The organism is Sphingomonas sp. BL-S-05, from assembly GCF_055521695.1.
In genome coordinates this window covers 2,830,651-2,888,321 of the sequence record NZ_CM145499.1, presented here as the reverse complement: position 1 = coordinate 2,888,321, position 57,671 = coordinate 2,830,651, and the positions used below count along the sequence as shown (strand labels likewise).

Genomic DNA, 57,671 nt, shown 5'->3' with positions numbered 1-57,671 from the left:
CGGGCGAGGGGCAGCCGCTCCTCGACGCAGCGGGGACACGCGGCTGGACGATAACCGCGATCTGGAACACCCACTGGCATCCCGACCATGTCGGCGGCAATGCGGTGATCAAGGCGGCGACCGGTGCCGAGGTGACCGGGCCGGAGGCAGAGCGCCCGAAGATCGCCGATCTCGACCGCGGCGTCGGCGAAGGGGCGATGCTGTCGATCGGTGACGCGCAGGCGACCGTGTGGTCGGTGCCGGGCCATACTGCGGGACATATCGCGTTCCACTTTGCCGACGACGCGCTGCTGTTCACCGGCGACACGCTGTTCGCTATGGGTTGCGGGCGGCTGTTCGAAGGGACGGCGGCCGAGATGTTCGCCAATATGCAGCGTTATGCGGTGCTGCCGCCCGAGACGCGGGTTTATTGCGGGCACGAATATACGCTGTCGAACGGCCGCTATGCGCTGGTCGCCGAACCGGACAATGCGGCGCTCGTCGAGCGGATGGCGGAGGTCGAGGCGATGCGCGCGAAGGGCGAGGCGACGGTGCCGACCACGATCGGCGCGGAACTGGCGACCAATCCGTTCCTGCGCAGTCGGTCCGTCGAGGAACTGGCACGGCACCGTGCGGCGAAGGATGCGTTCTAACCGTAGAGGAGAGGCGCGATGAAGCGAATGGCATGGACGGCGGCGCTGCTGTTGGGGGCATGCGCGACGCCGCAGCAACAGGCGGCGATGCAGGAGAAGGGCGACCGGCTGCTCGCCAAGACGCTGGAAGGGCGGGTCGCGGGCAAGCCCGAAAACTGCCTGCCGACCGGGTTCACGGACGGGCCGCAGATCGTCGGTGACTCGTTGATCTATCGTCAGAGCGGCAAGCGGCTGTGGCGAACGCAGGTGCGCGATCGCTGCCCGTTCCTGCGCGACGATCAGATCGTGGTGTCGATCCTGTACGGGACCAATGTGTGCCGCAACGACCGCTTCCGACTGGTCGATCGCGGCGTGCCGATCGCGTCGGGCGACTGCACGTTCGGCGACTTCGTGCCGTATGACAAGGTGGGGTGAGACCGGTCCATTCCGTTTGGTTCGAGCTTGTCGAGAACCTGGGTGGCCCAAGCGGACGGGTTCTCGACGGACGCTTCTCGACTTCGCTCGAAGCTGCTCGAACCGAACGGGGAGGCTAGGGGTACCCAAACCACCCCCGTTCAGTTCGAGCTTGTCGAGAACCTCTTACAGCACGTAGCGGCTCAGGTCCGTGTTCCGCGCGATGGTCGCCAACTGCTTGTCGACATAGGCGGCGTCGATCGTCACCGCCTGTCCCGCGCGGTCCTCGGCATCGAAGCTGACCTCTTCGAGCAGCTTTTCCATGACCGTCTGCAGGCGACGGGCGCCGATATTCTCGACCTCGGCATTCACCTCCGCCGCGATACGGGCGATGGCGGCCAGCCCCTCGTCGGTGAAGGTCACCTCGACCGATTCGGTGCCGAGCAGCGCGCGATACTGGGCGGGGAGCGACGCCTTGGTATCCGACAGGATCGCGATGAAATCGGCTTCGGTCAGCCCCTTCAGCTCGACCCGGATCGGCAGGCGGCCCTGTAGTTCGGGCAGCAGGTCGCTGGGCTTGGCGACATGGAACGCGCCGCTGGCGATGAAGAGGACATGGTCGGTCTTCATCGGGCCGTATTTGGTGGCGACGGTCGTCCCTTCGATCAGCGGCAGCAGGTCGCGCTGCACGCCTTCGCGGCTGACGCTACCGCCGCGCACGTCGCTGACCGCGATCTTGTCGATTTCGTCGAGAAAGACGATGCCGTTGGCCTCGGCATCGGCAAGGGCGGCGCGGCTGACCTCGTCCTGGTCGAGGCGCTTGTCGGCCTCTTCCTCGACCAGCTTGTCCCAGGCGGCGCGCACGGTCAGCTTGCGGCGCTTCTGCTGGCCGCCGCCGAACGCCTTGCCCATCATTTCGGACAGGTTGATCATCTGCGGCGCGGCGCCGGGGATTTCGAACGGCATCTGCGGCGCGGCGTCGAGTTCGATCTCGACCTCCTTGTCGTCGAGATGGCCGTCGTGGAAGCGCTGGCGGAACGCCTCGCGGGTAGCTTCGCTGGCGCCCTTGCCGGTCAGCGCGTCGAGCAGGCGGGCCATCGCCGCTTCCTCGGCCTTGTCCTTCACCGCGACGCGGCGGCGTTCGCGCTCCAGCCGGATCGCTTCCTCGACGAGGTCGCGGGCGATCTGTTCGACGTCGCGGCCGACATAGCCGACCTCGGTGAACTTGGTCGCCTCGACCTTCACGAACGGCGCGTCGGCCAGCTTGGCGAGGCGGCGGCTGATCTCGGTCTTGCCGCAGCCGGTAGGGCCGATCATCAGGATGTTCTTCGGCGAAACCTCGTCGCGCAGGTCGGGCGAGAGCTGCTGGCGGCGCCAGCGGTTGCGCAAGGCGACCGCGACGGCGCGCTTGGCGTCCTGCTGGCCGATGATGTGCGCGTCGAGGGCGGCGACGATCGCCTTGGGCGTCAGATTGTCTTGCATGGAATGTCCGTCAGTTCGCGCTGTCGAGCGCTTCGAGGGTGACGCGATCGTTGGTGTAGACGCACAGGTCGGCAGCGATGGCGAGCGCCTTGCGCGCGACCTTTTCGGCGTCGCCTTCATAGTCGGAAAGGGCGCGGGCGGCGGCGAGGGCGAAATTGCCGCCCGATCCGATCGCGGCGATGCCGGCTTCGGGTTCGAGCACGTCGCCATTGCCGGTGACGACCAGCGTCACGTCCTTGTCGGCGACGATCAGCATTGCCTCCAGATTGCGGAGGAACTTGTCGGTGCGCCAGTCCTTGGCCAGTTCGACCGCGGCGCGCAGCAGCTGGCCCTGATGGCGCTCCAGCTTCGCTTCCAGCCGTTCGAACAGGGTGAAGGCGTCGGCGGTGGCGCCGGCGAAGCCCGCGATGACCTTGCCATCGCCCAGCGGGCGGACTTTCCGCGCATTGGGTTTCATGACCGTCTGTCCGGCCGAAACCTGCCCATCCCCCGCGATCACCACGCGACCGCCGCGACGCACGGATACAATCGTGGTGCCGTGCCACACCGTCTCTTTGCTCATGGGCGCGGATATGGGGAGGGGGTTCGGCGGTACAAGTTCCTCCCCATTCATGGGGAGGGACCATGCGCAGCATGGTGGAGGGGGCAGGCCTCACACACCGCCGTTCCGTGTGTGAAGACCCCCCTCCACCAGCTTCGCTGGTCCCCCTCCCCGTGCCGGGGAGGATTTTTAGCGTTCTACGCCCTTGGCTTTCCCCTATGCCCGGGCGGCGGTGTAGCCGAGATAGCCGGTGCCGAAGAGCGCGTACAATTCCTCGGGGATGCCGCGCAGATAGGCGGTCATCCCCCGCGCGATGCCGGCCGCCATTTCGGGCTGGACCGCCGAGATCAGCCCCATCGGGATCGCCCAGAGCAGCAGCGCATACATCACGTAGAGAAAGCCGGGCCTTGCGCGCGAGGTCCACGGGTCGGTCGACTGCGCCTCCGCCACGATCGCCGAGAGTTGCGCCTTGACCCGGTCGAGATCGGCGGTGCTTTCGAGTTTAAGCAGTTCGAGCTTGGCGGCGTCGCGCGCCTTTGGATCGGGGATGAGCTTGTCGAGCAGTGCCGCGATCGGCGCGATCAGAGTGTTGAGCATCGTCGTTCCTGTCGTCGGAAGTTGACAAAGGTTACACGGATCAGCCTGCGCGATGGGCCAGCCAGCCGTAGAGAAAGGCTTCGTTGGCGGGGCGACGTTCAGCGAGGCGGAGATAGCGTTCGCCCTGCAAGGCGTTGATCGCGCGGACCAAAACCGCCTCCGCCGCCGGGCCGCGCGTGGCGAGCAGGGCGTCGAGGGCGTGCAACGTTTTCGCGCCGATGTTGCCATCGACCACGATATCGGCCCAGTCGCGTTGTTCGCGGTTCAGGGCGTTGAGCACACGTTGCAGAAAGGTCGCGGCGACCGCCGGTCCCATGTTGACGCCGGTGTCGAACAATTCGGCGGCAAGCGCGGGCGCGCGCAGCGCGACGCGGTCGAAGGCCGGCGCCTGCCAGTAGCGGCGGCGGTAGAGCGTCGCGGCGAAGCTGCGCGGCAATTCGCGGATCGGGCCGTCATAGCCTTCGGCGCGGGCAACGGCCTGGGTGATGCCGAAACGGGTCGGGCCGCCGCGATCGGCGGGGTGGTCGACATAGCCGCCTTCGCGGTCGATGACGTTTTCGATCAAATTGGTCGCGTCCATATCATCCTCCTGCTGGAGGTGGAACGTAACCAGAACGGTTCGTTGTAGGAAAGCCGGGCGATACCTAGCTGAACAGTGCGTCGGCGCGGTGGCTGGTGGCAACTTCGGCCGAAGTCGGATGGCGCAGCAGCGTGATCGCATCGGCATCGGGCGACCAGCCTATCAGTCCCATGTCGGCGAATTGCCCGAGCCAATAGTCCATGCACCACCGCCCCCAGCGCGCGCGAAAGCGGGTGGCGTTGCGCAGGATCGCGTCGAATTGGTGCAACGGCGGGACATGGACGGCGTGATGCTGATGCCACGCGACCGCCCCGCCGACCCACGCCATCGGCACCCCTGCCGCCGCCAACGCCCAGGCGAAGTCGGTCTCCTCGCCGCCATAGCCGACATAGCCGGTGTCCATGCCGCCCGCCGCGTCCCACGCGCTGCGCGGGAGGGCGAAGGACAGGCCCCATAGCTCGCCATGGCTCGGCACCGGGCGGACTTCGTTATCGGCCAGGGCCGGCTTGGCGGGGTGGCGGACGGCCCTGTCCGGATCGACGGGGCCGGGCGGGAGATAGCGGACCTCGCCCAGATAGCAGGCGGGACGTTCGTCGAGCACCGTGGCATAGCGCGCGACCAGCGTGGGCGAGGGGATGCAGTCGACGTCGAGGAAGATCAGCCGGTCGCCCCGCGCCGCCGCCGCCGCTTCGTTGCGCGCCCGCGCCAGCGGCATCGGGTCGCCGGGCACGAACACCTCGCGCACCGGCACGCCGGGATCGGGCAGGCCGGCGGGGGCGGCGTCCTGCATATAGGCGATGACCAGTTCGTCGGGCGCGCGCGTCTGTCCGGCCAGCCCCGACAACAGATTGGCGAGATGCGCGGTCCGCCCGCGCACCAGCGTACAGACCGAGATCACGCCGACAGGCGCTGCTGCACCGGCTGCGGCTGCGCCCGGAAATGCGCGACCCCCTCCATGATGCCGAACGCATAGCCGCGCCGCGCGACATAGCTATGGGCGAGGTCGGGACGCTGGGCGAGGCCGTCCGAATAATTGCCGACGATGATGGCATGGGCGCAGGCGCGCAGCATTTCGACATCGTTGCCGCTGTCGCCGGCGACGATCACCTGATCGCGGCGCATCCCCGCGCGTTGGCGCACATAATCGACCGCCGTCCCCTTCGACGCGGCGAGCGGGAGGATGTCGAGATAGCGGCCATGGCTGTGGATCACCGACGCGGCGAAGCCGGCATCGGCGAGCAGGTCGCGGATCCGCTGGGCGATGTCGGGTTCGCCGGCGGTGAAATAGCTCAGCTTGTGGCTGCGCTGTTCGAGCGGGCTTTGCGGACGCAGATCGCCCTGCGTGGCGAGCAGCGCGGCGATCGCCTGCCGATCCCAGCCGGCATCGATCGTCGCGGTCCATGCGTCGTCGCGGACATAGATGCCGCCATGACCGCGGTGGTAGATTTCCGAGCCGACCGAGGTGATCATGACCGCAGGCGGGGCGACCTGGTTCTGGGCGAGGATCGCCAGCGCGCTGTGCAGGCTGCGCCCGGTGGCGATGCCGAACATCATGTCGTGCTGGTCGCCATGCCACAGATTGAACGCCTGCGCCGCTTCGCTTTCCCCCAGCAGCGTGTTGTCGATGTCGGAGATCAGCAGCAGGCGCGGTGCCTCGGCGACCGGGGCGGGCGGGGCGATCACCGCCTGCGCCAGTTCGGCATAGCGCGCGACATGGCCGTCCCAGTCATAGAGTTCGGCGGCGGTCGCGCCTGCCTGCGAATAGCGGTCCCACAGCGCGTCGTCGGACAGGATGGTCAGCATCGCCCGGCCGATCGCCTGCGGATCGCGCGGGTCGACGAGGATGCCGTTGCCGCAGCCCTCGATAATATCGTTCGGTCCGCCGCTGTCGGTCGCGACCAGCGGCAGGCCCGATGCCGCCGCCTCCAGCAGCGTCAGGCCGAAGGGTTCGTTGAGCGCCGGATTGACGAAGATGCCGCGCCGCGCCCGGGCATGGGCATAGAGGGCGGGGACTTCATGCGGGGCGTGGCTCTTGGGAATCGCGACCGAACCATAGAGGTCGTAGCGGTCGATCAGCGCGAACAGTTCGGCCATGTTGCCGGCCAGTTCGGGTTCGAGGCTGCGCGGATCGTCGCGCGTGCCGGCGACGATCACCAGATTGGCGGCGGTCTGCAGCGCCGGGCAGCGGCCATAGGCATGGACCAGCGCCGCGAGGTTCTTCTTGCTGACGGGTCGTGCCAGCGCGAGGATTACCGGCTTGGACGGATCGGCAAGGAAGCGATCGATCCGCGCATCGACCATCGCATCGCTGCAGGTACCCGCGAACATCGCCAGATCGCTGCCCGGCGGGATGATGCGGATGCGGCCGGGATCGTAGCTGGGATAGCCGGCATATTGCACCTCCGCCTCGTCACGCGACGAGGCGATGATCGCATCGGCATCGGCGATGGCGCGGTCCTCGATATCGATACGGCGCTCCAGCCCCTGCGTCTCGGCACAGTCGGTGCCGAAGGCGATGCGCTTGACCCGCCCCAGCGAATGGGCGGTGAAGAGATAGGGGATGCCGAGGCGCGCCTTCACCGCTGCCGCCACCGCGCCGGCATCGGCATAATGGGCGTGGATCAGGTCGGGGCGGCAGTCCAGCCCGTCGATATGCGCGACCAGCGCGTCGACCAGGCTGTCCTGTTCCTGCCACAGCGCTTCTTTCGCCAGATAGGCGTCGCTGGCCGAGCGCAGCCGGACGATCCGGGTGGTGTCGTCGATCGTTTCCACCTCGCGCCAGTAACCATCGCCGAGCGGGCCGCCGCGAAAGGCGCGGGTGACGATCTCGGTCCGGGTGATCGCGTCGTTCCGGCCGGTGGCGGCGACCAGATCGAGCAGATAGCGGATATGGCCGCCGGTGTCGGCGGTAACGCCATATTCAACCTCGCGCGCACGAAGACAGCCCTGTAGCGCGAGGTGCAATATGAACATTACGGAACTTTCCCGTTAAAATTTGCGGACTTGTGCCCGCCCCGACAGGAACCGTTCGGCTCCCGCTTGGTTCCGGTGGGCGATGGTATCCCCGCTTCGGATCGCGCAGATCGCCCCCGTCATCTACCCCACGCCCCCCGGAAAGACCGGCGGGACCGAGCGCGTGGTATCCGACCTGACCGAGGCGCTGATGGCGATGGGCCATGACGTCACGCTGATCGCACCGAGCGACAGCGTGACCACTGCGCGCCACCTGTCCGCCCATCCCAGCCTGCGCGCGCTACAGGCCTATCACGGACCGGTCGCGCCCGGCGTGCCCGCCGCGCTGGAGGCGGCGCAGCTGGGGTTGCTGGCCGAGCATCTGCACGAGTTCGACGTCGTCCATTGCCATGGCGAATTCGCCCATGCCGCGGTGCTGGGCGACCGGATCGGACGGAGCGTGACGACGGTGCATTGGCGGCTCGACGAACTCGACCGCAAGCTGTTCTTCCACAGCTTTCCCGAATTGCCGGTCGCGGCGATCTCGGCGGCGCAGGCGCGCGACCTGCCGCGCGCCAATCGCGCGGGGGTGGTGCATCACGGTATCCCGGTCGACCGGTTCGAACCCGGCGCGGGCGGGGAGGGAGTGGCCTTTATCGGGCGGATGACCGACCAGAAGCGGCCCGACGTCGCGATCCGCGTCGCGCGCGCGGCGGGGCGGCCGATCCGGCTGGCGGGCGGTATCGATGTCGGCAATCCGCGCTATTTCGACGAACAGGTCGCACCATTGCTGGGTGCGGATGCCGAACATGTCGGCGAGGTCGACGATCGCGCCAAACAGGCGCTGCTGGGCGGGGCGGCGGCGCTGATCTTCCCGATCGACTGGCCCGAGCCCTTCGGGTTGGTGATGATCGAGGCGATGGCGTGCGGCACGCCGGTGATCGCATGGGATCGCGGCAGCGTGCGCGAGGTGGTCGAGCATGGCGTCACCGGTTTCGTGGTGAAGACCGAGGAAGCGGCGGTCGAGGCGCTGGCGCGGATCGACACGATCGACCGGGCAAAGGTGCGCGAACGGTTCGAGGCGCGCTTCACCGCGACACGAATGGCGGAGGATTATGTGAAGCTGTACCGCGAACGGATCGCGCTGGCGCAGGGCGCGGCGGCATGAGGGTCGGCTTGATCAGCTGGGCCTATCCGCCAGAAAAGAGCGGCCTGTCGCGTGCGGCACGCGAGATCGCGCAGGCGCTGGCCGAGGCGGGGCATGACGTGCGCGTCGTGACGATGGACCGCGCGGACCGCAGCATGGACGGCGCGGTCGAGGTGGTCGGGGCGCAGGCCGATGACTGGCTTGCCAGATTGCGCCGCTGGCCGGCGATCGGGCATTTGTGCGGTCCGGCAATGGTCGCGCGGGTGGTGCGGCGACTGCATGCCGAACGGCCGTTCGACGTGGTCGAGGCGACCAACTGGTATGCGCCGGGGCTGTGGGTCGCGCTGACCGGGCCGGTGCCGCTGGTGACGCGCAATTCGACGCCGGTCGCGACGAGTGCGGCCAAGCCACGGTCGGTGCGCGACCGGATCGATCGCTGGGCGGCGGTGTCGCTGGAGGCGCTGTCGGCCCGCCGGTCGGCGGGGCTGATTTCCAATACCGAAGCGCATGGCGCGAAGGTCGCGGCGCTCTATGGCACGCAGCCGCCGGGGCCGGGCCATGCGGTGATCGGCCTCAGCCTACCCCCCGCGATCGTCGATGCGGGACGTGCGGCGCCCTATCCGCCGGGCAATGCCGTGCTGCGGATGCTGTTCGTCGGGCGCAACGAACCGCGGAAAGGGACCGACGCGCTGATCGGCGCGCTGCCCGCGCTGGCGGCGGAGGCGGATGCCGGGACGCTGCCCGATTTCCGGCTGACGATGATCGGGCTGCACCGCCAGGAACTCGACCGGCTGCCGCCCGCCGCGCTCAAGCGGATCGATAGCTACCATCGGGTCGATGACGATACGCTGCATGCCGCGCTGGCGGCGGCGCATATCGTCGTCGCGCCGTCGCGGTACGAAAGTTTCGGGTTGGTCTATCAGGAAGCGATGACGTTCGGCCGGCCGATCGCCGCATGCGGCGAGGATCCGAGCGCCCAATTGTTCGTCGGCGGCAGCGGTGCGGGATTGCTGGCACAGGATTGCACGGCGGCGGCGCTGGGCGCGATCCTGCGGCGGATGCTGCGCGATGGCGAGCTGCGGCAGGCCTTGTCGGCGGCGGCGCGGGTCGCGGCGGGGCGCTTCACCCGCGCCGGACTCGCGGCAGAGACGGTAGCGGCCTATGTCGCGGCGGCGAACGGGCGGAGCAGCGCGGCTTCGTCGCTGGGGCGGCCGGCGCCGGTCGACATGGCTTCGTAGACGACCGAGCGTTCGACGACGCGCGCCCGGCTGAGATGATGATCGATCGCGCCCGCAAGGGCCAGCGAGGTGCGCTCGAACGGCACGACCGGGCGTTCGTGAACGGTGCCGGCGAAACGGAGGCCGGCATGGTTCAGCCGGTACTGGATATCGGGCCACAACGCCGACTGCACGCCATCGACCCAGTTGCGGCGCGGCAGGCCGAGCGATTGCAGGCCGTCGCGGTCGGCCGCCTGCGTCAACCAGCCGAGCGACGCCAGCAGCGCCGCATCGGGCCGCTCATCGGTGTCGAGTTGCAGCACCCAGCCGCTGGCCAGCGCCTGCACCCGGTTACGCTGCGCCGCGAAGTCGCCGTTCAGCGGATGGGCGACGATCTGCGCCCAAGGCGTCCGTTCGGCCAGGGCCGCCGCGTCGGCGGGTGTGCCGTCGAGCAGGACGATGGCGTGGGGGAAGGCGGGGCGGAGGTCGGCGAGCATCGTGGCGATGGTGTCCGCCTCGCCGGCGCGGGCGATCATGCCGAGGGTGACGCTGTGCGGTCGGGGGGTGGCGGGCCGGCCATCGACCAGTCCCAGTGCCCATGCCGCATTGCGCCGGGCATGGGGGGCGAGCGCGAAGTCGCGTTCGGGAGTGTCGCGGCACAGATGATCGGCGATGGCGTGGCGTAACCGCTTGGCGTCGAAATGAAGGTCGACGACCGCCAGCCCGCAATGGGTGCATTCGGGCAGTGCGCGGTCGTGCCAGTTGGCGTTGCCGCAGATCGGGCAGCGCGGTGCCGTGCCTTGACTCATGTTAATCGCCCCCTTGCGTTGCCGCGACGGGGAACGCACGACACGCCCTGACGGTTCGTCGGAACGACAGGCGGGAAACGGACATGGACACGATCATCGTCGCGGGGGCGACCGGCGATTTGGGCGGGCGGATCGCGAAGGCGGCAGTCGCGCGCGGTGCGAAGGTGCGCGCGCTGGTCCGGCCGGGCACCGCGGCCGACCGGATCGCGGCGCTGGAGGCGATCGGGGCCGATCCCCACCCGGTCGATTTCGGCGACGCGCAGGCGCTGGCCCATGCCTGTCGCGGCGTGGTGTGCGTGGTGTCGGCGCTGAACGGGCTGGGGGAGACGATCCTCGATGCGCAGACGCGATTGCTCGACGCGGCGCTGGGCGGCGGCGCGGCGCGGTTCATTCCGTCCGACTTCTCGATCGACTATCGCGCGCTGCCGACCGGCACCAACCGCAATTTCGACTTGCGCCGCGCCTTCCGCACCCGGATCGACACCGCGCCGATCATGGCGACGTCGATCTTCAACGGCGCGTTCGCCGATATGCTGAACGGGCAGATGCCGCTGGTCCAGCGGCGGGTGCGGCGCGTGCTGTACTGGGGTGATGCGGACGTGAAGTTCGCGCTGACGACCAAGGACGATGTCGCCGCCTATACCGCCGCCGCCGCGCTCGACCCCGCCGCGCCGCGCGACCTGCATATCGCGGGGGCCGAGGTCAGCGCGCGCGACCTGGCGGCATTGATGGGCGAGGTGACGGGCCGGCCCTATGGACTGTTGCGCGCCGGGTCGCTGGGGTCGCTGGCGCGGATGATCGCCGTAACGCGCCGGCTGTTTCCGGCACGGGATCAGGTGTTTCCGGCGTGGCAAGGCATGCAGTATCTGCACAATATGTTCGATGGTCGGGCGCCTAGCGCGCCCGTGGACAATGGGCGGTATGATGTGGACTGGACCCCGTTGCGGGACGTGTTGGCCGACCGCTCGTAAGGTACCGTCGCCCCAGCGCAGGCTGGGGCATCGGGCCGCAGGCGCGCGCTTGTGGACGGAGATCCCAGCCTGCGCTGGGATGACGCCAAACTGCGGTCATGGCTCGAACCGCTCCAGCGGCAGCACCATGCCCGCCACGACGAACCAGCAGCGATCGACCTTCGCCGCCACCGCCTGGTTCAACCGCCCCGCGGCATCGCGAAACCGCCGGCCAAGCGGATGGTCGGGGACGATGCCCATGCCGACTTCGTTGCTGACCAGCAGCACAGGGTGCCGCGCCCGGCCGATCGCGGCGAGCAGGTCGGCGGTATGGCGGTCGATATCATGGTCGCCAAGCATCAGGTTCGACAGCCATAGCGTCAGGCAATCGACCAGCACCGGCCCCGTCGCCGCATCGATCGCCGCCGCCAGATCGACCGGGCATTCGACCGTATGCCAGCCGGGGCCGCGATCGGCGCGGTGGCGGGCGATGCGGTCGGTCATCTCCGCGTCCCACGCTTCCGCCGTCGCCAGATAGGTCCAGGGTCCGGCCAGCGCCTCGCACGCCTGCTGCGCCAGCCGGCTCTTGCCCGAACGCGCCCCGCCCAGGAACAAACTCGTCGCCATCTTGTCCTGTGCCCCGATGCGCTCTAAGGGCGCGGATGCGACAGGTTCCCAGAAATGGGATGAAAAGGGAACCCGGAAGCGCGTCGCGAACGCGTCATCCGGGGCTGCCCCCGCAACTGTGACCGGCGAGCCTTGCTCCCCCGCGTGCCACTGGACATCCGTCCGGGAAGGCCGGGCAAGGCGACGACCCGGGAGCCAGGAGACCTGCCCGTCGCGGTTGTCCTTCGCGCGGACGGGGTGTGCCGGGTGATCGAGGGTTTCCTCGCGTGACGACGTCGTTGGGGTCGTGTGTGCGCGGGGGACAGCTGTCTGCCGCTCCTGTCGCGTGCGCCCCCGGATTGCATCTAGGGGGATTACCCGAATGAAGACCCGTTTCCTGTTGCTGCCCTGCCTGTTGGCGGCAACCCCGAGCTTCGCGCAGAGCGCGCAGTCGTCGGCCGGCCTCGAACGCGTGGCGCAGGGCGATGACGAGATCGTCGTCACCGCCAATCGCGAGGCGCGGCCGGTCGATACCGTCGGGCAGGCGGTGACCGTGCTCGACCTCGCCACCATCGAACAGCGGCAGGCAGTGGTCGTGTCCGACCTGCTGCGCCAGACGCCAGGCGTCACCGTCACCCGCAATGGCGGCATCGGCACGACGACTAGCGTCAACATCCGCGGCGCCGACAGCGACCAGACCGTGGCGCTGATCGATGGCGTCAAGCTGAACGATCCGTCGTCGCCGGGCGGCGGGTTCAATTTCGGCAACCTGCTGGTCGGCAATATCGCCCGTATCGAAGTGTTGCGTGGCGCGCAGTCGGTGCTGTGGGGCAGCCAGGCGATCGGCGGCGTCGTCAACCTCATCACCCGCCAGCCGACCGACGACCTGTCGATCAACGTGCGCGGCGAAGGCGGTTCGTTCGGCACCGGACAGGGGTTCGCCAATATCTCGGGCAAGGCCGGACCGGTTTCGGCCAGCATCGGCGGCGGGTTCCTGACCACCGACGGCATTTCGGCCTATGCGCCAGGGCGTGAGGCCGACGGTTATCGCAACTACGGCGCGAACGGCAGCGTATCGGTGGCGCTGGCCGACAGCGTGTCGGTCGACGTGCGCGGCTTCTATTCGAACGGGCGGACCGAGATTGACGGGTTTCCGGCACCGACCTTTTCCTTCGGCGATACGCGTGAAGTTGGCGATGCCGAGCAATGGACCGGCTATACCGGGCTGAACGCCGCGCTGTTCGACGGGCGGTTCCGCAACCGCATCGGCTATGCCCATACGTCGAGCAACCGCACCAACACCGATCCCGATAGCATCCCGACCGAGACCTTCCGGGGCAAGGGGCGCAACGATCGCTTCGACTATCAGGGGTCGTTCGACGTGACCGATGCCGTGTTCGCGACCTTCGGCGTCGAACGCGAAGTGTCGCGCTTCACCTCTTCCAGCTATGGCGGCACACCCACCACCGGTCGCGCGCGGCTGTTCGGGGTCTATGGCCAGTTGGCGGTGACGCCGATCGCGAACCTGACGCTGACCGGCGGGGTGCGGCACGACGACCATAATGTCTTCGGCGGGGCGACCGTGTTTGCGGGCAGCGGCGTATGGTCGCCGAACCGGGGCAACACGCTGCTGCGCGCCAGCTATTCCGAAGGGTTCAAGGCGCCGACCCTGTACCAGTTGCAGAGCGAATATGGGAATGCGCTGCTGACCCCCGAACGTTCGCAGGGCTGGGACGCGGGCATCACCCAGCGCGGGCTCGACGGCGCGGTCGAGGCGAGCGCGACATGGTTCGACCGGACGTCGAAGGATCTGATCGCGTTCATCTCCTGCCCGCCGGCGGGTACCGGCATCTGTGCCGGACGGCCGTTCGGCACCTATGACAATATCGCCCGTGCCGAGGCGAAGGGGCTGGAATTCGTGCTGAAGCTGCGTCCGGTGGAGGCGTTCACCGTCGCCGCCGCCTATACGTGGCTGGATGCCGAGAACCGCTCGGCCGGCACCGCCAATTTCGGGCGCAAGCTGGCGCGGCGTCCTGCCGACAGCCTGACGGTAAATGCCGATTATCGCTGGGGCTTCGGGCTGGGCGTCGGCGCGACCGTCACCATGATCGGCGACAGTTTCGACAATGCGTCGAATACGCGGCGGCTGGACGGCTATGTCCTGACCGATCTGCGTGCGTCGTTCCCGGTTACCGAGCGGATCGAAGTCTATGGCCGCGTCGAAAATCTGTTCGACGAACGCTATCAGACGATCTTCCAATATGGGACGCCGGGGCGCGCCGCCTATGGTGGCGTAAGGCTCAGCTACTGATGACCGACCTCGCCGAATTCTGGGCGCATGGCGGGCGGGTGACCGCCGCCGCGCGCGTGTTCGGCGGGGAGGACTGGATCGACCTGTCGACCGGCATTGCGCCATGGGTGTATCCGCATGGCGCGATCGATCCCGGCCATGATCGCCTGCCCGAACCGGGCGAACTGGCGGTACTGGAAGCGGCGGCGGCGCAGGCATTCGGCGTCGCCGATCCGGCGCGGGTGGTGGCGGTGCCCGGGACCGACCTGGCGCTGCGGCTGCTGGCGGTGATCCTGAATGTCGAGCGGCCGGCGGTGGTGTGGCCGGGCTATGCCGGTCATGTCGCCGCATGGCCCGATGCGCGCCCCGTCGCGGCGCTCGCCGATCCGGGCGATGCCGACCTGCTGGTGCTGGCCAGTCCCGCCAATCCCGATGGCCTCGTCACGCCGCCCGAGCATCTGCTGGCGCTGATGCGGCAGCGGATCGTGATGGTCGACGAAGCCTATGCCGATCCCGCACCCGGCCTGGGTGCGCAGGCGTCCGACCGGCTGATCGTGCTGCGATCCTTCGGCAAATTCCATGGGCTGCCCGGATTGCGGCTGGGCTTCGTGATCGCGGGCGGCGGAGTGACGGCAGCGCTGCGGCGGTTGCTCGGCGACTGGCCGGTGTCGAGCGCGGCGGTGCGGATCGGGGCGGCGGCCTATGCCGATCGCGACTTTGCCATGGGTCAGGCCGGGCGCATCGAGACGGTCGGCGCACTGCTCGACAATGCGCTGGCGGGGTGGCCGATGGTCGGCCATGCGCCGCTGTTCCGGCTGATCGAGACCGGCGATGCGCATGCGCTGTTCCGTCACCTGTGCAACCATGCCATCCTGACCCGGCCGTTCGCCGACCGGCGCGACCGGTTGCGGATCGGCCTGCCGCCCGATGGCGCGGCGCTTTCCCGCCTGACCACCGCCCTATCGGAGTATGACCGATGACCGAGACCCCCGACGACTATGCGAAGCACAATGCGCGGATGCAGCGCATGGCGGTGGCGCGCGAAAAGATGCAGGCGCGCCGCACGCTCGAACGCGGGCTGCTGATCGTCCATACCGGCAATGGCAAGGGCAAGTCGTCGAGCGCGTTCGGCATGGCGATCCGCAGCATCGGCTGGGGGATGAAGGTCGCGATCCTGCAATATGTGAAGGGCAAGTGGGAGACGGGCGAGCGCAACTTTTTCGACGCGCATCCCGACCTCGCCAGCTTCGAGGTGATGGGCGAGGGCTTCACCTGGGAAACGCAGGACCGCGCCCAGGACATCGCCGCCGCGCGTGCCGCGTGGGAGCGCTCGAAGGAAATGATCCTCGATCCCGCGATCGACTTCGTGATTCTGGACGAACTCAACATCGTGCTGCGCGACGACACGCTGCCGATCGCCGAGATCGTCGATTTCCTCAAAGACCGTCCGCTGACCAAGCATATCTGCATCACCGGTCGCAACGCGAAGCCCGAATTGCTGGAGATCGCCGACCTGATCACCGAGTTCGGCGAGGTCAAGCATCCCTATCATGCCGGGTTCAAGGCGCAGAAGGGCGTCGAATATTGATCCGCCTCTTCGCCCTGTTGCTGGTGGCGCCGGCACTGGTATCGGCCGCGCCGCGTGCGCCCCGCATCGTGTCGATCAACCCGTGCGTCGATGCGGTGCTGGCCCGCGTCGCCGATCCGGCGCAGATTATCGGCATCAGCCATTATTCGCAGGATGTGCGGGCGACCTCGGTGCCGCTGGCGTGGTCGAACCGGTTCAAGGCGACGTCGGGCACGGCGGAGGAAGTGGCGGCGCTGCGCCCCGATATCGTGCTGGCGGGGCCACATGTCGAACCCGCGACGATCGCCGCGCTGAAGCGGCTGCGGATCAGGCTGGTGCAATATCCGGTCGCGGAATCGGTGCCGGAAAGCATCGCGCAGGTCCGCGAGATCGCCGCCGCCACCGGCCATGCCGCGCGGGGCGAGGCACTGGCCGCGCGCATCGCGATGGCCGCGGCACCATCGTCGGCGCGACCGGTCAGCGCGCTGGTGTGGCAGGGGAACGGGCTGGTGCCGGGTAGCGGCACGCTGACCGACGACCTGCTCAAACGCGCGGGCTTTCGCAACATGAGCGCGACATATGGCCTGAAGCAATGGGACGTCCTCCCCCTCGAATATCTGGTCGCCGATCCGCCGCGCGTGCTGCTCTCGACCGCGCCGGCAGGGGTGCAGGACGACCGCATGACCGGCCATCCGGCGGTGCGGCGGCTGGGGAAGCATATTACCGTCGCCGCATACCCCACGCGGCTGATGAATTGCGGCGGACCGACGATCGTTGCGGCGATGGCGCGGTTGCGGCAGGTGCGTGCGCAGGTGGCGTCGTGAAGCGGTTGACGCTGGGGCTGATCGTCCTGCTGCTGCTGGCCGCCTGTCTGTCGGTCGCGGCGGGGAAGGTGTGGGTGCCGCTCGATGCATGGACCGCCGCCGATCCGCGTTCGATCATCATCGTCGAACTGCGCCTGCCGCGTACCGTGCTGGCGCTGCTGGTGGGGAGCGCGCTCGGCCTGTCGGGCGCGGTGATGCAGGGCTATCTGCGCAATCCGCTGGCCGATCCGGGGCTGTTCGGCGTGTCGTCGGGCGCGGCGTTCGGCGCGGTGATCGCGCTGTATTTCGGCTATGCCGTACAGATGTGGCTGTTGCCCGGTTTCGCATTGGTCGGGGCGGGGGTGACGATGGCGTTGCTGGCGCTGATCGCGGGCCGTTCGGGCAGCCTGATCCTGTTCACACTCGGCGGCATGATCCTGACCAGCATCACCGGATCGCTGACCGCGCTCGCGATCAGCCTTGCCCCGACGCCGTTCGTGTCGTCGCAGATCGTGACGTGGCTGATGGGCGCGCTGACCGATCGCAGCTGGGACGATGTGCTGGTCGCCGCACCGCTGATCGTCGCGGGGATGGTGGTGCTGGCGATGACCGCGCGGTCGCTCGACGCGCTGACGCTGGGCGAGGCGGCGGCGCGGTCGATGGGGGTCGATCCGGCGCGGCTGCAGCGGCTGGTGATCGCGGGCATCGCGCTGACGGTCGGGGCGTCGGTGGCGTCGGCAGGGATCATCGGCTTCGTCGGGCTGATCGTGCCGCACATGGTCCGGCCCTTTGCCGGCAACCGGCCCTCGGCGATCCTGCTGCCCTCTGCGCTGGCCGGCGCGGTGCTGCTGACCCTTGCCGACAGCCTCGTACGCCTTGCCCCGACCGTTAGCGAGTTGCGGCTGGGCATCGCCATGTCGATGCTGGGCGGGCCGTTCTTCCTCTATCTGCTGATCGCGATGCGGCGGAGGCTGGCATGACCGACCTGACTGCCGATGCGATCGGCCTGACGCTGGGCGGCAAGCGCGTGCTGAATGACGTGTCCTTCGCGTTTCGACCCGGGCGGGTGACCGCGCTGCTAGGGGCGAATGGCGCGGGCAAGTCGAGCCTGCTCGCCTGTCTCGCGGCGCTGCGCCGACCCGATAGCGGTGCAGCGCGGCTGGGCGGCGAGGATGTGCAGGCGATCGACCGGCGCGCTCGGGCGCGGGCGATCGGGTTGTTGCCGCAATCGGCGGATGTGCATTGGGATATCGATGTTCAAACGCTGGTCGGGCTGGGGCGGTTCGCGCATCGCGGTCGGTGGGGCGAGACGCAGGCCGATCGCGATGCGGTCGCGGCGGCGCTGGCCGCGACCGACATGACCGCGCTGGCCGACCGGGGCGTCAAGCGGCTGTCGGGGGGCGAGCGGGGCCGGGCGCTGCTGGCGCGGGTGCTGGCGGGAGAGCCCGACTGGCTGCTGGCCGACGAACCGCTCGCCAGCCTCGACCCCGCCCACCAGCTGGACGTGCTGGCGCGGTTGCGCGGCGTGGCGGCGGGCGGGCGCGGCGTGGTGCTGGTGCTGCACGACCTGCATCTGGCGGCGCGGGTCGCGGACGATGCGGTGCTGCTGAAGGACGGGCGGATCGTGGCGAGCGGCGAGGCGGATGCGGTACTGACCGCGCCGGCCATCGCCGAAGCCTATGGCATCGAGGTCGAGATCGGCCGGACGCCGCAGGGCCATCGCTATATCCTGCCGGTCGCGCGGTGATCGCACTCGCCGCGCTGATCGTCGAGGCGGCGGTCGGTTACCCGCGCCGCTGGTGGCATCCGGTGATGGGCGTCGGCGCGCTGATCGACGGGTTCGAGCGGCGCTGGAACCGGCGGCGTCGGTTGGAGGGGGTGGCGCTGGTCGTGCTGCTGGTCGCGCTGTCGGTCGTGCTCGGCGTCGCGATCGAGCGGCTGGGGACGATCGTCACCGTGGCGGTGGCGACCACAGGGCTGGCGCAACGCAGCCTGTACGATCATGTCGCGGCGGTCGCGCGGCCATTGGCGGCGGGCGATCCGGGCGCGGCACGACAGGCGGTGGCGATGATCGTCGGGCGCGATACCGACCGGCTGGACGAGGCGGGCGTAGCGACGGCGGCGATCGAAAGCCTGGCGGAGAGTTTCTGCGACGGGGTGGTCGCGCCCGCGCTGGGGCTGTTGCTGTTCGGGCTGCCGGGACTGTTCGCGGTGAAGGCGATCAACACTGCGGACTCGATGGTCGGGCATCGCACGCCGGACCTGTCGGCGTTCGGCTGGGCGGCGGCGCGGGCCGATGACCTCGTCAATTTCGTACCGGCGCGGATCGCGGGCGTGCTGATCGCACTGGCCGGACAGGGCGGCTGGCAGACGATGCGCCGCGATGCGCCCGCCCATGCCTCGCCCAATGGCGGCTGGCCGGAAGCGGCGATGGCGGGCGCGCTGGGCCGGCGGCTGGGCGGCGCGGTGACCTATGATGCCGAGCCGGCGCACCGCGCGGTTCTCGGCGACGGGCCGCTGCCCGATGCCAACGATCTGCTGCGGGCGCTTCGCATCTGCCGGACGGCCTGCCTGTTGCTGTGGATGCTGGTCGGGATCGTGCCATGGCTGGGGTGATGATTCAGGGGACCGGATCGGACGTCGGCAAGTCGGTGCTGGTCGCCGGGCTGTGCCGCCTGCTGACCAATCGGGGCCTGCGGGTACGTCCGTTCAAGGCGCAGAATATGTCGAACAACGCCGCCGTCTGTGCCGATGGCGGCGAGATCGGCCGGGCGCAGGCGCTGCAGGCGATGGCGTGTCGCGTGCCGCCGACCACGACCATGAACCCGGTGCTGTTGAAGCCGCAGAGTGACCGCACGTCGCAATTGGTCGTCGCCGGGCGGGTGGCGGGCACGATGGCGGCAGGCGATTATCGGCGGCGACGCGAGGAATTGCTCGGCCAGGTCGTCGCCGCCTATCGCCGGCTGTCGGCGGAGGCCGATATCGTCGTGGTCGAGGGTGCGGGATCGCCCGCCGAAATCAACCTGCGCGCGGGCGATATCGCCAATATGGGCTTTGCGCGGGCGGCAGGCGTGCCGGTGGTGCTGGCGGGCGATATCGATCGCGGCGGGGTGATCGCTTCGCTGGTCGGGACGCAGGCGGTGATCGACCCGGCCGATGCGGCGATGATCCGCGGCTTTCTGGTCAACAAATTCCGGGGCGACCCGGCACTGTTCGACGACGGCCGCGCCGAGATCGTGGCACGGACCGGCTGGCGCGATATCGGGCTGGTGCCGTGGCTGCCCGACGCTGCCCGCCTGCCCGCCGAGGATGCGGTGGCGCTGGGGCGGGGCGGCGAGAGCGGCGAGGGGCCGCTGATCGCGGTGCCGATGCTGTCGCGCATCGCCAATTTCGACGATTTCGACGCGCTGGCGCACGATCCCGCGGTCCGGCTGCGGATGATCCCGCCGGGCCAGCCGCTGCCGGGCGATGCCGCGCTGGTGATCCTGCCCGGGACCAAGGCGACGATCGCCGACCTCGCCTTCCTGCGCGAACAGGGTTGGGATATCGACCTTGCCGCACATGTCCGGCGCGGGGGACAAGTGATCGGCATTTGCGGCGGCTATCAGATGCTGGGGACCGGCATCGCCGACCCGGACGGAATCGAGGGGCCGGCGGGGAAGGTCGCCGGTCTTGGCCTGCTGCCGGTCGAGACGGTGATTGCCGGCAACAAGACGACGCGGCTGGCCTCCGGTACATTGGCCGATGGGGCGGCGTTCGCGGGCTATGAGATCCATGCCGGCGTCACGACCGCCGCGCCGGGTACGCTCCCGTTTCTTCGATTTGCCGATGGCTCGCCCGACGGAGCGGTCGCGCGCGACGGGCAGATCGCCGGCTGCTACGTCCACGGCCTGTTCGACGCAGCCACGGCGCGCGCCAGTCTGCTGGCGCGGATCGGCGCGGCGGGCGATCCGCTCGACCGGCGCGAGGCGATCGATGCCGCACTCGACGGGGTGGCGGCTGCGCTCGAAGCGGCGCTCGATATCGACTCATTGCTGGATATTGCCGGGGAGGCACCATGATCGACGACATTCGCGCCCATCTGGACGCGCTGGCCAAGCCGCGCGGGGCGATGGGGCGGCTGGAGGCGCTGGCGACCGAACTGGCACTGACCCAGCGGCGCATCGATGCGCGGACCTCGCCCCGCCGCGCCGTGTTGTTCGCAGCCGATCATGGCTGTGTCGCGGAGGGGGTGTCGGCATGGCCGTCGGCGGTGACGGCGATGATGGTCGCGACGATCCTGTCGGGCCGCGCCACCAGCAACGCGCTGGCCAGCGCCGCTGATTGTCCGCTGCGGCTGGTCGATGTCGGCATGATCGGCGCGCGGGTCGAGGGGCCGGCGTTCTTTCGCGACGCGCGGGTGGCCGATGGCACCGAACCGCTGGGGGTCGGGCCGGCGATGACCGTGGCGCAGTTCGATGCGGCATGGGCGGTCGGGGCCGACGAAGCCATGCGCGCGATCGACGAAGGCGCGGTGCTGCTGATCGCGGGTGAGATGGGGATCGGCAACACCACCCCCGCCGCCTGCCTGACCGCGCTGCTGACCGGGATCGATCCGCCAGCGGCGGTCGGGCGCGGGGCGGGGGCGGACGATCCGGTGCTGGCCGCCAAGCGCGGCGTGGTGGCCGCTGCGACGGCGCGCGCACGGGCGATGGCCGATCCGCGCGAAGCGATCGCGTCGGTCGCCGGCTATGAGATTGCGGCGATGGCGGGTTTCTATGCGACCGGCGCGGCGCGGGGGGTGACGTTGCTGCTCGATGGCTATGTCAGCACCGCCGCCGCGCTGATCGCCGAACGGCTGGTGCCGGGTAGCGTACGGGCGATGATCGCCGGGCATCGTTCGGCCGAACCGGGGCATGGTGCGGCGCTCGCCGCGCTCGGGCTGGCGCCGGTGCTGGAATGGGAGATGCGGTTGGGCGAGGGCAGCGGGGCGCTGACCGCGCTGCCGTTGCTCGACGCGGCGGCGGCGTTGCTCAACGACGTGGTGCGGCTCGACCAGATCGGGGCGGATCGTGCCGATTGAGGTGCCGCGCTGGGCCGCGCCGTTGCTGGCGGTCCAGTTCCTGACGCGGCTGCCGGTGCCGATCCTGAACCGGCTGACGGGTGAACAGGCGGCGGCGGGGCTGGCGCGGGCGATGGCGTGGCTGCCACCGGTCGGCACGCTGATCGGCGCGATGACGGCGGGGGTGTTCGTCGTTGCCGGCTGGCTCTGGCCGCCGCTGGTCGCCGCGATCCTCGCGCTGATCGTCGAGGCGCTGCTGACCGGCGCGTTTCACGAGGACGCCGTCGCCGATTTTTGCGACGCGTTCGGTGGCACGGCCAGCGGTGAGCGCGCGCTGACGATCATGAAGGACAGCCGCATCGGCAGCTATGGCGCGTTGGGGCTGGGGCTGACGGTCGTGCTCCGCATCGCCGCGATCGTTGCACTGCCAGCGCCGGTCGCGGCGGCGGCGATCATCGGTGCGGCGACGGCGGGGCGGCTGTGCGCGGTGACGCTGGCAGCGATCGTCGCGCCGGTGGGGAGCGGCGCGGGGATGGCGGTGCGCGCCGGACGGATGCCGCCGGCGCGGCTGGCGCTGGCGGGGGTGTTGGCGCTGCCGGGCCTGGCGCCGATCCTGTGGCTGCGACCCGGCGTGACCGGTGCGGCGGGTGCGGCGATGCTCCTGTTGCTGTTCTGGCTGCGGCGGTTCCTGCTCGCCCGGATCGGGGGAAGTACCGGCGACTGTCTCGGCTTCGCGGCGGCGATGGGGCAGCTGGCGCTGTTGCTGGCGGTCGCTGCACGGTGAAGCTGTTGTTGCTGCGCCATCCGCCGGTCGCGAAGGCGTGGGAGGGGCGCTGCTATGGCCGGTCCGACATGGGGTTGAGCCGGGCGGGTCAGGCGTTGGCAGCGCGGATCGCCGCCGATCTGGCCGCCACGCCGATCGACGCGATCGTCCATTCGGGTGCGATCCGAACCCGGCGGCTGGCCGAGCATGTCGCGCGCGGCCGCGACGTGCCGGTCGCCACCGATCCCCGCTGGCTCGAACGCGATTTCGGCGCATGGGAGGGCCGGTCGTGGGACGCGATCTGGCGCGAGACGGGCGCAGAGATGGACCGGATGATGACCGAGCCGACCTATCGCCCCGGCGACGGGGAAAGCGGGCGCGACCTTGCCGAGCGGGTGCTGGCGGCATGGCAGGCGCTGCCCGAGCGTCCGTGCGTGCTGGTCGTCGCGCATGGCGGGCCGATCGCGACGCTGCGCGCGCTGCTGGCCGGGCAGCCGGTGACGCGCGCGGTCGACTTCATTCCCGCCTGTGGCGAACTGGTCGTGGTTCAGCGCCGCCAGTAGCGGACATAATCGACCTGCATCGATTGCGGGAACTTGCTGTCGTCGATGCCCATCTTGCCGCCCCAGTCGCCGCCGACCGCGACGTTCAGGATCAGGTTGAACGGCCGGTCGAACGGCCATGCCGCGCGTCCGCCCGGCTGGTCGTTGGCGACGCGCATATAGCCGCGCCCGTCCACGCCGATGGTGATCGCCTGTGGCGTCCAGTCGAGCTGGTAATTATGCCATTGGCCGCACACGTCGGTCATCCGGCGCGCGCCTCCACGCTGCGTGCCCTTCGCATGATTGAAGGCACCGGTATGCAGCGTCGCATGGACCAGATCGGGTTCGTAGCCGACCAGTTCGAGGATATCGATCTCGCCCTCGTCGGGCCATTTGCCGTCGGGCGGCAGCATCCACAGCGCCGGCCAGATGCCGCGTCCGCACGGCAGCTTCGCGCGGATGTCGTAGAAGCCATAGCCCATCGGCTTCGTCGAGACGATCCGGGCGGAGGTATAGTCCTGCCCGCCCGAATCGCTGCCCTTCGGCTTTTCGCGTCGCGCCTCGATCACCAGCGCGCCGTCGGCGATCCGGGCATTGGCGGGGGTGTTGGCGGGGGCGTAATATTGCGCCTCGTTATTGTACCAGCCGTCGCGATTGCGGCTGGTGTCGAAGCGCCAATGGGCCGGATCGATCCGCTTGCCCGCAAACTCGTCGGCGAAGGTCGGGGCACCGGCAGGCGTGACGAGGGCGACGTCGACCGCGTGGTTGCTGGCGCCCAGCATGGGCGCATCCTGGGCCAGGGCGGCGGTGGCGGTTGCCGCCAACAGGGTCGCCAACATCGTGCGCATCGCTCAACCTCCTGTGATCGCGCCTGTATTTCGGCGCTTCGTCGACATCGTACGAAGAGGCGTCGTGCTTGCGCAACCCCCCGATGCTATCGACCGTTCAGGCGGCGATATCGAGAAGGAAGGCGAAGAATGACGGTTGCGTATTTCGACTATCGCGATGGCGACACGGTGTTGCAGGCGGGCATCGCCTTTCCGGCGGCGGACGGTCCGGCCCCGGCCGTGCTGATCGCGCACCAATGGGCCGGGCGCGGCGAGGGCGAGCACAAGACTGCCGAGCGCCTTGCCGAGCTTGGCTATGTCGGCATCGCCATCGATATGTTCGGCAAGGACGTGCAGGGCGATCCGGCGGGCGACAACAGCCATCTGATCGGCCCGTTCCTGTCCGACCGCGCGGCATTGTTGCAGCGGATGCGGGCGGCGGCGACGTTCGCGGCGTCGCTCGACCAGGTCGATGGGAGCAAGATGGCGGCGATCGGCTATTGCTTCGGCGGGCTGTGCGTCCTCGACCTCGCGCGCGGCGGGGCGGACGGCGTGCTCGGCGTGGTCAGCCTGCACGGGTTGCTCGACGGCAACGATCTGGCGAACGACGGTCCGATCGCGGCGAAGATACTGGTCGAACATGGCTGGCAGGACCCGATGGCCGCGCCGGACAAGGTGCTGGCCTTTGCCGAGGAGATGCGCGACCGCGGGGCCGACTGGCAGTTGCACGCGCATGGCCGGGCGATGCATGCCTTCACCAACCCCCATGCCGCGGCACCCGAAAAGGGCATGGCCTATGACGCCGATGCCGATCGCCGGTCGTGGGCCTCGGTCGTCGCGTTCCTTGGCGAGTTGTTCTGATCCGGTTGCGTGGGGCCGGTTCGGCCCCATCTAGGCGGTAACGAAGGAACGACAGCATGACCGACTATCGCAAGACCGAGGAGGCGCTCGCCCGCCTCACCCCCGAACAATATTATGTGACTCAGCAAAGCGGCACCGAACGCCCCGGTACCGGCGAATATCTCCACGAGAAGCGCGCCGGCATCTATGTCGACATCGTGTCGGGCGAGCCGCTGTTCGCATCGGCCGACAAGTTCGATTCGCATTGCGGCTGGCCGAGCTTCACCAAGCCGATCGAACCGGCCAATGTCGCCGAACTGCGCGACACGACGCACGGGATGGTCCGCACCGAAGTCCGGTCGACGGGCGGTGACAGCCATCTCGGCCATGTCTTCCCCGACGGGCCGCGCGATCGCGGCGGTCTGCGCTACTGCATCAATTCGGCTGCTTTGCGCTTCGTCCCCAAGGAGGCGATGGAAGCGGAGGGATATGGCGCCTATCTCGATCAGGTCGAGGGATAGGTTACCTCGCCGGCTGTTGCCAATCGGCAACAGCCGGTCCTGTAATGATTACGTAACGCCTCCGTAATCGTCGTTTCATGCCCTGCCGTCAGGGGCAGCCCCAAGGCGGGAGCGGTCAATGCTCCCCTAAAAAGGGGCTTTCTTACATGGTTGGTATCTTCGCCCGGTCCTCGCGGGCCGTCGTCGTGCGTGCGCTGCTGGCGGGCGCCGCATTCCTGCCCGCTGCCGCGCTGGCCGATCCGGTCGAAGATGTGTCGGTCGCCGCCGATCCCGCCGCGCCCGAGGATGGCGAGCAGGAAATCGTCGTGCGCGGCAGCCGCCCGATCGCCGAGTCCGAAGCCGCCGCACTGGAAATCCAGCGGAACAGCACCGCGCTCGTCTCGGTCATCGCATCCGACGCGGTCGGCCGCCTGCCCGACCAGAATATCGCGCAGGCGATCAGCCGCCTGCCCGGTGTCGGCGTCGAGCGCGACCAGGGCCAGGCGCGCTATGTCAACCTGCGCGGTGCGCCGAAGCGCTGGACCACCTTGTCGTTCGACGGCGTCAACGTCGTCAGCCCCGAAGGTCGCGCCGCACGGTTCGATTCGATCCCTTCGGCGATCGCCAAGCAGATCATCGTGCGCAAGGCGGTGACCCCGGACATGGTCGGCGAGACGATCTCGGGCAATGTCGACATCATCACCCGTTCGGGCTTCGACCAGAATGGGTTCCACGTCGCGGGCAAGGCCGGCTATGGCCTGGTCGAACTGGGCGACCGTCGCGAATTCGAAGGGTCGCTGGTCGTTTCCGACCGGTTCGACACCGGCATCGGCGAATTCGCCGTCGCGTCGTCGGCCAGCCTGTACCGGCGCGGCATGGTCACCGACAATTTCGAGACCGATTGGGAAACCGTCGCGCAGGACGCACGCCCCGGTTTCGCCGACCGCATCTGGGCGCGTGAGACCGAGAACAAGCTTTATCGCCTCGTCCGCAAGAACTACGCCTTGTCGACGCGGATCGACTGGAAGCCGTCGCCCGATCACCGGATCTTCGCCGAAACCATCTATTCGGCGTTCCAGGACGACGAACAGCGCAACAACTATATCTTCGACCTCGACGACCAGCAGTCGCGCCTGTCGAACGCCACCGCCGGCTGCGCGGTCAACGCGACGCCCGCTGCCGGCACGACCGGCTATGCGGACGTCTGCACCGGCAACACCCCGCTGCGCGGCACCGTCTATGGCATCGACCTGAACTCGAACTTCACCGTGCGCGCCTACAAACAGTCGGTGTTCACCAACACGCTGGGCGGCGACCACGACCTCGACGCATGGCGGGTGTCGTGGCGTGCGAACTATACCCGGTCGATCGACGACCGGACGCAGCCGGCGCAGCTGAACTATGACAGCCCGTCCTTCGGCAGCAACGGCGCGAATGCCGCCAACCGCCTGACCGTCGGCTATGACCTGACCGATCCGCAGCTGGCGCGGGTGCAGTTGTTCCGCACCATTCGCAACGCCAACGGCACCTTCGCCCGCGGCGACCGGGTGACCGCGATCGAGGATTTCCCGCGTTCGCTCAGCCGCCTGCGCTCGCTGTTCGCCGCCGACACGACCGAGGCGTACACCGCGCGGGTCGACCTGCAGCATGACGTCGATGGCCTGTTCGGGGAAAAGACGACGTTCGCGGTCGGGCTGCGCTTCGACGATCGGACCAAGTCGGTCGACGAACGCTTGCTCGAACTGAACAGCGCGGCACAGTTCACCGCCGCCAACATCCCGACCGGTTACGGCCAGATCGCGATCCCCGGCGGGTTTCAGGGTCAGATCCCGCTCGGCTACACCTTCCAATATTTCGGCAGGGACCAGATCCTCGACCTGGTCGATCGGGCAAAGACGGTCGGAACCTATCGCGACCAGACCGCCAATCTGTACGACGTGAACGAGCGCATCTACTCGGCCTATGCGATGGCGACGGTCGTCACCGATTGGGGCAATGTCGTCGGCGGCGCGCGGATCGAGCATATCCGCAACACCTCCTCGGCGTTCGCGACCCCCAACGGCACGACCTTCACCCCGCTGACTGCCAAGAGCGACCTGACGCTGGTCTATCCCAGCCTACACGTGAATTACGACGTCAGCGACCAGATGAAGGCGCGGCTGTCGTTCAGCACCGGCGCGGCGCGGCCCGATTACGACCAGCTTCGCCCGAATCTGACCTTCAACGACGCCAATTTGACGATTTCGGGCGGCAATCCCGATGCGAAGCCCGAAAAGGCGATGGGCGTCGATGCCTATGTCGAATATTATGGGTCGACCGGCGGCTTCCTGTCGTTCGGTGCCTATTACAAGCGGCTGCGCGACGTGCTGTTCGACACCAGCCGCACCTTTGGCCGCGATATCCTGAACTTCGGCGGCGTCGATCGGTCGCAATATGACTTCGCGACGATCGACAATGGCGGCAACGGCTCGATCCTCGGTATCGAAGGCGCGATCCAGCAGCAGCTCGATCCGTTCGTTGCCGATCTCGGCCTGCCCGAATGGGTTGGCGGCTTCGGGGTGCAGTTGAACGCGACGCTCAACCGCAGCCGTGCGGAAACGCCCGATGGCCGTCGCGTGCCGCTGCCCGGCGCATCGGACGCGGTGTACAATATCGGTGCCTATTACGAGAAATACGGCTTCTCGGCGCGCGTCCAGTATCAGAACCGCTCGCGCTGGCTCGACGAACTGGGCGATTTCCAGAACATCAACGGCGTCGTCCGCGGCGTCGATGGCGGCGACTTCTACTGGGCGAAGGACAACGAACTGGATGCATCGGTCCGCTACGCGATCAATTCGAACGTCGAACTGTTCGGTAATTTCAGCAACCTGCTGAACGGCCCCGGCCGTCGCTACGTCCGCAACAGCCAGTACACGATCGAACGCGAGACCTTCGGTCGCCGCTATCAGGCTGGTGTGCGGGTGAACTTCTGATGCGGCGGCTTGTCGTTTCGGCATTGCTGCTCGGCGGGTGCGCGGTGACGCCCCCGCCGGCGGCGACGCCGGGCGCAGTGCCGCTGGTGGCGGCGGTGGCGGAGACCGATCCGGTCGACACCGCTGCCGACGCCGCCGACGATCCCGCCATCTGGCGCAACCGGCGCAGCCCCGCCGATAGTCTGGTGATCGGCACCGACAAGAAGGCCGGCATCCATGTCTATGCGCTGTCGGGCAAAAGGCTGAGCTTCACCCCGGCCGCGCGGCTGAACAATGTCGATCTGCGCGAGATTGGCGGCCGGGTCATCGCCGCCGCCAGCGACCGCGCGGATGAGACTCAGGCGCATGTCGCGCTGTTCACCCTCGATACGGTGGCGAAGAAGCTGGTGCCGATGGGGCGTTATCCGGTCGGTCCGGGCGAGGCCTATGGCATGTGCCTGTGGACCCGCATGGCCGACAAGGCGCTGTTCGGCTTCGTGGTGATGAAGGACGGGCGCATCGATCAGGTGTCGATCGACACCCATGGCGCAACCCCGGTCGTCCGTACCGTCCGTTCGATGAAGGTCGGTACCCAGGCCGAGGGCTGCGTCGTCGATGACCGGACGGGCATGCTCTACGTCGCCGAGGAAGATGTCGGCCTGTGGCGCTTCGCCGCCGATCCCGCCGCGCCGGTCACCGGTACGGCGATCGCGAAGGTCGATGGCACGACGCTGGTCGCCGATGCCGAAGGGCTGGCACTGGCTCCCCGCGGGCGTACCGGCGGCTATCTGGTCGTCAGCAGCCAGGGTGACAACGCCTATACCCTCTACCGCCTGCCCGACGTTAGCTATGCCGGCCGGTTCCGCATCGGCGGCGGTGCGATCGACGGGACCAGCGAGACCGACGGCATCGACCTGATGCCCGGCGATTTCGGCCCCGGCCTGCGCCACGGCCTGTTCGTCGCGCAGGATGGCGATAACGCACCCGAGACTCAGAATTTCAAGTTCGTCGCGTGGGATGCCGTCCGCAAGGCGCTGAAATTGCGCTGACGGCCCGCCGGCCGCGGACATAAATTACGGCACGAAGCGGTACTCCCCGCGAAATCTTGTGTATCACAAAGCGATAACCAAGGTCGAAATGGAGCGGATGCCCATATGCATATGGTGCGAAAGGGCACGAACGCGAGTGGGATGCGTCGGTATAACGAACGGCTGATCCTGTCGGCGATCCGGCGATCCAACGGTGCGTCCAAGGCGGAGATCGCACGGCTGACGGGACTATCGCCCCAGGCGGTGGTGCGGATCATCGACGAACTCGACAGCGACGGACTGCTGTTCCAGGCCGAGAAGCGCACCGGCGGCATGGGACAGCCGGCCACGGTCTATCGCATCAACGGCGCGCGCGGCTATACGGTCGGGGTGGAGATCGGGCGCAGCGCGATGACGTTGGTGTCGCTCGACTTCGACGGGCAGCAACGTGCGGTGCAGTGCGATGCCGGCGCCTTTCCGACCATCGACCTCGCCGTCGAGCGGATCGACCGGTTCCTGCAGGAACATCTGCCGGCGTCGCTGCGCGATCCCAGCACCTTTCTGGGCATCGGCATCGCAATGCCGTGGTTTCTGGGCGAATGGCGCGACGAACTCGGCATTTCGGAAGATCAGGCCGAGGAATGGCGCCGTGGTGACGTCGCCGACCGGTTGCGTGCCGGGCTGCAATGGCCGACCTTCTTCGACAATGACGGCAATGCGGCGGCGCTGGCGCATCTGTTGTGCGGGGCGGGGGCCGATCTCCAAAATTATCTGCTCATCAACCTCGGCACCTTTGTCGGCGGCGGCCTCGTCCTGGGCGGGCAGGTGGTGCAGGGGCGGCATGGTAATGCGGGCGCGCTGGCGTCGATGCCGGTTCTGGCAGGTGGCCGGCGCGACTCGCTGATCCACCATGCGTCGCTCTATGATCGGGACCGGGCGACCAGCCCGGCCGCGTTGGAGGGCTGGCGACGTCGATGTGCCGAAGCATTGGCATTTGCGATTTCGGGGGCGAACAGCCTTCTCGATCTCGAGGCGGTCATTCTCGACGGATCCTTGCCGCCGGAGGAACTGGCCGAGATCGCGGCGACGGTCGAACGACAGCTTGGCGAACATGCCCCGCCCGATTTTTTCGCACCCGAATTGCGGATCGGCACGCTGGGACGACAGGCAGCGGCGATCGGTGCGGGACTGTTGCCACTCCACGCGCAATATGCGCCTGATCTCAGCAGTTTGTTCAAGCGCAGCTAACGAATTCGGGGTGCGGCGCCTGCTCATGGAAGCGCTCTGGTATCGCTAACCACAAACGATTGTGTGGCAAGCCGCTGAAAAAGCGGAAAAATCGCACTTGACCAACTAAATCACACTAGTAGATTTAGTGCCATCGACCGTAAGAGCGGCCTATGATGGGAGGGTGACGATGGCGACGATTTCGCAGCGTGCAGGACCGATGGGATACGGGTGGTGAGCGAGCCGCTGCTGCTCGGCGCGATCGAGGCGGGGGGCACCAAGTTCCTGTGCGCCATCGCCGACCGCGATGGCACGGTCCTCGCCGAAACCCGGATCGCGACCACGACCCCGGTCGAGACGCTGGGCGCGGCCAGCGCGTTCTTCCGCGATACGCAACGCGTGCACGGCGACCTGTCGGCCTTGTCGGTCGGCAGCTTCGGACCGCTGTCGCTCAACCCCCTGGCCGGCGATTATGGGCACATCACCTCGACCCCAAAGCCGGGTTGGGAGAATATCGACCTGCTCGGCCATCTGCGGCAGACGGTCGATGCGCCGGTAACGCTCGACACCGACGTCAACTGCGCCGCGGTGGGCGAGCGCCTGTTCGGCAGCGGCCAGGGGCTCGACAGCTTCTGCTATGTCACCATCGGCACCGGGATCGGGGTCGGGCTGCTGATCGGCGGCGTGCCGCATGGCGGCGCGAACCATCCCGAGGCGGGGCATATCGCCGTACCGCGTGCGCCCGGCGACGACGGCTTTGCCGGTATCTGCCCGTTCCACGGCGATTGCCTCGAAGGGTTGGCCTGTGGACCGGCGATGGCCGCGCGCTGGGGCGTGCCGGCGGAACGGCTGCCGGCCGATCACCCGGCATGGCCGATCGAGGCCGACTATATCGCCGCTCTGTGCGCGACGCTTACCTATGTCGTCCGCCCCGATCGGATCATCGTCGGCGGCGGGGTGATGCAGCCGCCCATGTATGCACGGGTGCGTGCGGCGCTGGTCGCCCGGCTCGCCGGCTATGACGCCAGCATGCGGACGATCGACATGGACGACTATATCGCGGCGCCGACGGCGGGCGCTTCGGCGGGGCTGACCGGCGCGCTGGCGCTCGCCTACCGGACGGCGACCCGCCAATGGCCGATGCACTGGCGCATGGCCGAACCCCTTCATGCGAACAAGGAGACGGTCGATGCATAGCATCACGACGCCGGCGGGCCGGCAGGATGTGGACGATGCACGGGCGACCGTCGCCATCGTGCTGAGCGCGGCGGGCGCGGCATTGGGCGGGCTGTTGTTCGGCTTTGATACCGCGGTAATTTCGGGCGCGACCCAGGCGTTGCAGGAACGCTTTGCGCTGACCGATGCGTCGCTCGGCTTCACCGTGGCATCGGCGTTGATCGGGACGGTGATCGGGTCGCTGGTCACCGGCGCGCCCGCCGATCGCTATGGGCGCAAGGCGATCATGCTGTCGGTCGCGATCGCCTATGTGGTGTCGTCGCTGGGCACGGGTCTGGCGCAGAGCTGGCCGATGCTGATCGCGTTCCGGTTCCTGGGTGGTCTCGCCATCGGCGCGGCGTCGGTGGTCACGCCGATCTATATCGCCGAAGTATCGCCGGCCAAGTTTCGCGGGCGGCTGGTGGCGATGAACCAGCTCAACATCGTGCTCGGCATCCTGATCGCGTTCCTCAGCAACTATCTGATCGCGCAGACGCTGCCGCCCGAAACGGCGTGGCGCTGGATGTTCGGCATCGTCGCGGTGCCGTCCGCACTGTTCCTGGCCGTGACCTTCCTTCTGCCGGAAAGTCCCCGCTGGCTGGCGGTGCAGGGCCAACGGGCAAAGTCGACGCAGGTGATGACGCGGCTCGGATTCCTCGACCCCGAAGCCGAACTGGCGAGGATCGAAGCCGCCGAACGGCGCGACGCCGGACAGGCCGACGCACGGCTGTTCCAGCCGGCGCATAGCTTCCCAGTGGCCTGCGCCATCGCCATTGCGATGTTCAACCAGCTATCAGGCATCAACGCGTTGCTCTATTATGCGCCGCGCATCTTCGAACTGGCAGGCGCCGGGGCGGATAGCGCGCTGCTCCAGTCGATCGCGGTCGGCGGCACGAACCTTTTGTTCACCGTCGCCGCCCTGTTCTTCATCGACCGGTTCGGCCGCCGCCCGCTGCTGTTCGTCGGATCGATCGTCTGCGCCGCCGCGCTATTGCTGGTCGGATGGCAGCTCGAACGCAGCGTTCCGAACGGCACGCTGATCCTGGGCGGGCTGCTCGCCTTCATCGCCGCCTTCGCGATCAGCCAGGGCGCGGTGATCTGGGTCTTCATCTCCGAAGTCTTCCCCAGCGCCGTGCGCGGCAAGGGGCAGGCGCTGGGTTCGACGACCCATTGGGTCGCGGCGGCGGCGATCACCTGGCTGTTTCCGATCGTGGCGAGCGCGGTCGGCGGATGGGTCTTTGCCTTTTTCGGCGCGATGATGCTGTTGCAACTGCTGTGGACGGTGCGGGTGATGCCCGAGACCAACGGCGTCGCGCTGGAGGATATGGACCTGCAGGGGAGGGGGGCATGAAGCGGCTCGCGATCCTTGCCATGACCGGCCTTGCCCTCGCCACCGCCGCCTCGGCCCAGCGACCCGATCCGCGCCCCACCTATCACTTCGCGCCCGCGCGCAACTGGATGAACGACCCCAACGGCCTCGTCTATTATGACGGGGAATATCATCTGTTCTTTCAGTATAATCCGCATGGCGACCGCTGGGGCCATATGAACTGGGGCCATGCGGTCAGCCGCGATCTGGTCCATTGGGAAGAACTGCCGATCGCCATCCCCGAAACCGCCGACGTCATGGCGTTTTCGGGCAGCGCGGTGGTCGACTGGAACAATACGACCGGTTTCGGCAGGAACGGCAAGCCGCCGCTGGTCGCGATCTATACCGGCCATAATCCCAAGGCGAAGCTGCAATCGCAATATGTCGCCTATAGCAACGATCGCGGCCGGACCTGGACCGTGCATGGCGAGGTGCTGAGCGTCGGATCGCCCGAGTTTCGCGATCCCAAGGTGTTCTGGCACGCAGCCACGAAGCGCTGGGTCATGGTCGCGGTGATGGCGCTGGAGAACCGCGCCGTGCTGTTCACCTCGCCCGACCTGAAGCAATGGAGTTTTGCCAGCAGCTTCGGACCCGCAGGTGGACGCGGCAAGAACTGGGAATGCCCCGACCTGTTCGAACTGCCGGTCGAGGGCGGGGCGCCCGGCGAGAAACGCTGGGTGCTGGGGATCAACCTGGGCGACAACGCGGTGGGCGGCGGTTCGGGCGGCCAGTATTTCGTCGGCGATTTCGACGGGAAGCGCTTCACCCCCGTACCGGGCTGGCCGGGCGAGGCGCAGTGGATGGATTACGGCGCGGATTTCTATGCCGCCGTGTCGTGGAACGATCTGCCCAAGGACGACCCCCGCCGCATCTGGATCGGATGGGCGAACGACTGGCGCTATGCCGAGGCGATCCCGACCTGGCCGGCGCGCGGGCTGATGACGGTGCCGCGCGAGGTGACGCTGAAGAAGACTATGGCCGGCTATCGCATCGCGCAGGCGCCGGTGCGCGAGGTGGCGGGCCTGCGTGGTGCGCCGCAGACGTTTGCCGGTACGCTCGGCGATCAACCGGTCGACCTGCCGGCCGCGGGCGGTTCGGCCGATCTGATGCTTGACCTCGACACCGGCACCGCCGAACAGGTCACGATCGCGCTGACCGACGAACAGGGCTATCAGACGCTGATCGGGGTGAACCCAAGCGTGGACGAGGTGTTCATCGACCGTACCCGGTCGGGGCCGCATTTCCATGATGGTTTCGCCAACCGCCATGTCGCGCCGGTCGACCTGAAGGGGAAACGCGTGCGGCTGCGGGTGCTGGCCGACCAGTCGATCCTCGAAGTCTTTGTCGGCGACGGCACGCGCACCATCACCGACCGCTTCTTTCGCGGCGGCGGGCAGTTGCGCTGGAGCGCCAGTGCGCGCGGCGGCAGCGCGAAGCTGACGATGCAGGCATGGCCGATGAACGGGGGACCGCGGCCATGACCGGGACGATCGCACCGGGCTGAACGCCCGGCCGAAGCACGACGACCATTACCGATAAAAAATAACGGGAATCTGGGAGGATTTATGCCGAAGACCTTGCTCGCCCTTTTGACATCCAGTGCGCTGATCCCGCTGGCCGCGATCCCTGCCGCCGCGCAGGACAGCACGGCGCAGGCGGAGGCGGAGGCCGCGCCCGAAAATGACGGCGGTGCCGATATCATCGTCACCGGATACCGCGCGGCGCTGGGATCGGCGCAGGAGATCAAGCGCAATTCGTCCTCGATCGTCGATGCGATCGTGTCGAACGATATCGGCAAGCTGCCCGACAACAATGCCGCCGAAGCGATCGCGCGCGTCACCGGCGTTACCGTGCAGCGCTATAATGACGAAGCCGGCGTGATCCTGGTGCGCGGCCTGCCCGACGTAGCCACCACCTTCAACGGTCGCGAATTCTTCTCGGCCGAAGACCGGGTGCTGCACCTGCAGGACTTTCCGGCGGGCGTCGCGGCGGGGATCGAAGTCTATAAGTCGGGCACGTCCGACCTGATCGAACCGGGGCTGGCCGGCCTCGTCAATTTGCGCTCGCGCCGGCCGTTCGACGTCAAGGATACCGAGATCGCGGGCGAGTTGCGTGCATCGTACAACGATCAGGCCAAGGCGTTCGACCCGGCGGGCAATTTGCTGCTGACCAAGCGCTGGGATACGCCGATCGGTGAGATCGGCGCGCTGATCAACGTCAGCTATGTCCGCACCACCTATCGCAACGCCGATCGCTATGCCGATTCCGCCGTCATCTCAGCCCGCGGGTTCGGGGCGAACGATCCCGCCGACGACCTGACGGTCACGACGCCCGGCGTCGGCAATGATTTCCGCTTTCCCGCCAATGCCGGCAATTTCTATGAAAAGGGCGTACGCCATCGCCCGGCAGTGAACGGCACGATCCAGTGGCGCCCGACCCCGAACCTCGAACTCTTCGCGGAGGGGCTGTGGCAGGCCTATCGTGGCGAGGTGCTGCGCGACGCGTTCAACGTCAATTTCGAACGCCGCGACGCGAACGGCGTCGCCCCGACGCTCAGCAACGTCGTGTTGGTGGAGGGTGAGCCGGACAAGGCCGCGAGCTTCACCAAGACCGGCGGCTATGTCCCCGAATTCTATCGCTCGACCCAGAATGACCGCACCGATACGTGGCAGGCGGCGACCGGTTTCAAATGGACCACCGGCCGCGCCATCCTGTCGGGCGACTTCGCCTATACCAACAGCAAGTATCAGGCGTCGGAATACAGCCTCGACGCGCAGCTCGCGTCCGCGCCGACGATCAACGTCGACTGGGACGTGCGTGGATCGGCGGTGTTCGACCTGGGCGGCTATGCCATTGACGACCCCGCCAACACCCGCTGGCGCGGCTATTACCAGCGCGATTTCGTAACCAAGGGCGATGGGATACAGGGTCGGGTCGACCTCGACCTCGAAACCGACTGGACCTGGCTGCCGCGCCTGCAATTCGGATTCCGCGCGAGCGACCGCAACGCATCGTCGCAGAACAACAACCGCTATGCCTATACCGCCGGGCTGAACATCGCGCTCGACAGCCTGCCGAGCGGTGCGCTCGGCCTCATCACCGACGGGTTCCGTGGCGATCCGCAGCGGTTCCAGAACTGGCTGGCGCCCAGTCGCGAAGGAATACGCGACAATGGCGAGGCGCTGCGGCTGCTGGCGTTGCAGTCGGTGCAGCGCGCGACGGTGCTGTTCCCTTGGGATAACGGCATCCGCGAGGCGGTGACGAAGTTCGCGACGGCGGAGATCCCGTTCGATCCGCTGGGGGGCTTCACCGCCAGCGAGGCGAGCTATGCGACCTATGGCCAGGGCAAGTTCGACGTGGATGTCGGCGGGGTGCGGATCGACGGCACGGTCGGCGCACGCATCGTCAACACCGACGGCACCTATCGCGGGTTCAGCCGGGTGCAGGCCGCCGACGGCACGGTCGGCATCGTGCCGAGCACCACCCGGCAGAATTATGTCGATGTGCTGCCGTCGGCCATCGCCCGGGTCCGCTTCTCGAACGAATGGCAGATGCGGCTGGGCTATACCCAGACGCGGACCCGGCCGGGCTTCGGACAGCTTAACCCGTCGATCAACATCACCCGCAACAGCGTGGGACCGGACGGCACGCCGCCGGTATTCGATGCGACCGGCTTCGGCGGCAATCCCGACCTGCGTCCGCTGACGTCCAAGAATTACGACGCATCGCTCGAATGGTATTTCTCGAAGAACGGATCGGCTTCGGTCGCCGCCTTCTATCGCGATCTCAACGGCTTCATCGGCTATTATACGCAGGTGGTGAACGATCCCGTCTATGGCCGGGTGCAACTTAACCGACCGGAGAATGCCGGCGATGGCCGGATCAAGGGCGTCGAAGCGTCGCTGCAGACCTTCTTCGACTTCCTGCCTGGTGCCCTGTCGGGGTTCGGCGTGCAGGGCAATGTCACCTATCTCGACGGTACCAACCAGTTGCCGCAGGTGCTGGGCGAGGGGGATCGTCAGGTCGAAATCACCGGCCTGTCGAAATGGGCGTACAATCTGACCGGCTTCTACGAAAAGGCCGGCATCTCGGCCCGGCTGTCGTACAACTGGCGGTCGCGTCACGTCACCAGCTACAATCGCAACATCAACGAAGAACAATATGCCGGCGAATTGGTGCAGCCGATCTCCCGCCTCGACTTTTCGGCCAGCTATGACGCGTTCAGGAATATTTCGCTGGTCGCCAATGTGAGCAATATCCTGGCGCAGCCGTTCAAAAATTACCGCTTCTACAACGAAACCCAATCGTTCGGCCGCGACCTGCGGATCGAAGGGCGGTATTTCAGCCTCGGCGTTCGCTTCAAGATGTAATCCGCGTGCGGCGGCGTACCCGACCGCGCCGCCGCCCTTCCTGCCGAAACCATCCCGCGCGAACCGCCGGCACAGGCGACGCGCAAGCCATGCCGCGCGGCCATCCGCCGCGCGCGGAGAGGATTTTTGCCATGAATTCGATCGTTTCACGACGTCAGACGCTCGGCCTGATCGCGACCCTGCCCCTCCTGCCGGGCTGCGGGCAATCGGGGGACGGGGGCGGGGGACGCGTCGCCGTCGCCGGTCCGGCACCGACCCCTACGCCCAGCCCGACGCCGACGCCGACAGCGACGACCGTCAGCGGACGGCCCCGCTATCACATCGCCGCGCCCGATGGCGGGTGGATCAACGATCCGCAGCGACCGGTCCGCATCGGCGACGGCTGGACGATGTGGGCGCTCTACAATCCCACCTGGCCGAATGGCGGCACCGAATGGCGGCGCTGGACCTCGACCGACCTCGTCACATGGACCGATCGCGGCGTGTCGATCCCCCGGCACACCACGTCATTCGGCGATGTGTGGAGCGGTAGCGCGGTGATCGACACGAACAACACCGCCGGCTTTGGCGCCGGGACGCTGATCGCGCTGGCGACGATGCCCGCCGACAACGCCGCCGGACAGAACCAGTCGACGGCCTTGTGGTATTCGCGCGACAATGGGGCAAGTTTTGCCTTTCACGCGATCGTCCACCCCAACTTCCCCGGCAACAAGCCGTTCCGCGATCCGACCGTGTTCTGGCACGCGCCCACGGCGCGCTGGGTGATGACCTTGTCCGAGGAGGGCAAGATCGGTTTCTATACTTCTCCCGATTTGAAACAGTGGAGCTATGCCAGCGGCTTCCCGTCGACGCTGGTGGGCGGCGTGATGGAATGTTCGCACCTGTTCCCGCTGCATCTGTACGAAGCGGACGGGACGACGAGCGTCGACAAATGGGTGTTGCTGGTCGGTGGCGACGGAACGGGCAGCGGCTTTACCGGCGGCACCTATTACTGGGTCGGCAGCTTCGACGGGACCAGCTTCACCGCCGACAGCGCGGCCGGCCAATGGCTCGACGGCGGGGCCGATTATTATGCCGCGGTGGTGTGGCAGGACGCAATGGCGGCCGATCCGTTGGCCGGGGCATGGACGATCGGTTGGATGAACAACTGGGCCTATGCCAATCTGCTGCCCGCGTCCGCCGGCTATCGCGGGCAGTTAAGCGTGGTTCGACAACTCCGCCTGCAACGCACTGGCGGGGGCTCGCCACGCCTGCGCATGACGCCGATCGCGGCGCAGAACCGCGTCTTCCAGACGGCGGTGGTCGGCACGGATCAGACGATCACCGACGGCAGCGACTATGTCTGGCCCGCTGGTGCCGAAGTCGTCGCCGGGCGGATCGACCTGACGCTGTCGCGCGTCGGTGCCGACTGGCCGGGCGGGGCATGGCTGTCGGTGCGTGGCGGCGACGGCTATTTCACGCAGATCGGTTTTGAACTGCGCGACAACCGGATTTTCGTGAAGCGCGACACCAGCGGCCCCAATGCGCCCGACCACGCCGCATGGCGCCAGAACCGCAGCGTTGCATGCGATGCAACTGGTGGCAGGGTGACGGTCAGCATCTTCCTCGATACCGCCTCGATCGAAGTGTTCGTCAACGATGGTGAGGGCGTGCTGTCCGAACTTTTCACGGCACCATCGAATGCGGCAAGGTTGAACCTGAACGCAAGCGGTGGTTCGCTGCGTGTATCGGAGGCCCGCATATTGCAGGCCAATTGAGATCAGTGCTTCCGCGCGCGGAAGGCGGGTTTGGGGGCTTCGGCCAACATGGCCTGCGGCACCTCGCCGCTATCCAGCCATCGACGCCAACTTGCACCATCGTCATCCGATCGAAATCGAAACAGCGTTCGATTGCCCCAATAACTGGATCCTGCTGGGCCCGAACGATTTCGCACAGGATCATGCGCTGTAGATGAGACCCGTGACGAAGATGAGCCTGACGATCAAGGCCACCGTTTCCAGCGGAGCCCTTGTTCGAAAGGTGTCGGGACTGAACACCTATCGCGGCATCTGGCCGTGTGCCTCGAACAGCAGGCCGGCGCGTCGGCTCGGCTGGAACCCCTTCCAGATGGTCGAGACCGGTGGCCCCGGACTATACCCCGCATAGCGACCTACAGGACTGTTCGGCCAGCTTCCGGCGCTGGAATCCGGCACCAGTCCGTCGAGATAGCCGGCCCGCGTGGCATCGCCTTTCACATAGCGGTCCAGAAACGCCGTGATGAAATGTGTCTGCACCGCCAGCAACCGGTCCTTGCGCCAGACCGCGTCCTCGAACCAGTCCAGATCCCAGAAGCTGCGCCGCATCTCCGCCGGTGCGCCGACCAGCGCGATGCTGTGCCCGGCATCGCGGAAGGTCAGCAGGTAGCGGCGTGTCGCGCTCACTCGTTCGAACAAGGTGCGTACGCCGGGATCATAGCCGACGACGCGGTCCTGGCTGCCGACGATGAACAGGGTCGGCGCCGTGATCGATGCCAAGCCGTTCTCGGCCCATAGCACCCGGTCGCGCAAGTTGCTGGGCGGAGCGATCGCTACCACCGCCTTCAACCCGTCGACGCGCAGCGCTGTCCGCTGCACGCCATCCGCGACATAGGGAGTGAGTACCCCGCGTGTGGCGGTCCCGAGCGATGGGCTTAGCCGCCCGCCCGCCGCCGCGAGTGCGCCATAGCCACCCATTGAATAGCCGATCAGCGCGGTCGCGCCCGGATCGGCCGCCGCCAGCGGTCCTTCGCCGGCGCGGGCGCGCCGCTGCGCCTCCGCTGCGACGAAAACAATATCGAGCGGGCGACGCGCCAGCGGCCCGGCCTGCGCCTCGGGCGTGCGGATGGTGATCGACGGATCGGCAAAGGCCGGCGCGACCACGACATAGCCCTTGCTGGCCAGATTCTCCCCCAGCCACGACAATATCTCGGGCGTGTTGCTATAGCCGTGCGCCAGGATCACCAGCGGAAATCGCCCGCGCGCCGGCGCGGATCGAGGCGTGGCAAGACCCGGCACGGAGAAAGCGACCGGCCGGCCGTCCTCCCCGGGCAGGGCGGTGCGGTAGGTCGTGCCGCCCCCGGCACCCGCCGCCGCCGGATACCAGATCTTCACCGCAAGCCGTCGATCGGCCGGCTTTGGATCGGAACCGTCGGCGAGCGGATAGAGTTGATCGCGCTGGACGAAGACCATATCGGCGACCCCGATCGGATAGCGTCCCAGTGCCGCGAGTTCGGGCGCATCGACGCCGGGGCGTGCCGGGGCGTCCGGCTCTGCCGCCCCGATCAGCGCCAGCGCCATGCCGAGGCCAGCCACCGCCCTGCTCCAGCGCGCCATGGTCCCGCTCCCGGCCGCCGCGATCAGAAGTTCACGCCGGCACGGATACCGGCATAGCGGCGGAAGTCGCGCGGCAGGACCGCCTGCGTCGCGATATTGCCGCCGAAATTGCCGGCGGTGTTGACCAGCGACCCGTAATATTGCTGGTCGAACAGGTTGTTGACGAACGCCACGACCTCCCAGCGGCGATCTTCGTCGCGCACGCCCAGCCCGATATTGACGATGTGGAAGGCAGGCTGGAACGTCTCGGGGTCGCGCGGCTGGAAATACAGGCTGCTCTGATATTGCCAGTTGAACTGGGCGATACCGCGCAGGTCCGCAGTAAGCGCGGGTGAATAATCGCCGCCCAAATTGAACTTCCATTCCGGTGCCTGGATCACGCGGGTGCCGGTCAGGTTCTGGCGGGTCGGCGATCCGGTGCACCCCTGCGCCGCGGTCTGCAGCGGATAGCATTGGGCGACGTCGAAGCTGGTATAGCGCGCATCGAGATAGGTGACCGCGCCGTTCAGGCTGACATCCTCGCCCAGCCGCAACGAACTCTCGACCTCGACGCCCTTGGTGTTCAGCCGCCCGACATTGGTCAGCCGGTAATTGGAGGTGCCATCGGCCAGCGTCTCGATCGTCTGTGCCTGCAGGTTGCGATAATTGGTGTCGAACAGCGTCGCGTTCAGCGTCAGGCGGCGGTTAAACCATTGGCTGCGGATGCCCAGTTCCTTGTCGCGCGACCGTTCCGGACGGACCGGTCCTGCCGATGCGCGGTTCAGGTTGAACCCGGTCGTCAGGTCGTAGGTCTGCCCCTTATATCCCGTCGCATAGGTCAGGAAGCCGTTGATGTCGGGCGTGAAATCATAGCGCGCGCTGAGGCGGTAGGTCGCCGCCGTGTCGCTGGCATTGCCGGCATAGCGGGTGCGCGCCAGATTGTCGGCAAAGGTATAGGACACGCGTTCGTTCTGCACGCGCGCCCCGCCGGTCAGCGTCAGCGCGTCGATTACCGACCAGTCGGCCTGGACGAAGCCCGCGACCTGCCGCGAGCGTGCCGTGGCATACCAATTGGCCAGCGAGAAGGATGGCCCACGGAAGAAGGGCCGTTCGAACTTCACGCCCGCGACATAGGCGCCGATGGTGTAGCGGAACGGCTGTTCGCTCGGCGATTGCAGGCGGACTTCCTCGGTCACCTGTTCGGACTTGAACTGGCCGACCTGGATATTGCTTCCTTGCGCGACCGTCGCCGCCGTATCGTCATGGTCGAGATAGTCGTACAGGTGGAACCGGTCATAGGAGCTGATCGTGACGAGGTTCATGTCGCCCAGCGCGAACTCGCCGCGGATATAGCCGCCGCCGCCCTGATATTTGGTCCGCGAGTCGTAATTGTTGGCGATGTCCTGATTGTCCGGGCCGACAGTCACCCCGGGCAGCACCACGTCCGGCGTCTGGCCGGCAATCCCGCGCAGCCGCGCATTCTGGCCGAAGCGGAGGAACGGACGCCCGACATCGCTGTTGCCGTTGATGTAATTGGCCGCGACGGTCAGCGAGGCGTCGCTGGTCGGTTCCCAACGCAGCTTGCCGCGCAGGTTCAGCGTTTCGCGGCCATTGACCTCCTTGTCATTGACCACGTTGCGGACATTGCCGTCCCAATAGTTATAGGCGGCCGACACGACATAGCCCAGATTGTCGCCCGCCGGACCGGACACGCTGAAATTCAGCCCGCGCTCCTCATCGGTGGTGAGCAACGCATTGCCGCGCACGCGCAGCGTATTGGTCGGGTTGCGGGTGATCAGGTTGATCAGGCCCGCCGAGGCCGACTTGCCGTACAGCGTGCTTTGCGGCCCACGCAGCACCTCGATCCGCTCGACATCGGGAAGATCGGTGAAGGCGCGCGCCTGAAACGCCAGCGGCACTTCGTCGACCATCACCGCCACGCTCGATTCCACGCCGATGCCGAAGGCGAAGGTGCCGACGCCGCGCAGCGAGATGTTCGAATTCTGCGGCTGTTCGGCCGGGCGGACGACCAGCGACGGGGCGATCTTGCCGATATCGGCAAAGTTGCGCACGCCCGCACTGGCCAGTTGTGCAGGTGCAATCACCGATACGGCAAGCGGCACCTTCTGCACATTCTCGGCGCGCTTGTTGGCGGTGACGATGATTTCGCCGGCATCGTCGGGACTGGGGGCGACTTCGCTGGTCGGGCCGTTCGGCGCGCTCTGCTGATCGGCGGTCAGCGCACCGGGCGGCGTCTGCGCCGCGACCTGATCCGCGTCCTGCGCCAGTGCCGGCTGTACAGCGACCGTTGCCGCGACGATCAGCGCCGCGTGGCATACCGAATGCATGAGCTTCATCGAACCCTCCCCAATGCAATTTTGGTTTCGGCGACTCTCTACGGCCACCCGATCCACTCATCTTCCATATTGGTCAGGCCATATCAAGTATGTTTATCATAGATGGACTGACAAATAAGTATTGTCACTATGCAAATACTTGGGACGCACGAATACGATCGGCCGATCCATGCCGAACACTGGGTAGAACTTGCGGGATTGTTGCGGTTATCGCATCAGTCGCATGCCCCGTCGCCCGGCGATCTCGACCGCTTCGCCACCCTCGACCAGCATTTCGCGGTGGTCGCCCGGCGCCAGCAAGAGGGTGATGGCGCGTCCGGTCGGTGCGCCATCGCACGCGACCTGCAACCGCACCGACGCGGCATCGGCGGTGCCGGTCACCGACCAGCGCCACGGCGCGCCATGCCCGTCGCCTGCATCCTCCCACGCATCGGCGGCGAATGCGCCCGTTTCCGGTGGGAACAGCCACATGCCGAGTTGCATCGCGCCCGGACGCCAACCGCCCGTCGCCAGATCGACCAGCATTGCCGATCCTGCCCGCGTCAGCAGCGGCGGCGGTCCGTCGAGCGGTGCCGCCAGTCGTGCGGTAATGCCGCCTGCGAAGCGCCGGCCCGTCCAGACATCGATCCAGTCGGCACCGACCGGCAGCCGCACGTCGCGCTCGGTCACGCCCGGCTCCACGATCAGCGGCACCAGCAGGTCGGGCCCCAGCAGATGGTCGTCGCTCTCGGCCCATGCCGCCGGATCGTTCGGGAAATTCAGCCAGAGCGGACGCACCATCGGCGCATAGTCGCGATGATAGCGCAGCAGCAGGTCGTACAGGAACGGCACCAGCGTCTGCCGCAACGCCAGCAACCGGCGGATCGCGGGCGTTGCCTCCGGATGCATCCACGGTTCGTTGACGGTGCGGTCGTCGTTCCAGCTATGGATCGAGAAGCGCGGCATCAGCACACCCGCCTGGACCCAGCGCACCAGCAGTTCGGGCGACGGTGCCGGTCCCGAAAAGCCGCCGACATCGTCACCGCTGTTCGACACCCCCGACAGGGCAAGGCCGATCGCCTGCCGCGCATTGTAGCGGATCGTCTTCCATTCGGTGCGGTTGTCGCCGCTCCATGTCTGGGCATAGCGTTGCAGCCCGGCCATGCCCGAGCGGGTGACGACATAGGGCCGCTCGTCGGGCCGTGCCTCGACCTGCGCGCGGCGCGACGCGCGGGTCATCAGCAGCGGCAGCACCGGGCGCATCGCCGCCGCCGGAACGGCCTTGCCGAACCCGGCGAACCGGGCGCGCGCGTCCCACAGCTCATATTCGTTGTTGTCGTTCCACGTCGCGACCATGCCCTGGTCGAGCAGCGCATCGCGCACCTGTGCGCGCCACCAGTCGGCAGCGGCGGGGTTGGTGAAGTCGATATAGCTGCCGACCTCGTCCCAGAACTGCGCCTCGACCGGTTGCCCATCGGCATCGTTGACGAACAGGCCGGCGGCGGCGACCTCGTCATAGTGCGGATGGCTGCGCAGCAGGGCGGGCTTGATATTGGGGACCAGCCGGACGCCGGCATCGGCATAGCTGGCGACGAAGCCGGCCGGATCGGGGAACTTGTCGCGGTTCCAGTGGAACACGTACCGTTTGTCGCCGATCGACGTATAGCCCGATGACAGATGGAAGGACGTGCAGCCGAGATCATGTTCGGCCAGCTTGTCGAGGAATACGCCCATCTGCGCCGCGGCGTCGGGCGCGTCGGTATAGGTCATGGTCGACCCCGAATAGCCGAGCGACCAGCGCGGCATCAGCGCCGGGCGACCGGTCAGCCAGGTAAAGCGACGCGTCACCGCAAGCGGATCGGGGCCGGCGATCATCCACAGGTCGATATCGCCATGGCTGGCGACGACATGGCGGTAGAGACCGTGATAATTGTCGAGCTCGCGGCCCAGATCGACGGTGATATCGGCGCTGCTGTCATAGAAGCTGCCATGACACCGCCCCTCGCCATCGGCGACGAGCAGATAGGGGATCGACTTGTAAAGCGGGTCGCTCGTCTCCGCATCGAAGCCCATCGGGTCGACATTGGTCAGCCGGAACGACCGCCCCGCCCGGTCGCAATCGCCGGTCCGGTCGCCCAGGCCGTAGAAGCGCTCGCCCGGCCGCCGCGCGACATAATGATGCGCGCGTCCGTCCCACCAGCCAAAGTCATAGGCTTGCGTCGGTCGGTCGGTCGCCATCAGACACCAGTCGTCGCCGTCGCGCTGCTCCCAGGTGCAATGCAGGCCGTGGCGACGGATGGTGATGCGCAGCCGCTGCGTCGTGACGGTGATCGTGTCGTCGGCTTCGGAAACCATGGCCTCGGGACAGGTGAAACCCGCCACGTCCATCCGGTCGCGACCCGGCTCGGCGATATCGGTTGCGCCCGGCGCGATCGCCCAGCTTGGCGGGCTGGTGACGGTCCCGTCGGCCAGCAGCAGCAACCGCGCGATATCCTCCTCCAGCACGAAGAGATGCGCGACCGCGCCGGTATCGGCGGTCAGCGTCAGCCGGCCCCGCGCCCGTTCGGTCAGCGCAAAGCGCGGCGGGTTCGAAAGCGTGGCGCGTCTCATCGGGATTCCTTGGGCCGGGAGAGGATGGGCAGGCAGGCGATCAGCACGACCGCGCCGATCACGTCGAACAGCGACAGCGCGGCGAACAGCGGGGCATAGCCGGTGACGTCGGCGAGCTGCCCGATCAGCAGCGAGAAGAGCAGCCCGCCGGTCCACCCCGCCTGCCCGATAAAGCCGTTGGCGGTGCCGATCTCCTGCGGCGTGAAGACGTCGGCCGACAGCGTATTGATCAGCACCGAGATCATCTGATGCGCAAAGCCGCCGATGCTGAACAGCGCGATCGCGAGATACGGGCTACCGGCCAGGCCGATAAAGCCCGGCGCGATCATCAGCGCGGCACCGATCGCGACGCCGGTCACCCGCGACGGGATCAGCGACAGGTCGAACCGGTTCATCAAGAGCGGCGAAAGATAGCCGCCGAACACCCCGCCAAGGTCGGCAGCGAGGAAGGGCAGCCATGCGAACAGCGCGATCTGTTTCAGGTCCATGCCGCGTTCGGTTGCGAGATAGAGCGGGATCCAGAAGCTGAACGTCTGCCACGCCGGTTCGGCGAGGAAGCGCGGCACGGCCAGCGCCCAGAAGCGCCCGCTCTTTACGATCTGCCGCGCGCTTGACGGGGGAACGGCGGCCGGACGATCGGCGGCGATCAGCGCCGCTTCGTCGGGAGTGATCGCCGGGTGCATCGCCGGGCTGCGGTAAAAGGCATACCATGCCGCCGCCCACAACAGCCCGACCGCGCCGGTGACGACGAACGCCATCCGCCAGTCGGCCCAGAGCGACACGGCCACCACCACCGGCGGCGCGATCAGCGCGCCGAGCGAGGTGCCGGCATTGAACCACCCGACCGCGACCGAACGCTGGCGGGCCGGGAACCACTCGGCGATCGCCTTGATCCCCGATGGCACCGCCGCCGACTCCGCGAGGCCCAGCAACCCGCGGAACAGCGCGAGGCCGAGCCAGCCGGCCGCGAGCGCATGGAGCATATTAGCCAGCGACCAAGCGATGCCGAACATCGCGAAACCGGCGCGCAGCCCGATCCGGTCGACGATTGCCCCCGCGATCGGCTGGCCGATAGTATAGGCGAGCTGGAACGCACCGACCACATAGCTGTATTGCTGCGTCGACATCGACAGCGTCGATTTCAGTTCGGGTGCGAGCACGCCCAGCGAATTGCGCGCGAGATAATTGGCGATGGTGCCGAGGCAGATGAGCCCGACGATCCACCAGCGCAGATTGGAAATCCGCCGCATGCTCCCCTCCCTCTCCTGGCCTGCCGGTGTTTCCGGTCAGGCGGTTTGCGTCACCTTCACCCGCGCCGCCTCGCACGCTGCCGCGATCTGCGGATCGTCGAGCGCGTCGGTCACCAGATGGTCGATCCGGTCCAGACCGGCGATACGGACCGGCGCAGGCCGGCCGAACTTGCTGCGATCGACCGCCAGGATCGTGGTGCGCGCGTGATCGATGATCCGCTGCGACACCCGCACCTCATCGATGTCGAAATCGAGCAGGCTGCCATCGCGGTCGATCGCCGAAGCGCCGATCAGCGCGTAATCGACCTTGAACCCGCCGATGAAATCCATGGCCAGCGCGCCGACGACCGCGCCGTCGCTGGGCCGCACCCGTCCGCCCGCCACTACGACCTCGATCGTCGGTCGCGCCGCCAGGATCGACACGACGTTCAGATTGTTGGTGACGACCAGCAGATGGCGATGATCGACCAGCGCACGGGCGATCGCTTCGGTGGTGGTGCCGATATTGATGAACAGGCTGGCCCCGTTCGGCACCAGCGCCGCCGCGGCCCGGCCGATCGCCGCCTTCGCCTCCGCCGCGATATGGCCGCGCGCCTCGCGGTCCAGATTGTCGACGCCCGAGGTGATGACCGCGCCGCCATGGACCCGCGACAACATCGATCGTTCGGCCAGCAGGTTCAGGTCGCGGCGGATCGTCTGCGGCGTGACGCCCAGTTCGGCGGCCAGCGCGTCGACCGCGACGCTGCCCGTCCGCCGGGCAACGGCGAGGATCGCGGCATGGCGCTGCGCCACCGCATCGGGCAGGTCGCTTGCCATCATGCCGCGCTCAACGCCGGGGCCGCCTTGGCCAGATACGCCGCCAGCCGCTCGGCGGTGCCGGTTGGGACATGCAGCCCCAGCTTGCTGCGGCGGAACAGGATATCCTCGGCATCGACCGCCCATTCGCGCGTTCGCAGATAATCGACTTCCCGCGTCGTCAGCCCGCCGCCCAGATCCTCGCCCAGCCCCGCCAGCGTAGTGGCCGACCCCAGCAGGTCGAGCGTGCAGCTGCCATAGGCGCGGACCAGCCGGCGCAGCAGGTCGCGCGGCAGCCTCGGTCGTTCGGCGACCAGCTTCGCCAGATAGGCGTCGAAATCGGCGAAATCGCCACCCGGCAGCGTCGCGCCCGCCGTCCACGCCCCACGTGCCCCCGGGCAGAAGGGTGCCAGCTTTTCGAGCGCATGTTCGGCCAGCTTGCGATAGGTCGTGATCTTGCCGCCGAAGATGCTGAGCTTCGGCGCCTTGCCGTCATCGGCATCGAGGTCGAGCACATAGTCGCGCGTCACTGCCGACGCGCTGCCGGCATTGTCGTCGTAGAGCGGGCGGATGCCGGCATAGCTCCACACGATATCGTCGACCCCGATGCTGCGCGTGAAATAGCGCGCGATGGTGTCGAGCAGATAGCGCGTCTCCTCCGCACCGATCGCGGCCTTGCCGGGCGCGCCTTCCCACGGCTCGTCGGTGGTGCCGACCAGCGTGAAATCGCGCTCATAGGGAATGGCGAAGACGATGCGGCGGTCCGGGTTCTGCAGCATCAACGCATGATCGCCGTCATATAGTTTCGGGACGATCAGGTGGCTGCCCTTGATCAACCGCACCGGCCGTTCGGCGCGGTGGTCGCCGCTACGCTCCAGCACGTCGGCGACCCACGGGCCGGCAGCGTTGACGAGGATGCGCGCCCGCACCGTCCGCTCACCCGCACCGTCCGCGATCGTCGCGGTCCAGCCATCGCCGTCGCGCGTCGCGCGCACCAGCCGGGTCCGAGTCAGAACCTGCGCTCCGCGATCGGCCGCATCGCGAGCGTTCAGTACGACCAGCCGGCTATCCTCGACCCAGCAGTCCGAATAGACGAAGCCGCGACCGGCGCGATCCTTCAGCCCGTTGCCCAGCGCCGATGCGTTCAGCCGCACCGTCTCGGTCGCAGGCAGTTTCTTGCGCCCGCCCAGATGGTCGTAGAGAAAGAGTCCCAACCGCACCATCCACGCCGGTCGCGGCGACTGGGTTTGCGGCAGGACGAAGCGCAGCGGCCAGATGATGTGCGGCGCCATCGCCCAGAGCCGCTCGCGTTCGATCAGCGCCTCGCGCACAAGACGGAACTCGCCATATTCCAAATAGCGCAGGCCGCCATGGATCAGCTTGGTCGATGCTGACGAGGTGTGGCTGGCCAGATCGTCCTGCTCGACCAGCATCACCGACAGCCCCCGGCCGGCGGCATCGCGCGCGATCCCGGCACCGTTGATGCCGCCGCCAACGACCAGCAGATCGAACTCGGGAGGTTTCGCTTCGACTCGCATAACGAACATATCTACGCGCGAACGAAAGCAATCAACCGAAAAAACGAACTTTTGCATTGTTTTTTGCTGAAGGTTCGAAAATGGAACCTGCGCGGAGATGACGGTCGGGTGCGAAGGGCAGATTTGCTCGATCGGCCGCTTAGGGCATGGAGCGGCGCAACCGCAGGCGATCGCGCAACCGTGGATGTTCGGTTCGATATGCAGGCTGCCTCCAGCCTCGACGCCACGTCATCGCTGTCCCGCAGGACGGGGGGCGGGACGTCCGTAGCTGACGCCATGTTCGGAACGCGCCTTCATCCGAACATCGTTCGGCCGTCTCGGCCCCCGACGACCCGTCAACTGTCGGGGACCTCGATCCCGCGCTTATCCGTCGTACGTCTCGGTCAACGTCCGTACTTCCTCGGCATCGCCGATCAGGACGCCTACCCGCTGGTGCAGGCCGACCGGCGCGATCGTCATGATCGACTGATAGCCATTGCTGGCCAGCCCACCGGCCTGTTCGATCAGCATCGCCATGGGATTGGCTTCATAGAGCAGCCGCAGCCGCGCCTTGCCCGCCTGCCGGTGGTCGGCGGGATAGAGGAACACGCCGCCCCGCTTCAGGATGCGGTGGATGTCCGCCACCATCGATGCGGTCCAGCGCATATTGTAATCGATGCCGAGCGGCCCTTCGCTGCCGAGGATGCGTTCCTCAATATAGCGGGCGATGGTCGGCGACCATTGGCGACGGCGCGCCATGTTGATCGCGAATTCGCGGGTGCCGGCGGGAATGCGCATCGGCCCGTCGGTCAGCCGCCACGACCCGACCTCGCGGTCGAGCGTGAATTCATACACCCCGTCGCCGACCGTCAGCACCAGCAGCGTCTGCGGTCCGTAGATCGCATAGCCTGCCGCGACCTGATCGCGGCCGGGTTGCAGGAAATCGCCCTCGGTCACGTCGCGGCCGGCGCAGTCCTCGGGCGCGCGCAGTACCGAAAAGATCGTACCGACCGACAGGTCGACGTCGACATTGCTCGACCCGTCGATCGGATCGAACAGCAGCAGATATTCGCCCTTGGGATAGCGATTGGGGATGCGGTGGATCGTCTCCATCTCTTCCGACGCCATGCCCGCCAGATGGCCGCCCCATTCATTGGCATCGAGCAGCAGTTCGTTGGCAATCACGTCCAGCTTCTTCTGGACCTCGCCCTGCACATTCTCGCTGCCCAGCGCCCCGAGCACATCGCCCAGTGCGCCCTTCGAAATCGCATGGCCGATCGTCTTGCACGCCCGCGCGACGGTTTCGATCAGCAGACGCAGTTCGGCGGGGCAGCTTTCGGCGTCGCGGCGCTGTTGTTCGATCAGGAACCGCGACAGGGTGATCGCCGCCTGCGCCGGTGGATTATCAAACGTCATCATCGGGTTCCTTCAACGACCGGACCACCGAATTCCATTCCCGGCGGCAGCTGTATTGCATGCGTATGGACACTAATCGGACACCAGCCGCCGCGCCCGTTCGAGCAAGGCGATCATCGCCCCGAACGACACCGGCGACAGGCTGGCCCCGCCGACGAGGAAGCCGTCGATGCCGCCATCGGCCAACAACGGTTCGCACGTGTCCGGCGTCGCCGAGCCGCCATAGAGGATTGGGACGTCCCCGACCTGCGCCGCGATCCGTCGCGTTATCGCGGCCACTTCGGCGGGTGTCGGCGTCGTCCCGCTGCCGATCGCCCAAACCGGTTCGTACGCGATGACCAGATTGGCCGGATCGACGCCGGCAAGCGACTGGCGCAGCTGCGCCTCGACCATGGCGTGCGCCTGTCCCTGCTGGCGCATCTCGATCGTTTCACCGACGCACAGCACCGCAAGAAGGTCTGCCGCCTGCGCCGCGCGGATCTTCGCGGCGACCAGCGCATCGTCCTCGCCTGCCGCGCGTCGCTCGCTATGGCCGGCCAGGACGAGGCGCGCACCGGCCTCCCGCAACATCGTCGCCGAAACTTCGCCGGTATGCGCTCCGGCCGCCGCGGGGTGACAATCCTGCCCGCCGATCGATAGCGTCGGAAACGCCGACGCTGCCCGGTGGATCAACGTCGCGGGGATACACAGCGCCACCGCCACCCCTGACGCCTGAGCGGCCTGTTCGGCGATCGTCGCCATGGCCGACAGCGAGCCGCCATCGCCATGCATCTTCCAGTTGCCGATCAGGATGTGGCGCTTCATCGCACCGTCCGAAGCGTCCGCTGCACGGCGTCTCGCCAGCCCGCGACCAGCGGCGCGCGCTTCGGCGCGTCCATGGCCGGTTCGAAACAAGCCTCGCGCGACCATAGCCGTTCCAGCGCATCGAGCCCCGACCACACCCCGGTCGCCAACCCGGCATGGAACGCCGCGCCGCGCGCCGTCGTCTCCAGGTCGACCGGGCGTTCGACGGGCGTGTCGATCATGCTGGCGAGGAAGCGGCACAACCAGTCATTGGCTGCCATTCCGCCGTCGATCCGCAGGATCGCAGGCCCCGTACCGGCATCGGCCTGCATCGCTTCGGCGAGATCCATCGTCTGATACGCGACCGATTCCAACGCCGCCCGCGCCAGATGCGCCGCCGTCGCATCCAGCGTCAGGCCATAGATCGCCCCGCGCGCGTCCGGCTCCCAATAGGGCGCGCCCAGCCCGACAAAGGCGGGCACCATATAGACGCCATGGCTGTCGGGCACGCGCGTCGCCATGTCGTTGGTCTCGCGGGCATGGGTGATGACGCCCAGGCCGTCGCGCAGCCACTTGATCGCCGCGCCCGCGACGAAGATCGATCCCTCCAGGGCATAGGTCGTCTTGCCCCCCAGTCGATAGGCAGGCGTCGTCAGCAACCGGTGCTGCGATGCCACCGCCTCGTCGCCCGTGTTGAGCAGCATGAAGCAGCCCGTGCCATAGGTCGATTTCGCCATGCCACGCCGGAAACAGGCCTGGCCGAACAACGCGGCCTGCTGGTCGCCCGCCATGCCGGCGATCGGGATCGCCGCTCCGAACAGGTCGGTCGTACCGAAGACGTGCGCGTTATCCTGCACGTCGGGCAGCATCGCCATCGGCACGCGCAGCAGGCGACACAATTCCGCGTCCCATTCGCCCCGATGGATGTCGAACAGCATCGTCCGGCTCGCATTCGTCACATCGGTGGCGTGGACGGTACCGCCGGTCAACCGCCACAACAGGAAGCTGTCGATCGTCCCGAACGCAAGTTCGCCGCGCTCAGCCCGCGCGCGTGCGCCTTCGACATGATCGAGCAACCACGCGAGCTTGGTCGCGGAGAAATAGGGATCGATCAGCAGACCGGTCCGCTGGCGCACCAGATCCTCCGCACCGTCCGCTTTGAGCTGTTGGCACAATGAAGTACCGCGCCGGTCCTGCCATACGATCGCGCGATGGATCGGCTCGCCGGTCGCGCGGTCCCAGACGACGACGGTCTCGCGCTGGTTGGTTATGCCGATCGCCGCGATCGCCGACGCTTCGACCCCGCTCTGCTCGATCGCCTCCTTCGCGGTCGCCACGGCATCACGCCAGATATCTTCGGGATCATGCTCGACCCATCCGAGCGCAGGATAATGTTGCGGAAACTCGGCCTGTGCGATCGCCACCCGCCGCGCCGCTCCATCGAAGACAATGCTGCGCGTCGAGGTTGTACCCTGATCGATCACCAGAATGTGCGATGGCACCGCAGCCTCCCCAATTTTCGTTTGAAGCGGTACCGATTTTCGGACGAACGTCAAGAAGTTCGTTTCGAACCGCCTTCCCAGGGTTGGGACGGGTCGATCTGATCGTCACGATCTGATCCGGGCTACGCAGGTAGACCGGAATGAGCGACCTGTTTTGGCTGACTGACGAAGTCTATGGGGCTGAGATGACCCTAACCAAACGCCTTCTTCTCCGCCGTCGCTGTCGCTGCCACCATCCTCTTCTGGCTGTGATCAACGAGTCCTGACCCTGACACTTTCATGCCGCGATGGCGCGTGATGCTCGTGCGCGACCTCGAGCACGATGCTGGGCAGCCGCGCCCGATGCCGGGAAACAACGCGTCAATTGCGTGTCATCGCGGCATGGATTGGTAGTAGCGCCGCGCCCAGCGCCGCCCCGGCACCACCCAGGGGCGAAATCTTGACGGCGTAGCGCCCGGCATCGCTCTCGTCGCGATGGTCGCCCCAGATAATTTCGCGGCGGTTCAGACGGTCGGCAAGACTGTGCATGATAGCCGCGGGCAGCGGGCTCATCAGCCGGATCGCGCCGGGTTCAAACCAAGCGATCGCCGAGTTGATCGTCGCCAGCAGCTGATCCGCCGCCCGGTCCAGCCAGCGATCGATGACCGCCTCATATCCGCCGATGACCGCACCGAAATTTGCGAGCGATTCGACCGGACAGCCCTCCTCACGCAGCGTCGCGATCAGGTCGAGGGTCGTCGGACGGGGTAGGTCGCCGGGATAGAACATCCCGATCTCCCCGGCGCTGCCCGTCTCACCGCGCATCAGCCGGCCTTCATGAATGATCCCCGCGCCGACGCCGTGTCCCAGCAGGATCACGACCGCCGTGGTGCAGCGGCCGATCAGCCCGCCCAGATAATATTCCGCCAGCGCGGCGGCGGTCGCGTCGTTCTCAATCCAGACCGGCAGCTGGAGTGCCTGTTCGAAAATGTCGCGCAACGGCGCATTTTGCCAGCCCGGCAGATTGCGGACGATGCTCCAGCGATTGCCGTCGCGCGACAAGGCAGGTCCGGGGGCGCTGAATCCGACGCCATAAAGCCGCTGCCCCAGCAGGCGATGCTCGAGCGTCAGGTCATGGATGCGTCGATCCACATGGCGCGCAAAGCCCGCCGGATCGGTCAGCTCGATCGTCTCGGACGTCAGCGCGATGACGCCGCCGGCATAGTCGACGACCGCGATCTCCAAAATCCCGGCATAGAGCGCCAGTCCGAAGGCATAGCCACCGGCTGGCGAGATGCGGAGTGGTACGGTGGGGCGGCCGCGGCCGGGCGCTGCCTCCGATGGCAGTTCTTCGATCAGGCCGTGTGCGATCAGCGCCTTGGTCAACCGGGTCGTGGCACTGTTGCTGATCTGAAGCATCGTCGCCAGCGTGGAGCGGGACTGCGCGCCCAGTGTGCGCAACTGCCACAGCAGGCGTTTCTCTTCATCCAGCAGGGCAAGCGACGGGTAGCGCATTGGCCTAACATAAATGACGCAGCTACAAACAAAACGAATTTATTTTCACAGAAATAATTAAATCCGTCACATTTGAAGGCGATCGGCGCGCTCAATCGAACATCGCATTGGGGGACAACCAAAATGAAACGGCATCAACTCGCCGCCGGCGCCGCAACGGCCGCGCTGTGTATTCTGGCCGCGCCGGTTGCGGCGCAGACCGCCAAGCCGGCCGCGACCGCCACGGTCGACGCGACCATGCCTCCAGCCGATCCGCCACAGGGCAGCGACGACGGCGCCACGGACATCATCGTCACTGGTTCGGCCCGGGCGCAGCGTCGCTTCGACGTGTCCTATGCGGTCAATTCGCTGTCGCAGGCCGATGTGCAGAAGATCGCACCGAAGAGCTTCGCCGATCTGCTCGGCACCGTCCCCGGCATCCAGGTCGAGGCGACCGGCGGCGAGGTGCAGAACATCACCCGCGTCCGCGGCATCCCGACCGATCGCGGCTACCTGATCTTCCAGCAAGACGGCCTGCCGCTGTATCATGAGATAGACGGCGTCTTCTTCAATTCCGGCGAAGGCATGAACCGCTACGACCTCATGACCGAACGGGTCGAGATCGTGCGTGGCGGTCCGGCGCCGATCTACGCCAGCAGCGCGGCGGCGATCGCCAACAACATCACCGTCTCGGGCGGCCCGGTCGCACGCGGCAAGGCGCAGCTTACGCTAGGCGATACCGGCCTCTACCGGCTCGACGCGATGCAGTCCGGCCCGATTGGCGACAATAGCTATTTCGCGATCGGCGGCTTTCTGCGGCAGCATGACGGCTATCGCTATGGCGGCTTTCCCAGCGACAAGGGCGGGCAGATCCGTGCCAATCTGAAGCGTGACCTCGCCAATGGCTTCGTCAAGGTTTCGGCCGAATATGTGAACGACCACAACGTCTTCTACCTGCCGATCCCGATCGCCGATCCGCGCAATCCTTCGGTGTCGCTCAATCCTTATATCGACTATTTCACCGGCACGCTGAATTCGCCGTCGCTGCGCAACGTCAACATCAAATATCGCGACGGTGCGGGTATGATGCAGGGCATGAATCGCGACCTGTCCGACGGCCGCCATATGCGCTTCTTCAACGCCGCGGTGAATTACGAAGGCGACTTCGACGGTTGGAAGGTGTCGGCCAAGCTGGGTGGGACCAAGGGCAAGTCGAGCTTCGACGCATTCTACTCCACCACCAACCCGGCCGATGCCAACACCTTTGCCGCCAATTACCTGACCGCCGCGCGCAATGCCTTTGGGGCCAGTGTCGCGCGCCTAGGCTATGCATTTGCCGGCACCAACGGCGCGTCGGCCTATGATCCCTCGACCGCGTCGGGCCTCGTCATGTCCGGCCAGTATCGTGCTTCGGAATCGGATTTCTATTCGGTCCAAGGCGACCTGAGCGTCACCCGCCGGTTCATGACCGGCATCGGCGAGCATGACGTCCGCGTCGGCGTGTACGGCGCCTTCTATGGCAACACGCTGGACCAGGCTTATCAGGACATGTTGATCGAGGTGCGCAGCCAGCCGCGCACCCTCGACCTGCTCGCTTATTCGGCGACGGGACAGGTGCTGGGTTCGGTCACGCAGAACGGCGTGCTGCGCTATACCACCACCCGCAACAAGGGCGCGGCCGATGCACAGATGATCGCGTTCTACGCCAACGACACCTGGGAAATTACGAACGGGCTGCGCGTCGATGCGGGCGTCCGCACCGAACGCTACGGCTATAAGGGCTTTGCGCTGCCGACCACGCAGGTGAACCTGGGCGATGCGACGACGCTGGCCGACGACACAACCCGCGCCTTTACCGGCCAGGTACTCGATCAGCGCCTGTCGCCGAGCGTGACCAACTGGACGGTCGGCGCGAATTACGACCTGACCAACCATTTCGGCGCCTATGGCCGCGTCTCGACCCTCGAAGTGCCGCCGCAGATGGGCGTGGTTTCCGGCATCAATCCGACGATCGTCAAGACCAAGGCGCGCCAGTATGAAATCGGGCTGAAGGCGAGCTTCGGCCCCAACTATTTCTATGCAACTGGTTTCTACACCAAGTTCAATCCGTTCAACGCCTCCTTCGCCGCGTTCAACCCTGTCACCGGCCGCAACGACCAGACGCTGCCGTTCATCGGTGAGGCATCGGTAAAGGGCGTGGAAGTCGATGGCCGGGTCGCGCCGGTGCGCTGGTTCGCGCTCGACGGGTCGGTCACTTGGCAGAACCCGGAATATGCGAACCTGCAGAACACGTCGGGCGCCGACCCGAGCGCGGTGAACGGCAACCAGATCATCCGCGAAGCCAAGTTCTTCGGCAATCTGCGCCCCAGCGTCGATTTTGATCTGGGTGAGCAGCGCGTGTCACTGTTCGGCCGTTTCGAATGGGTCGGCCGCCGCTATGTCGACCTGTTCAACCGGACCGCGATGCCGGGTTATCAGACGGTTGGCGCGGGCGCGTCGGTCGACTCCGGGGCATGGCGCCTGCAGGTCGTCGGCGACAATCTGTTCAACGCACGGGGGCTGACGGAGGGTAATACCCGGACCGACCAGTTCGCCGGCCAGGGTTCTGCGCAGGCGATCTATGGTCGTCCGTTGTTCGGGCGCAACTTCCGCCTGATCGTGAGCCGCAGCTGGTGATGCGGGCCATGGCCTCCGCCGCAATGCTGGCGTTGACCACGCTTGTTGCCCCGGCGCAGGCGCAGGACGTGGCGGACGGGGCAGTCGCCGCCCTGTCCGTCCGCCTCTTCCCCCTGCTCGACGCCGCCGGACGAGATCCGGCGGCGATCGCGCGGATCGCCGGCACGCCCGAGATGCAGCGCGTGCTGTCCGCGCGGCGCGATCGTCGTGCCGGCTGCGGGACGGACCTTGTCTGTCGTGCGCAGGCGATGCTCTGGAGCCGGCAGGAGACCGACGCCCTGCGCCGCGCGGTGGGCGGCGAAACCGCGCTGCCCGCCGCCGACGATGGGGTGGCCGGGCAGGCGGACCGCGAGATTGCGGGCGTCAACATGATCGTGCGGACCTACGCTTTGGGTGCGCTTCCCACCAGTGCGATCGACGGACCCGGCACCGTATCGCCGCAGGATCAGCAGACGCGGCTGCAGGCGGCGGACTGGCTCGCCGAGACGCCACGTGCCGGATCGGCGCAGCGCCTCGACCCCAGCATTGACTATGCGCTCGCCCTGCTCGACATCAACGACCGGACAGATGCGATCGGCCATGAACCGCTTACCGGCGGGGCAAATGCGGCGGCGGTGGCGCGTGCCAAGCGGCTGGACTGGCAGCGCTATCGCTATGGCGCGATGATCGTCACCGGCGTCGGTCCGGAGATCGAGGGCGAACGGCTCAGCCCCTTCGGCAAGTACCACCTCCGCCTCGCCGCCCG

47 protein-coding genes and 1 riboswitch (2 of these 48 only partly in view) are annotated in these 57,671 nt (G+C 67.3%); of the genes, 28 read left to right on the top strand and 19 right to left on the bottom strand.

The window, feature by feature from the left end; all coding sequences use genetic code 11:
* Together gloB and ACZ1JS_RS13410 are read left to right on the top strand one after the other, a co-directional pair.
* Window positions 1-632: the 3' portion of a hydroxyacylglutathione hydrolase gene (gene gloB, locus ACZ1JS_RS13415; protein WP_465168696.1), read on the top strand. The gene continues 91 nt to the left of window position 1, outside the view; 632 of the gene's 723 nt are visible here — the last part of the coding sequence; the start codon falls outside the window, past its left edge; it ends in the stop codon at window positions 630-632.
* 18 nt (window positions 633-650) lie between these two features.
* A complete protein-coding gene (locus tag ACZ1JS_RS13410; protein WP_242120030.1) occupies window positions 651-1,046 on the top strand; it encodes a hypothetical protein in 396 nt (131 codons plus the stop codon).
* Window positions 1,047-1,211: 165 nt separating this feature from the next.
* Here the strand turns inward: ACZ1JS_RS13410 and hslU are convergent, their stop codons facing one another.
* From hslU to ACZ1JS_RS13380, 6 genes are all read right to left on the bottom strand, one after another.
* On the bottom strand, window positions 1,212-2,507 hold the full coding sequence (gene hslU / locus ACZ1JS_RS13405; RefSeq protein ID WP_465166494.1) for an ATP-dependent protease ATPase subunit HslU: 1,296 nt from the start codon (window positions 2,505-2,507) through the stop codon (window positions 1,212-1,214).
* 10 nt (window positions 2,508-2,517) lie between these two features.
* Window positions 2,518-3,069, bottom strand: a complete 552-nt coding sequence (gene hslV / locus ACZ1JS_RS13400; RefSeq protein ID WP_345877147.1) for an ATP-dependent protease subunit HslV — start codon at window positions 3,067-3,069, stop codon at window positions 2,518-2,520.
* 195 nt (window positions 3,070-3,264) lie between these two features.
* Window positions 3,265-3,645, bottom strand: a complete 381-nt coding sequence (locus ACZ1JS_RS13395; RefSeq protein ID WP_465166493.1) for a holin family protein — start codon at window positions 3,643-3,645, stop codon at window positions 3,265-3,267.
* 40 nt (window positions 3,646-3,685) lie between these two features.
* Window positions 3,686-4,225, bottom strand: coding sequence for a glycoside hydrolase family 108 protein (locus ACZ1JS_RS13390; protein ID WP_465166492.1), 540 nt, complete (start codon window positions 4,223-4,225; stop codon window positions 3,686-3,688).
* A gap of 64 nt (window positions 4,226-4,289) precedes the next feature.
* The gene (locus tag ACZ1JS_RS13385; RefSeq protein WP_465166491.1) at window positions 4,290-5,123 is read right to left on the bottom strand and encodes a glycosyltransferase family 2 protein; all 834 of its coding nucleotides are present in this window, start codon (window positions 5,121-5,123) and stop codon (window positions 4,290-4,292) included.
* On the bottom strand, window positions 5,120-7,198 hold the full coding sequence (locus tag ACZ1JS_RS13380; RefSeq protein ID WP_465166490.1) for an HAD-IIB family hydrolase: 2,079 nt from the start codon (window positions 7,196-7,198) through the stop codon (window positions 5,120-5,122). Before ACZ1JS_RS13380 ends, ACZ1JS_RS13385 begins: the two co-directional genes overlap by 4 nt.
* An 82-nt stretch (window positions 7,199-7,280) precedes the next feature.
* Between ACZ1JS_RS13380 and ACZ1JS_RS13375 the strand changes: the two genes are divergently transcribed.
* Both ACZ1JS_RS13375 and ACZ1JS_RS13370 read left to right on the top strand, forming a co-directional pair.
* Window positions 7,281-8,345 carry a glycosyltransferase family 4 protein gene (locus ACZ1JS_RS13375; RefSeq protein WP_465166489.1) on the top strand — a complete coding sequence of 355 codons (1,065 nt, stop codon included), beginning with the start codon at window positions 7,281-7,283 and terminating at the stop codon, window positions 8,343-8,345.
* Entirely contained in the window at window positions 8,342-9,562 is a 1,221-nt protein-coding gene (locus tag ACZ1JS_RS13370) for a glycosyltransferase family 4 protein (RefSeq protein WP_465166488.1), read from the top strand. The genes ACZ1JS_RS13375 and ACZ1JS_RS13370 overlap by 4 nt, the downstream gene beginning before the upstream one ends.
* Here ACZ1JS_RS13370 and ACZ1JS_RS13365 read toward each other — a convergent pair.
* A complete protein-coding gene (locus tag ACZ1JS_RS13365; protein WP_465166487.1) occupies window positions 9,484-10,350 on the bottom strand; it encodes a glycosyltransferase family protein in 867 nt (288 codons plus the stop codon). The genes ACZ1JS_RS13370 and ACZ1JS_RS13365 overlap by 79 nt on opposite strands.
* Window positions 10,351-10,433: 83 nt before the next feature.
* Here ACZ1JS_RS13365 and ACZ1JS_RS13360 point away from each other — a divergent pair, with 83 nt between their 5' ends.
* Window positions 10,434-11,321 carry an NmrA family NAD(P)-binding protein gene (locus ACZ1JS_RS13360; RefSeq protein ID WP_465166486.1) on the top strand — a complete coding sequence of 296 codons (888 nt, stop codon included), beginning with the start codon at window positions 10,434-10,436 and terminating at the stop codon, window positions 11,319-11,321.
* Between the two features lie 96 nt (window positions 11,322-11,417).
* Here the strand turns inward: ACZ1JS_RS13360 and cobU are convergent, their stop codons facing one another.
* Complete coding sequence (gene cobU / locus ACZ1JS_RS13355) at window positions 11,418-11,927, bottom strand: bifunctional adenosylcobinamide kinase/adenosylcobinamide-phosphate guanylyltransferase (protein ID WP_465166485.1); 510 nt, start codon at window positions 11,925-11,927, stop codon at window positions 11,418-11,420.
* 25 nt (window positions 11,928-11,952) lie between these two features.
* Window positions 11,953-12,153: riboswitch (cobalamin riboswitch) on the top strand.
* 135 nt (window positions 12,154-12,288) lie between these two features.
* Here cobU and ACZ1JS_RS13350 point away from each other — a divergent pair.
* The 11 genes from ACZ1JS_RS13350 to ACZ1JS_RS13300 are packed head-to-tail and all read left to right on the top strand — an operon-like array spanning window position 12,289 to window position 22,933.
* Window positions 12,289-14,217, top strand: a complete 1,929-nt coding sequence (locus tag ACZ1JS_RS13350) for a TonB-dependent receptor plug domain-containing protein (protein WP_465166484.1) — start codon at window positions 12,289-12,291, stop codon at window positions 14,215-14,217.
* Window positions 14,217-15,176: an aminotransferase class I/II-fold pyridoxal phosphate-dependent enzyme gene (locus ACZ1JS_RS13345; RefSeq protein WP_465166483.1), complete on the top strand. Its 960-nt coding sequence runs from the start codon at window positions 14,217-14,219 to the stop codon at window positions 15,174-15,176. Before ACZ1JS_RS13350 ends, ACZ1JS_RS13345 begins: the two co-directional genes overlap by 1 nt.
* Window positions 15,173-15,784 carry a cob(I)yrinic acid a,c-diamide adenosyltransferase gene (gene cobO / locus ACZ1JS_RS13340; RefSeq protein WP_465166482.1) on the top strand — a complete coding sequence of 204 codons (612 nt, stop codon included), beginning with the start codon at window positions 15,173-15,175 and terminating at the stop codon, window positions 15,782-15,784. Before ACZ1JS_RS13345 ends, cobO begins: the two co-directional genes overlap by 4 nt.
* Window positions 15,781-16,587, top strand: a complete 807-nt coding sequence (locus ACZ1JS_RS13335) for an ABC transporter substrate-binding protein (RefSeq protein WP_465166481.1) — start codon at window positions 15,781-15,783, stop codon at window positions 16,585-16,587. The genes cobO and ACZ1JS_RS13335 overlap by 4 nt, the downstream gene beginning before the upstream one ends.
* On the top strand, window positions 16,584-17,546 hold the full coding sequence (locus ACZ1JS_RS13330) for a FecCD family ABC transporter permease (protein WP_465166480.1): 963 nt from the start codon (window positions 16,584-16,586) through the stop codon (window positions 17,544-17,546). The genes ACZ1JS_RS13335 and ACZ1JS_RS13330 overlap by 4 nt, the downstream gene beginning before the upstream one ends.
* Complete coding sequence (locus ACZ1JS_RS13325; RefSeq protein ID WP_465166479.1) at window positions 17,543-18,313, top strand: ABC transporter ATP-binding protein; 771 nt, start codon at window positions 17,543-17,545, stop codon at window positions 18,311-18,313. The genes ACZ1JS_RS13330 and ACZ1JS_RS13325 overlap by 4 nt, the downstream gene beginning before the upstream one ends.
* Window positions 18,313-19,182 carry an adenosylcobinamide-phosphate synthase CbiB gene (cbiB, locus tag ACZ1JS_RS13320; RefSeq protein WP_465168695.1) on the top strand — a complete coding sequence of 290 codons (870 nt, stop codon included), beginning with the start codon at window positions 18,313-18,315 and terminating at the stop codon, window positions 19,180-19,182. The genes ACZ1JS_RS13325 and cbiB overlap by 1 nt, the downstream gene beginning before the upstream one ends.
* Window positions 19,170-20,627, top strand: a complete 1,458-nt coding sequence (locus ACZ1JS_RS13315; protein ID WP_465166478.1) for a cobyric acid synthase — start codon at window positions 19,170-19,172, stop codon at window positions 20,625-20,627. Before cbiB ends, ACZ1JS_RS13315 begins: the two co-directional genes overlap by 13 nt.
* Entirely contained in the window at window positions 20,624-21,628 is a 1,005-nt protein-coding gene (cobT, locus tag ACZ1JS_RS13310) for a nicotinate-nucleotide--dimethylbenzimidazole phosphoribosyltransferase (RefSeq protein WP_465166477.1), read from the top strand. The genes ACZ1JS_RS13315 and cobT overlap by 4 nt, the downstream gene beginning before the upstream one ends.
* Window positions 21,618-22,391 (top strand): adenosylcobinamide-GDP ribazoletransferase, encoded by a 774-nt coding sequence (locus ACZ1JS_RS13305; RefSeq protein WP_465166476.1) that lies wholly within the window; start codon window positions 21,618-21,620, stop codon window positions 22,389-22,391. The genes cobT and ACZ1JS_RS13305 overlap by 11 nt, the downstream gene beginning before the upstream one ends.
* Window positions 22,388-22,933, top strand: a complete 546-nt coding sequence (locus ACZ1JS_RS13300; RefSeq protein ID WP_465166475.1) for a histidine phosphatase family protein — start codon at window positions 22,388-22,390, stop codon at window positions 22,931-22,933. Before ACZ1JS_RS13305 ends, ACZ1JS_RS13300 begins: the two co-directional genes overlap by 4 nt.
* On the opposite strand, the gene ACZ1JS_RS13295 is transcribed toward ACZ1JS_RS13300, so the two are convergent.
* A complete protein-coding gene (locus tag ACZ1JS_RS13295; protein ID WP_465166474.1) occupies window positions 22,918-23,760 on the bottom strand; it encodes a glycoside hydrolase family 16 protein in 843 nt (280 codons plus the stop codon). The genes ACZ1JS_RS13300 and ACZ1JS_RS13295 overlap by 16 nt on opposite strands.
* Window positions 23,761-23,889: 129 nt before the next feature.
* Here ACZ1JS_RS13295 and ACZ1JS_RS13290 point away from each other — a divergent pair, with 129 nt between their 5' ends.
* From ACZ1JS_RS13290 to ACZ1JS_RS13245, 10 genes are all read left to right on the top strand, one after another.
* Window positions 23,890-24,600 (top strand): dienelactone hydrolase family protein, encoded by a 711-nt coding sequence (locus ACZ1JS_RS13290; protein ID WP_465166473.1) that lies wholly within the window; start codon window positions 23,890-23,892, stop codon window positions 24,598-24,600.
* A gap of 56 nt (window positions 24,601-24,656) precedes the next feature.
* On the top strand, window positions 24,657-25,100 hold the full coding sequence (gene msrB / locus ACZ1JS_RS13285; RefSeq protein ID WP_465166472.1) for a peptide-methionine (R)-S-oxide reductase MsrB: 444 nt from the start codon (window positions 24,657-24,659) through the stop codon (window positions 25,098-25,100).
* 146 nt (window positions 25,101-25,246) lie between these two features.
* Complete coding sequence (locus tag ACZ1JS_RS13280) at window positions 25,247-28,051, top strand: TonB-dependent receptor (protein WP_465166471.1); 2,805 nt, start codon at window positions 25,247-25,249, stop codon at window positions 28,049-28,051.
* A complete protein-coding gene (locus tag ACZ1JS_RS13275) occupies window positions 28,051-29,079 on the top strand; it encodes a phytase (RefSeq protein ID WP_465166470.1) in 1,029 nt (342 codons plus the stop codon). Before ACZ1JS_RS13280 ends, ACZ1JS_RS13275 begins: the two co-directional genes overlap by 1 nt.
* A 141-nt stretch (window positions 29,080-29,220) precedes the next feature.
* A complete protein-coding gene (locus tag ACZ1JS_RS13270; protein WP_465166469.1) occupies window positions 29,221-30,306 on the top strand; it encodes an ROK family transcriptional regulator in 1,086 nt (361 codons plus the stop codon).
* Between the two features lie 213 nt (window positions 30,307-30,519).
* Window positions 30,520-31,482, top strand: a complete 963-nt coding sequence (locus tag ACZ1JS_RS13265; RefSeq protein WP_465166468.1) for an ROK family protein — start codon at window positions 30,520-30,522, stop codon at window positions 31,480-31,482.
* Window positions 31,475-32,851 (top strand): sugar porter family MFS transporter, encoded by a 1,377-nt coding sequence (locus ACZ1JS_RS13260; protein WP_465166467.1) that lies wholly within the window; start codon window positions 31,475-31,477, stop codon window positions 32,849-32,851. Before ACZ1JS_RS13265 ends, ACZ1JS_RS13260 begins: the two co-directional genes overlap by 8 nt.
* A complete protein-coding gene (locus ACZ1JS_RS13255) occupies window positions 32,848-34,350 on the top strand; it encodes a glycoside hydrolase family 32 protein (protein ID WP_465166466.1) in 1,503 nt (500 codons plus the stop codon). Before ACZ1JS_RS13260 ends, ACZ1JS_RS13255 begins: the two co-directional genes overlap by 4 nt.
* Before the next feature lie 84 nt (window positions 34,351-34,434).
* Entirely contained in the window at window positions 34,435-37,239 is a 2,805-nt protein-coding gene (locus ACZ1JS_RS13250) for a TonB-dependent receptor (RefSeq protein ID WP_465166465.1), read from the top strand.
* A 131-nt stretch (window positions 37,240-37,370) separates the two neighbouring features.
* Window positions 37,371-38,996, top strand: coding sequence for a glycoside hydrolase family 32 protein (locus tag ACZ1JS_RS13245; protein ID WP_465166464.1), 1,626 nt, complete (start codon window positions 37,371-37,373; stop codon window positions 38,994-38,996).
* Between the two features lie 279 nt (window positions 38,997-39,275).
* On the opposite strand, the gene ACZ1JS_RS13240 is transcribed toward ACZ1JS_RS13245, so the two are convergent.
* From ACZ1JS_RS13240 to ACZ1JS_RS13195, 10 genes are all read right to left on the bottom strand, one after another.
* Window positions 39,276-40,589 (bottom strand): alpha/beta hydrolase family protein, encoded by a 1,314-nt coding sequence (locus tag ACZ1JS_RS13240; protein ID WP_465166463.1) that lies wholly within the window; start codon window positions 40,587-40,589, stop codon window positions 39,276-39,278.
* A 23-nt stretch (window positions 40,590-40,612) separates the two neighbouring features.
* Window positions 40,613-42,925: a TonB-dependent receptor domain-containing protein gene (locus tag ACZ1JS_RS13235; RefSeq protein ID WP_465166462.1), complete on the bottom strand. Its 2,313-nt coding sequence runs from the start codon at window positions 42,923-42,925 to the stop codon at window positions 40,613-40,615.
* Between the two features lie 207 nt (window positions 42,926-43,132).
* Window positions 43,133-45,514 carry a glycoside hydrolase family 31 protein gene (locus tag ACZ1JS_RS13230; RefSeq protein WP_465166461.1) on the bottom strand — a complete coding sequence of 794 codons (2,382 nt, stop codon included), beginning with the start codon at window positions 45,512-45,514 and terminating at the stop codon, window positions 43,133-43,135.
* Window positions 45,511-46,764, bottom strand: a complete 1,254-nt coding sequence (locus ACZ1JS_RS13225; protein ID WP_465166460.1) for an MFS transporter — start codon at window positions 46,762-46,764, stop codon at window positions 45,511-45,513. Before ACZ1JS_RS13225 ends, ACZ1JS_RS13230 begins: the two co-directional genes overlap by 4 nt.
* Window positions 46,765-46,800: 36 nt before the next feature.
* Window positions 46,801-47,583, bottom strand: coding sequence for a DeoR/GlpR family DNA-binding transcription regulator (locus ACZ1JS_RS13220; RefSeq protein WP_465166459.1), 783 nt, complete (start codon window positions 47,581-47,583; stop codon window positions 46,801-46,803).
* The gene (locus ACZ1JS_RS13215; protein ID WP_465166458.1) at window positions 47,580-49,106 is read right to left on the bottom strand and encodes a glycerol-3-phosphate dehydrogenase; all 1,527 of its coding nucleotides are present in this window, start codon (window positions 49,104-49,106) and stop codon (window positions 47,580-47,582) included. The genes ACZ1JS_RS13220 and ACZ1JS_RS13215 overlap by 4 nt, the downstream gene beginning before the upstream one ends.
* Before the next feature lie 354 nt (window positions 49,107-49,460).
* Window positions 49,461-50,495, bottom strand: a complete 1,035-nt coding sequence (locus tag ACZ1JS_RS13210) for a class 1 fructose-bisphosphatase (RefSeq protein WP_465166457.1) — start codon at window positions 50,493-50,495, stop codon at window positions 49,461-49,463.
* Between the two features lie 69 nt (window positions 50,496-50,564).
* A complete protein-coding gene (gene tpiA, locus ACZ1JS_RS13205; protein ID WP_465166456.1) occupies window positions 50,565-51,296 on the bottom strand; it encodes a triose-phosphate isomerase in 732 nt (243 codons plus the stop codon).
* Entirely contained in the window at window positions 51,293-52,777 is a 1,485-nt protein-coding gene (gene glpK / locus ACZ1JS_RS13200; protein ID WP_465166455.1) for a glycerol kinase GlpK, read from the bottom strand. The genes tpiA and glpK overlap by 4 nt, the downstream gene beginning before the upstream one ends.
* 360 nt (window positions 52,778-53,137) lie before the next feature.
* Complete coding sequence (locus ACZ1JS_RS13195) at window positions 53,138-54,271, bottom strand: ROK family transcriptional regulator (protein ID WP_465166454.1); 1,134 nt, start codon at window positions 54,269-54,271, stop codon at window positions 53,138-53,140.
* A 123-nt stretch (window positions 54,272-54,394) separates the two neighbouring features.
* On the opposite strand from ACZ1JS_RS13195, the gene ACZ1JS_RS13190 reads away from it, so the two are divergent.
* Together ACZ1JS_RS13190 and ACZ1JS_RS13185 are read left to right on the top strand one after the other, a co-directional pair.
* The gene (locus ACZ1JS_RS13190; protein WP_465166453.1) at window positions 54,395-56,926 is read left to right on the top strand and encodes a TonB-dependent receptor; all 2,532 of its coding nucleotides are present in this window, start codon (window positions 54,395-54,397) and stop codon (window positions 56,924-56,926) included.
* Window positions 56,926-57,671 carry the 5' portion of a YdcF family protein gene (locus ACZ1JS_RS13185; RefSeq protein ID WP_465168694.1) on the top strand. Its footprint extends 412 nt past the window's final position, so 746 of the gene's 1,158 nt are visible here — the first part of the coding sequence; it begins with the start codon at window positions 56,926-56,928; its stop codon lies beyond the right edge, outside the window. Before ACZ1JS_RS13190 ends, ACZ1JS_RS13185 begins: the two co-directional genes overlap by 1 nt.

Coding starts and splice junctions, on each gene's coding strand:
- ACZ1JS_RS13410 (WP_242120030.1), top strand. CDS start 651: ATGAAGCGAATGGCATGGACGGCGGCGCTGCTGTTGGGGGCATGCGCG.
- hslU (WP_465166494.1), bottom strand. CDS start 2,507: ATGCAAGACAATCTGACGCCCAAGGCGATCGTCGCCGCCCTCGACGCG.
- hslV (WP_345877147.1), bottom strand. CDS start 3,069: ATGAGCAAAGAGACGGTGTGGCACGGCACCACGATTGTATCCGTGCGT.
- ACZ1JS_RS13395 (WP_465166493.1), bottom strand. CDS start 3,645: ATGCTCAACACTCTGATCGCGCCGATCGCGGCACTGCTCGACAAGCTC.
- ACZ1JS_RS13390 (WP_465166492.1), bottom strand. CDS start 4,225: ATGGACGCGACCAATTTGATCGAAAACGTCATCGACCGCGAAGGCGGC.
- ACZ1JS_RS13380 (WP_465166490.1), bottom strand. CDS start 7,198: ATGTTCATATTGCACCTCGCGCTACAGGGCTGTCTTCGTGCGCGCGAG.
- ACZ1JS_RS13375 (WP_465166489.1), top strand. CDS start 7,281: ATGGTATCCCCGCTTCGGATCGCGCAGATCGCCCCCGTCATCTACCCC.
- ACZ1JS_RS13370 (WP_465166488.1), top strand. CDS start 8,342: ATGAGGGTCGGCTTGATCAGCTGGGCCTATCCGCCAGAAAAGAGCGGC.
- ACZ1JS_RS13365 (WP_465166487.1), bottom strand. CDS start 10,350: ATGAGTCAAGGCACGGCACCGCGCTGCCCGATCTGCGGCAACGCCAAC.
- ACZ1JS_RS13360 (WP_465166486.1), top strand. CDS start 10,434: ATGGACACGATCATCGTCGCGGGGGCGACCGGCGATTTGGGCGGGCGG.
- cobU (WP_465166485.1), bottom strand. CDS start 11,927: ATGGCGACGAGTTTGTTCCTGGGCGGGGCGCGTTCGGGCAAGAGCCGG.
- ACZ1JS_RS13350 (WP_465166484.1), top strand. CDS start 12,289: ATGAAGACCCGTTTCCTGTTGCTGCCCTGCCTGTTGGCGGCAACCCCG.
- ACZ1JS_RS13345 (WP_465166483.1), top strand. CDS start 14,217: ATGACCGACCTCGCCGAATTCTGGGCGCATGGCGGGCGGGTGACCGCC.
- cobO (WP_465166482.1), top strand. CDS start 15,173: ATGACCGAGACCCCCGACGACTATGCGAAGCACAATGCGCGGATGCAG.
- ACZ1JS_RS13325 (WP_465166479.1), top strand. CDS start 17,543: ATGACCGACCTGACTGCCGATGCGATCGGCCTGACGCTGGGCGGCAAG.
- ACZ1JS_RS13315 (WP_465166478.1), top strand. CDS start 19,170: ATGGCTGGGGTGATGATTCAGGGGACCGGATCGGACGTCGGCAAGTCG.
- cobT (WP_465166477.1), top strand. CDS start 20,624: ATGATCGACGACATTCGCGCCCATCTGGACGCGCTGGCCAAGCCGCGC.
- ACZ1JS_RS13295 (WP_465166474.1), bottom strand. CDS start 23,760: ATGCGCACGATGTTGGCGACCCTGTTGGCGGCAACCGCCACCGCCGCC.
- ACZ1JS_RS13290 (WP_465166473.1), top strand. CDS start 23,890: ATGACGGTTGCGTATTTCGACTATCGCGATGGCGACACGGTGTTGCAG.
- msrB (WP_465166472.1), top strand. CDS start 24,657: ATGACCGACTATCGCAAGACCGAGGAGGCGCTCGCCCGCCTCACCCCC.
- ACZ1JS_RS13280 (WP_465166471.1), top strand. CDS start 25,247: ATGGTTGGTATCTTCGCCCGGTCCTCGCGGGCCGTCGTCGTGCGTGCG.
- ACZ1JS_RS13275 (WP_465166470.1), top strand. CDS start 28,051: ATGCGGCGGCTTGTCGTTTCGGCATTGCTGCTCGGCGGGTGCGCGGTG.
- ACZ1JS_RS13270 (WP_465166469.1), top strand. CDS start 29,221: ATGCGTCGGTATAACGAACGGCTGATCCTGTCGGCGATCCGGCGATCC.
- ACZ1JS_RS13260 (WP_465166467.1), top strand. CDS start 31,475: ATGCATAGCATCACGACGCCGGCGGGCCGGCAGGATGTGGACGATGCA.
- ACZ1JS_RS13255 (WP_465166466.1), top strand. CDS start 32,848: ATGAAGCGGCTCGCGATCCTTGCCATGACCGGCCTTGCCCTCGCCACC.
- ACZ1JS_RS13250 (WP_465166465.1), top strand. CDS start 34,435: ATGCCGAAGACCTTGCTCGCCCTTTTGACATCCAGTGCGCTGATCCCG.
- ACZ1JS_RS13245 (WP_465166464.1), top strand. CDS start 37,371: ATGAATTCGATCGTTTCACGACGTCAGACGCTCGGCCTGATCGCGACC.
- ACZ1JS_RS13240 (WP_465166463.1), bottom strand. CDS start 40,589: ATGGCGCGCTGGAGCAGGGCGGTGGCTGGCCTCGGCATGGCGCTGGCG.
- ACZ1JS_RS13235 (WP_465166462.1), bottom strand. CDS start 42,925: ATGAAGCTCATGCATTCGGTATGCCACGCGGCGCTGATCGTCGCGGCA.
- ACZ1JS_RS13230 (WP_465166461.1), bottom strand. CDS start 45,514: ATGAGACGCGCCACGCTTTCGAACCCGCCGCGCTTTGCGCTGACCGAA.
- ACZ1JS_RS13225 (WP_465166460.1), bottom strand. CDS start 46,764: ATGCGGCGGATTTCCAATCTGCGCTGGTGGATCGTCGGGCTCATCTGC.
- ACZ1JS_RS13220 (WP_465166459.1), bottom strand. CDS start 47,583: ATGATGGCAAGCGACCTGCCCGATGCGGTGGCGCAGCGCCATGCCGCG.
- ACZ1JS_RS13215 (WP_465166458.1), bottom strand. CDS start 49,106: ATGTTCGTTATGCGAGTCGAAGCGAAACCTCCCGAGTTCGATCTGCTG.
- ACZ1JS_RS13210 (WP_465166457.1), bottom strand. CDS start 50,495: ATGATGACGTTTGATAATCCACCGGCGCAGGCGGCGATCACCCTGTCG.
- tpiA (WP_465166456.1), bottom strand. CDS start 51,296: ATGAAGCGCCACATCCTGATCGGCAACTGGAAGATGCATGGCGATGGC.
- ACZ1JS_RS13195 (WP_465166454.1), bottom strand. CDS start 54,271: ATGCGCTACCCGTCGCTTGCCCTGCTGGATGAAGAGAAACGCCTGCTG.
- ACZ1JS_RS13190 (WP_465166453.1), top strand. CDS start 54,395: ATGAAACGGCATCAACTCGCCGCCGGCGCCGCAACGGCCGCGCTGTGT.